Origin of the sequence: Celeribacter halophilus, from assembly GCF_018860305.1 — a bacterium.
Classification (GTDB): Bacteria; Pseudomonadota; Alphaproteobacteria; order Rhodobacterales; family Rhodobacteraceae; genus Celeribacter; species Celeribacter halophilus_A.
The window spans coordinates 450120-506260 of record NZ_JAHKPE010000031.1 but is presented as its reverse complement, the minus strand read 5'-3'; the positions used below and the strand labels follow the sequence as shown (position 1 = coordinate 506260).

The following is a 56141-nucleotide window of genomic DNA, read 5'->3' as shown; positions in this document are numbered from 1 at the left end:
GAAGCGATCGATCTCGCGTTTTCCAACGATCCTCTCTCCGACATCTCGCGGGTCGAGGCGCGGGAGGTGACGGTTTCTCTGGAGGACGCGCGTTCCGACCGGATATGGCAGGCGACGGATGCCGCGATCACCTTGCTCAATACCGACGAGAACATTGACATTACACTGAACTTCGAGCTGTTCAACGGCACCGAAGACCTCGCGGAAATCGAGTTGGGCTTTGCCTCGCAAAAGGGGTCTCTGGCCTCGACGATTGCCCTGAATATGGAGCGCGCTCCGGCGCAGGATTTCGCTCTGCAAAGCCCGACCCTGTCCTTTCTGTCCGTGGTCGATGCGCCGGTCTCTGCCGCGATGCGGGCGGAGTTCGGTACGGATGGCGAGTTGACCGAATATACCGGCTCGCTGGCCTTCGATCCCGGTCAGATCGTGGCTGGCGCAGGGGCGGAACCTCTCGCCTTTGAGGGTGGCAAAGGCTATTTCGACTATGATCCCGCGAAAAAGCGCATCAATTTTCCGGAGTTGCGGCTGGAGACAGATGTGCTTGAGGTCACGGGCAGCGGACAGGTTCTGCTGGGCGATTTCGACGGGTCGTGGCCGCAGAGTTTCACCGGCCAATGGAAGGTGACGGATTTGCGCATTGCGCCGGAGGGCGTGTTCGACGCGCCTTTGGTCTTCGATCAGGCGGCAGTCGATGCCAAGCTGCGGCTCAATCCCTTCACGCTGGAGGTCGGCCAGTTCGATCTGGCGCAAGGGGATTTGTGGTTGCGCGGAAAGGGCCGTGCGGAGGCCGGTCCCGAGGGCTGGACCGCCGCACTTGATCTTTCTGTCGATGAAATGACCATTTCGGAGATTCTGGCGCTCTGGCCTCCGGCTGTGATTGCGAAAACCCGCACATGGATGGCGGAGAATATCCATGAGGCGACCTATCACGATCTTAATGTGGCGCTGCGCTTTGCACCGGGACTGGCGCGACCAGTTCTGGCGATGGATTGGGCCTTTGACGGTCTCGATATGCGCTACATGAAGGCCCTGCCGGAACTTGAGGGCGGCCACGGCTATGGCGCGATTTTCGGCTCGGCCATGACCGTGACGGTCGAGGGCGGGCAGATCGAGGCTCCGTCCGGCGGTGTGATTGATGTGGCGGGCACGGTGCTGCGTATTCCCGACATCTATGTGAAACCCGCGCGTCTTGAGGTGGGGCTGAAAACCCGCTCCTCGGTGGAGGCGGGGCTGGCGATGGTGGCGGGTCCGCCGTTCAATGCGCTGCGCGAGTCCACCTTTGGCGCGGATGTGGCCGAGGGGCAGGCAGAGCTGCGCGGTCAGATCGGTTTCCCGCTGATCCCCAAGGTGATGTTCGAGGATGTGAATTTCCTGCTGAACGGCAGGTTAAGCAACGTCCGCTCCGATCAGCTTATGGCCGGACAGGTCTTGAGCGCGGATCAACTGACGCTGACGATGGATCCGTCTGGCCTGTCGATTGCAGGGGCTGCGCGGGTGGGCACGGCGCAGATGTCCGGCCAGTGGCGCAAGAATTTCGGCCCCGAACACAAGGGCAAATCCGACATCACCGGACAGGCGCGGATCAATCAGGCGCTGTTTGATGCGTTCAACATCACTCTGCCCAAAGGCATGGTGTCGGGGGAGACGGATGCCGCGCTGACTGTGGCGCTGCGTAAAGGGCAGGCCCCCGCCTTTGAAATGAGTTCCGATCTTTCGGGGCTACGCCTGTCGTTTGCGCCTGTGGGATATGGCAAACCGGCGGGGACGCGGGGCAGTCTGACGCTCAAAGGCACGGCGGGGCCACGACCGGAGATCACGGAATTTACGCTTTCGGGTGCGGGGCTAACGGCCACGGGCGGGCGTGTGACCATGACGCCCGCGGGGCAGTTCGACCGGTTGAGCTTCGGACGTGTCCGGTTGAACAACTGGTTCGACGGGCCTTTGGCGGTCATAGGGCAGGGTGTGGGCAATCCTGTGAAGGTGGAGATCGGCGGTGGAACGCTTGATCTGTCGCGCGCGCGTTTTGGCAGTGCGGGCTCCGGTCAGGGGGCAGGGTCTGTGCCGATCGAGGCACAACTGGACCGGCTGGTTATTTCCGAGGGGTTGAGCCTCGACGGGTTTTCCGCAAAGCTGGCCACGCGTTCCGAAGGCGTGACCGGTTCGTTTCGCGGGCGGCTCAACGGCACAGCCGAGATGACCGGCACGCTGCGTCCCGGCGTCTATGGGCCGACGATCACCGCCAGTTCGCAGGATGCGGGGGCGGTGGTGACTGCCACGGGGGTTTTGGAACGCGCCTCCGGCGGGGTGCTCAACCTTAGCCTGACCGCCTTGCCCGAGGAGGACAGTTTTGACGGGCGCGTGACCATCGAGGATATCCGCGTGCAATCCGCGCCTTCTCTGGCGGAGCTTCTGTCGGCAATTTCTGTGGTCGGGATGATCGAACAGATGACCGGCGGGGGTGGTCTTTTGTTCACCCATGCCCAGAGCGACTTTGTCCTCAAACCCGGACGTCTGACGGTCAAGGCCGGCTCTGCCGAAGGCCCGTCTCTTGGCATCACCATGGAAGGACTCTATGACAGCGCCGCAGGGACTTTGGATATGCAGGGCGTGGTCTCCCCGATCTATTTCGTCAATGCTCTGGGGCAGGTTGTGGCGCGCAAGGGCGAGGGGCTTTTCGGCTTCACCTATACGCTCAAAGGCGATGCCAAAGATCCGTCCGTGGGTGTAAACCCGCTCTCTCTTTTCACGCCGGGCGCGTTGCGGGATATCTTCCGCAAGAAACCCGCAGGCGATCAATAAAACGGTGCCCGCATATGGGCGACCCAATAAGCTGAGGCTCTCATGAAACTGTCCGACTTCGATTTCGACCTGCCCGAGGCGCTGATCGCCACACGTCCTGCCAAGCCGCGGTCTTCGGCAAGGCTTCTGGTGGCCACGCCCACGCGGATGGTCGACGGGCATGTGACCGATCTTCTGGAGTGGTTCCAACCGGGGGACCGTCTGGTGCTTAATGATACGAAAGTGTTGCCCGCGCGGCTTTCCGGCAAACGCGGGCGCGACACGGCGCAGGGCTATCAGGAGGCGAAGATCGAGGTCACGCTTCTGGAGCCGCAAGCCGAGGCGGGCCATGACAGGATGGTCTGGCGGGCGCTGATCAAGCCGCTGAAAAAGATCAAGGAAGGCGAGGTGGTGCGCTTTTCCGACGATCTCTCCGCCACCTTGATTGCCAAGGAAGACGGCGAGGCAGTGGTGGCCTTCAACCTTACGGGCGAGGATTTCGACAAGGCGCTGGCAGAGGCGGGGTCCATGCCCTTGCCGCCCTATATCGAAGCCAAGCGCAAGGCCGATGCGCAGGATAAGGAAGACTATCAAACCGTCTGGGCGCGCAATATGGGGGCGGTGGCGGCGCCGACCGCTTCGCTGCATTTTGACGAGCCTTTGTTGAAAGCCCTGCAAGAGAAAGGTGTCGAATTCACCTATGTGACGCTGCATGTGGGGGCAGGGACGTTTTTGCCGGTGAAGGTCGATGATGTCTCCCAGCATAAGATGCATTCGGAATGGGGCGAGGTCTCGGAAGAGGCGGCACGCGAGATCAACGCGACAAAGGCGTGTGGCGGGCGGGTGATCCCTGTGGGCACCACGGCGCTGCGCCTGATCGAAAGCGCGGCCCCCGCCAAGGGAGAAATCGCGCCGTTTCTGGGCGAGACCGATATATTCATCAAGCCGGGCTATGCGTTCCGGATGGCGGATGCACTGATGACTAATTTCCACCTGCCCAAAAGCACGCTTTTGATGCTGGTCTCGGCGCTCATGGGGCGCGAGCGGATGCGGGAGGTTTACGATCACGCGGTCGCGGAAGGTTATCGCTTTTTCTCCTATGGTGATGCGTCACTCCTGTTGCCGCACGAGGCGTAATGCGGCGGGGCCGGAGGTTTTTCGCGGCACGGGCAACATCCGGTTTCCAAGTGCGCCCGAATCCCCATAGGGTCACCGCCATGAATAAAGTGCTCACCTCTTCCGCGCCGCTGCTTCTCGGCATTCTTTTCCTGATGATCGGCAACGGTTTGCAGGGCACGCTTCTGGGTGTGCGCGGTGTGGCCGAAGGGTTTTCGACCCTCGAAATTTCCATCGTCATGTCCGGCTACTTTGCGGGGTTTCTGGGAGGGTCACAGGCCACGCCACGCCTGATCCGGCGGGTAGGCCATGTGCGGGTCTTTGCGGCCTTTGCCTCGTTTATCTCGGCCGCCCTCATCCTGTTCCCCGTCGTGGCCGATCCGTGGGTCTGGACGGGGCTGCGGGTCGTTTTGGGGTTCTGTTTTTCCGGCGTTTATGTGACGGCGGAAAGCTGGCTCAACAATTCGACCACCAACGACCAGCGCGGCAAGCTTCTGTCGGCATATATGTTGGTGCAGACGCTGGGCATCATCATTTCCCAGTGGATCCTGTCGCAAGGTGATCCGTCGGGCTTTGTCCTCTTCATCATTCCTTCGGTACTTGTGTCGATTTCCTTCGCGCCGATCCTTCTGTCGATCTCTCCCACACCCGCTTTCGAGACATCGAAGCCGCTGAGCCTCAAGGCCCTGTTCGAGATCTCGCCCTTGGGCTGCGTTGGCATGTTCCTTCTGGGTGGGGTCTTTGCCTCGCAAATGGCGATGGCGGCAGTCTATGGCGGGCTGGCAGGGTTCTCGCTGGGGCAGATTTCTGCCTTTGTCGCCGCGATCTATATTGGTGCTTTGGTCTGTCAGGTGCCGATTGGCTGGATGTCCGACCGCACCGACCGGCGCATTGTGATCTGCGGTGTGGCTGCTGTCGGCAGTGTGGCCTGTGTCGCCGGAGCCCTGTTCGCGCAAAGTTATACGCTGGTGCTGATGGTGGGCTTTGTCGCGGGCGGCATGGCGAGTCCGCTCTATTCCCTGCTCATTGCACACACCAACGACTATCTCGAACCCGAAGATATGGCCGCCTCTTCGGGCGGGCTGATCTTTATCAACGGGGTCGGGGCCGTGGGCGGGCCGCTGATCGCCGGTTATCTCATGGGGCTGATCGGGCCTTATGGCTATTGGGTCTTTCAGGTCTTTCTGATGGGCGGTGTGGCGGTCTACGCCCTGTGGCGGATGACGCGGCGTGCGCCTCTCCATGTGGATGATACCTCTGCCTATGTTGCGGTTCTGCCATCGACCACGCCGGTTGTGGCCGAGGTCGCGCAGGAAATGGCAATCGAGATGGCCGAAGAGGCAGAGGCTGAAGCCGAAGCCGAAGCTGAGGCGGAAGCAGAAGCCGTGCAGGACGCGCTGGACGAGGCGGCAGCCGAGGCGCAGCGCAAGGCTACGGACGAAGCGATTGATACGTCCGGTGATATCTCGGAAGATGCGGCAAACCGGCAACAATCAGAAAAGTGACCTTGCGTCCCAAATAATTTCCTTGCGTGGTCTTGTGGCTTTTGTAACGCTTCTGTAAAGACCGCCGCCAAAAGGAGCATGAGAGATGGCGCAAGAGCAGATGAATCAAGCTGTCGAGAAGACCCCCGAGGACATTCTGGCCTTCTGGCTTGACGAGCTGGAGCCCTCCCAATGGTATGTGGCGGACGAGGCGCTGGACCAGCGCATTCGCGACGCCTTTCTCCCGACATGGCAAAAGGCGCAGCGGGGGGCCTATTCGCTCTGGCTGACGTATCCGTCGGGCGCGCTGGCCTATATCATTCTCAACGACCAGATGTCGCGCAATATGTTCCGTGGCGAGGCCGAGGCCTTTACCTCCGATCATGCGGCTTTGGCGGCTGCGAAAGCGGCGGTGGACAAGGGCTGGGATCTGCGGATTGATGCGCCTGCACGTCAGTTCTTCTATCTGCCGATGATGCACAGCGAGAATCTCTCGGATCAGGAACGCTGTGTGCGTCTGATGTGCGAGCGGATGAAAGGCGCGGAAAACAGCCTGCTGCACGCGCAGGCGCATCGCGAAGTCATTCGCCTCTTCGGGCGCTTTCCTTATCGCAATGCGGCGCTTAACCGCGTTACCACGCAGAGTGAAACACGGTTCCTGAAGGATGGCGGCTATGCGACGCTTCTGCGCGAACTTCAACTCGTTGCGGCCTAAGTCTCTGGCCTCAAACCAGAAATAATGTGATATGCATTTCCCGCCCAAGCTATGCGTTGGGCGGGAGGCAGCCTTTCATTCACAATACGCAGAGCTTCATTGCTCCGATTTCCCGGATAGTTTAGTGTCAAACTAACGTCTTTTGCGATTGGCTTGGCAACAGGTTGATCGGGGAAGGCAGCGAGATGACTATGTTGCTCTGCGTTTCCCGAAAACCTGTGAGACAGGCTTTGCGCGAGACGCTCTAAATTTTGGTTTCGGGAGGACCCTCCATGTCTGACACATCTTTCGATCTCGTCGTGATCGGCGCTGGCCCGGGCGGGTATGTGGCCGCCATTCGTGCGGCGCAACTTGGGCTGAAAGTGGCCTGTGTGGAGCGCGAAAATCTTGGCGGGATTTGCCTGAACTGGGGCTGTATTCCGACAAAGGCTCTGCTGCGCTCGGCGGAGATCTATCACCAGATGCACCGCGCCAAGGAATTCGGCCTGTCGGTCGAGGGGGCGTCCTTTGATCTGGATGCCATCGTCAAACGTTCGCGCGGGGTCGCGGCGCAGATGAACGGCGGGATCAAAGGCCTGTTCAAAAAGAACAAGGTGACCGCGATCATGGGCGAGGCCAAGATCGCCGCCAAAGGCAAGGTCGTGGTCAAGACGGAGAAGGGCGAAGAGACGCTTACCGCCAAGAACATCATCGTTGCCACCGGCGCGCGTGCCCGCGAATTGCCGGGTCTGGAGGCCGATGGCGATCTGGTCTGGACCTACCGCCATGCGCTCGTGCCGACGCGGATGCCGAAGAAACTTCTGGTCATCGGCTCCGGCGCGATCGGCATTGAATTTGCCAGCTTCTACAACACTTTGGGCGCGGATACGACCGTGGTCGAAGTGATGGACCGTGTGCTGCCCGTCGAGGACAAGGACATTTCCGCCTTCGCCAAGAAGCAGTTCGAAAAGCAGGGCATGAAAATTCTGCAAAAGACCACGGTGAAGAAACTCGACCGCGCGAAAGGTAAGGTCACGGCGCATTTCGAAGCGGGCGGCAAGGTCACGACCGAAGAGTTTGACACGGTGATTTCCGCAGTCGGCATCGTCGGCAATGTCGAGGGCATCGGGCTTGAGGAAATGGGCGTGAAAATCGACCGCACCCATGTGGTGACGGATGAATATTGCCGCACCGGCGTCGAGGGCATCTTTGCCATTGGCGACATCGCGGGCGCACCTTGGCTGGCCCACAAGGCGTCGCACGAAGGTGTCATGGTTGCCGAGTTGATCGCAGGCCAGAAACCGCATCCGATCAAACCCAATTCCATCGCGGGCTGCACCTACTGCCATCCGCAGGTCGCTTCTGTCGGTCTGACCGAAGACAAGGCGAAAGAGGCGGGCTACGAGATCAAGGTCGGCAAGTTCCCCTTTATCGGCAATGGCAAGGCCGTCGCGATGGGCGAGGCCGAGGGTCTGGTGAAAACCATCTTTGACGCCAAGACCGGCGAACTTCTGGGCGCGCATATGGTGGGCGCGGAAGTGACGGAGATGATTCAGGGCTATGTGATCGGGCGCACGCTTGAGACCACGGAAGAAGAGCTGATGAACACGGTCTTCCCGCATCCGACCATGTCGGAAATGATGCACGAATCCGTGCTCGCCGCCTACGGGCGCGCGCTGCATATTTGAGCGATCAGATGGCTGGCCGGAGAGGAATTTCCGGCCGGTCATCACCATGCGTGATGGGTGATATAAAATTGCGCCCCTCTTGTGCATAAATGTAGGTCATGTATTCTGACGCGCATGACAGATTGGGATTCTCTTCGCTATATTCTCGCAGTTGCACGCGAAGGCGGGCTTTCGGGCGCGGCGCGTGTGCTTGGCGTGAATCACGCGACCGTATCGCGGCAGTTGGCTAAGGCCGAAGATGCCGCCGGTGTTCGTTTTTTCACCCGCCTTGCCTCGGGGCTTCAACCGACGGAAGCCGGTCAGGTGGCGATTGCCCATGCTGAAGAGGTCGAAGCCCGTATGGTGGCGCTCGACATGGCTTTGGCGGCACGCGACGAGACCGAGGAAGGCGAGCTGAAAGTGACCATTCCGCCCTTGATGGCGGAAGATCACTTTGCCGAAGACATCAAGGAATTCAAAGCCTTGCATCCGGGGATCGATGTGCATCTTCTGGGGGCCACAGAGATTTTGAACCTGCACAGGCGTGAGGCGGATGTGGCCCTTCGTGTCACCCAGTCGCCGGAGGAAAGCCTTTGGGGCCGGATGGTGACGCCACAGCGGGCGGGCTGGTTTGCCTCGCCGGAATTTGTCGAACGCTATCTTGATGTGATCGAAGGGCGCGACACGGAAAACGCGCTGCCCTATATCGCCTTTTCCACATGGTTTGCCGCGACTCCTGCGGGGCTGTTTTCGGACCTGCCGCCGGTGCGGGCCGCGATCAAGACCGATGATATGGTCTCGGCCATGTCTCTGGCGCGTCAAGGCATGGGCATGGTGCGGTCTTCGCATCTTTTGGGCTCTTGCGATCCGGGGCTTGTGCGTGTGCCGGGGCTGCCCCTGTCGGATCACGTTCCGATCTGGGTGCTGACCCATCCCGACCTGCGCCATGTGCCGCGTGTGACCGAATTCATGCGCTTTATCGCCGCGCGGATCACGGCGCGTCGTGCGCTCTACATGGGGCCGGACGAGGCCTCCGCCAATACGGCCACGCGCTCCGACGGGGCGAAGCTCGAAGGCACTGTGACCGAAGTGGCAGAATGACAGAAGCGGCCTTGCGGGGCCGTTTTTTCTTTGTGCGGTCGGAGTTAGACGTTGCGTAGCTCGCCGCCGCCGGAAATCCAGTCATGCAAGCCGCCGAGATTTTGCACATCCTTGTGTCCCAAGGATTTCAGCAACCGCACCCCGCCTGACGAGCGCGCGCCCGAGGCGCAATAGAGCACTTTCGTGGTGGTGATGTCTTTGAATTCCGGCAGACAGGCGGGAGAGTTCGGATCGCATTTCACCTTGAGCTCCTGCAACGGCACATGCAGCGCTCCTTTGGCAGTGCCGGACATATGTAGCTCCATCTGGTCGCGCAGGTCCACCAGCACCACAGTGCCCTTCGACATCCCGTCTTTCACCTCGTCTACGGAGATTTTCGGAGCGCCGCCACCAAACAATCCAAACATTTCAATCTACATTTTGCAGTCATTTATAGTTGGTCCACTTCTAGACCTGCGTCGTTCGGGCGTCTGTGATGAAATCACCCAGAGCGGGCAGGGCGCGCGGTGGCGTGCTTCATGGTGAAAAAAGCGACAGGCAAGCGGTGTGTTCCCTCTATGTTCTCACTTTCTTGTTGGAAGACCTCCGAAGCTCCACTAGATAGGAAGCAGACACGATGAGCAGGTGGGGCCATGGCCGAGTTGAAATCGATCGAAGTGCGCGGTGCGCGCGAGCATAATCTCAAAAACGTGGACGTGGATATTCCGCGTGACGAGCTTGTGGTGATCACGGGGCTGTCCGGTTCGGGCAAGTCCTCTCTGGCCTTTGATACGATCTATGCCGAGGGCCAGCGCCGCTATGTGGAAAGCCTGTCGGCCTATGCGCGCCAGTTCCTCGATATGATGGGCAAGCCCGATGTGGATCACATCTCCGGCCTTTCGCCCGCCATTTCCATCGAACAGAAGACTACCTCGAAAAACCCGCGCTCCACCGTGGGGACGGTCACCGAGATTTACGATTACCTGCGCCTGCTGTTCGCGCGTGCGGGGACGCCCTACAGCCCTGCAACCGGAGAGCCGATCGAGGCGCAGCAGGTGCAGGACATGGTGGACATCACCATGCGGATGGAGGAGGGCACACGCGCCTATCTTCTGGCCCCCATCGTGCGTGATCGTAAAGGCGAATATCGCAAGGAATTTCTCGACCTGCGCAAACAGGGGTTCCAGCGGGTGAAGGTTGACGGGGAGTTCTATGACCTCGACGAGCCGCCCACGCTGGACAAGAAATTCCGCCATAATATCGACGTGGTAGTGGACCGGATCGTGGTGCGTGAGGGCTTGGAAACACGGCTGGCGGACAGTTTGCGCACCGCGCTTGATCTGGCCGACGGGATTGCCATTCTGGAAACCGTGCCGCGCGATGATGCCGCGCCGGAGCGTTTCACATTCTCCGAGAATTTCGCCTGTCCCGTCTCCGGTTTCACCATTCCGGAGATCGAACCGCGGCTCTTTTCCTTCAACGCGCCTTTCGGGGCCTGTCCGCATTGTGACGGGCTGGGGGTCGAGCTGTTTTTCGACGAACGCCTCGTGGTGCCCGATGCCACGCTGAAAGTGGCGGACGGGGCCATCGCGCCGTGGCGCAAGGGCAAGATGCCCTATTTCCTGCAAACCATCGAGGCGCTGGCGAAACATTACGGGTTCAAGCCCTCGACCCCGTGGAAGAAACTGCCCGCCAAGGTGCAGCAGATGTTCCTCTATGGCTCGGGCGACGAGGAGATCAAGTTCCGCTATGACGACGGTGGACGGGTTTATGAAGTGACGCGCAGCTTCGAAGGGGTGATCCCCAATATGGAGCGCCGCTACCGCGAAACGGACAGCAACTGGGTGCGCGAAGAATTCGAGCGCTATCAGAACAACCGTCCCTGCGGACATTGCCACGGCTACCGCCTGCGCGAAGAGGCTCTGGCGGTGAAGATCGGCTCTGCCGAGGGCGGCTTGCTGCATATCGGGCAGGTGGTCCAGAAATCCATCAAGGAGTCTTTCCAGTGGGTTGACGGTGTAATGGACAGCCTTTCGCCTCAGAAACAGGAAATCGCCCGTGCCATCGTGAAGGAAATCCGCGAACGTCTTGGCTTCCTGAATAACGTGGGGCTGGAATATCTGACGATGAGCCGCAATGCGGGCACGCTTTCGGGCGGGGAGAGCCAGCGGATACGTCTGGCCTCGCAAATCGGCTCCGGCCTTCAGGGCGTGCTCTATGTGCTCGACGAACCCTCCATCGGTCTGCACCAGCGCGACAACGACCGGCTGATCGGCACGCTCAAGAACCTGCGCGATCAGGGCAACACAGTGATCGTGGTCGAGCATGACGAGGACATGATCCGCGAGGCGGACTATGTCTTTGACATGGGGCCGGGCGCGGGGGTGCATGGCGGGGCGGTGGTGGCCAGAGGCACGCCGGAAGAGATCGAACGCGACGCGGCTTCGCTCACCGGTCAATACCTGTCGGGCTCCCGCGAGATTCCGGTGCCGAGCGAGCGGCGCAAGGGCAACGGCAAAAAGCTCACCGTGGTGAAGGCCACGGGCAACAACCTCAAGGAGGTCACTGCCGACTTCCCGCTGGGCAAGTTCATCTGTGTCTCCGGCGTCTCCGGCGGGGGGAAATCCACACTCACCATTGAGACGCTTTACAAGACTGCGGCGAGCCGGTTGAACGGGGCGCGGGCGACCCCAGCGCCATGCGAAACCATCAAGGGGTTCGAGCATCTCGATAAGGTGATCGACATCGATCAACGCCCCATCGGGCGCACCCCGCGCTCCAACCCCGCGACCTACACTGGGGCTTTCACGCCGATCCGCGAATGGTTTGCCGGACTGCCGGAATCCAAAGCGCGTGGTTACAAGCCGGGGCGGTTTTCCTTCAACGTCAAAGGCGGGCGTTGCGAGGCCTGTCAGGGCGATGGTGTGATCAAGATCGAGATGCACTTCCTGCCCGATGTCTATGTCGAATGCGAGACCTGTAAGGGCAAGCGCTACAATCGTGAAACTCTGGAAATTCAGTTTAAAGGTAAAAGCATAGCCGACGTTCTTGATATGACGGTCGAAGATGCGCAGGAGTTTTTCAAGGCGGTGCCGAGCATCCGTGAAAAGATGGATGCGCTGATGCGTGTGGGGCTTGGCTATATCAAGGTCGGGCAACAGGCCACGACGCTTTCGGGTGGCGAGGCGCAGCGGGTGAAGCTCTCGAAAGAGCTGGCCAAACGCTCCACGGGGCGCACGCTTTACATTCTGGACGAGCCGACCACGGGGCTGCATTTCGAGGATGTGAAAAAGCTGCTCGAAGTGCTGCACGAACTGGTGGATCAGGGCAATTCGATGATCGTGATCGAACACAATCTCGACGTGATCAAAACCGCCGACCATATCATCGACATCGGTCCCGAGGGCGGTGACGGCGGCGGTCAGATCGTAGCGTGTGGCACGCCCGAAGAGGTGGCCGAAGTCCCCGCCTCACATACGGGGCGCTATCTCAAACCGATGCTGGAAAAAGCCGCACAAAGGAACGCGGCGGAATGAGCCGCAGGCCGAAGCTGGCCGTGCTTGCGGTGTGCGAGCGCGACGGGAAATTCCTCATGGTCCAACGCGGCAAGGCGCCCTCACGCGGCACTTGGGGGTTTCCGGGGGGACATGTGGAACTGGGTGAAACACTGGCCGAGGCCGCGGTGCGCGAACTGGCCGAGGAGACCGGAGTGCAGGCCACGGCAGGCGCGGTGATCGATCATGTCGAACTGATCCAGCGCGAGGGCAACGAGGTTACGCATCATTTCCTGCTGATGGCGGTCCTTTGTCACTATGTGTCCGGCGAGCCGGTCGCCGCCGATGACGCGGCGGATGTGGACTGGATGTCGCAGCAAGATCTTTTGACCACGACACGGGTTTTGTCCCAAGATGTCGTGCGAGTCGCCCGAAAGGCCCGCGACTGACGATTCACACCGGAGGAGATGCGCATGTCCAGACGTCCAAAAATCGGATTGGCTTTGGGGTCGGGCGGTGCGCGCGGGTATTGCCATATCGGCGTCTTGCGGACGCTGGAGGAGATGGGCATCCGCCCCGATGTGATCGCGGGCTGCTCTATGGGCGCTTTGGTCGGGGCCGCCTATGCGGGCGGGCGACTTGATCCGCTGGAAGAGTGGGTGCGGGCGCTGACCCGCCGGTCTTTCCTTGCGATGTTGGATCTTCGGTTCTCCCATGGCGGGCTGGTGCAGGGCCGCGAAATCATGACACTGCTCGACCGCCTTGAACTGCCGAAGGCCATCAGCGATCTTGACCGTCCCTTTGCCGCTGTGGCCACGGATATGGAAAGCGGGCGCGAGGTCTGGTTGCAAGACGGGCCGCTCAATATGGCCGTGCGTGCCTCTGTGGCTTTGCCGGGTATTATTTCACCGCTGTATCACGAGGGCACTTGGTTGCTCGATGGCGGGATGGTTAATCCCGTGCCCGTGTCCCTTGCCCGCGCGATGGGGGCGGATGTGGTGATTGCCGTGAACCCCAATGCCAAGCTGGACAGCACATTCTGGCGCGCCCCCGAGGTGGGGCATGACGATCAGAATGGCGACCAGAGCGGCGGTTTCCTGAGCCTTCAGGAGCGCTTGCCGGAGGCGCTCAAGGGGCTGTGGCCGAGAGGCAATGGCAACGGCGGCGGGGTTCCGCCCGCGCCGGGATATATCGATGTGCTGGCCGCATCGATCAACATCATGACCGAACATATCCGGCGGGCCCGCATGGCCGGAGAGCCTCCGCAGGTGCTCTTGTCTGCGGATCTCACCGATATGACCGTGCTGGATTTCTACGAGGCCGACAGGGCCATCGCGGACGGGGTGCGCATGGTGCGCGAGAACGAATCCGTGATCAGGCGGTTGTGCGGGGTCTGATAACGGCCTTGAGGGCGAGGGCGGTCAACACCACTGCGCCCAGTCCGGCCAGTGCCGCAACGCCCCATTCCGTGCCCCAGTTTTTCACCACAATGGCGACGAGCGCCCAAGCGGTGCCCAGAGGGAACAGCGGGGCGTCAGGGCGCAGATGGCACCCGTAAAGCGTTACGGCCAGTGCGCCCGCAATGCAGAGATAGGCCCAGCCCACAGCGCCGAAAACAATCCCGTAACCTGCACCGATATAGCCCAGCGAGGCAAAGGAGGCGGCGGTAAGCCAGCCTGCCAACAGGGCCACGGGCGCACGGGCCAGCCACGGGTCCAGAACGGGCGCGCGGGTCATGGCGACAATGGCGAGGGCCAGCATCATGAAGATCATCACTGTGGCGACAACAGGGTTCATCGTGGCGACGGTGAGCCACGGTGTGCCAATGGCCAGCGCGAGGATCAGGGGCGGGCGCATCGGGGCCCAATCTTCTGCGTCATGGCGTTTGAACAGCCCGATGGCGGCAGAGATGATGAGCCAGAGGTAGATCACGCCCCAGATGGAAAAGGCATAGCCCGCCGGACCTACAGGAGCATTGCCCTGCGGAATCGGAAAGGCATCGGGATCATACCCCCGAAAATCCGGCGCCAGAAGTGGCCCCGCGATGGCAAACGCCAAGGCGGCAAGGAGGTGAAGGCTGGCGGTCATGCGATTTCTGTCCATACCCCCAAGCTAGACCGAAAAACGGCGCCGTAAAGGGCGCCGTTCTTTTGAGTATTTATGGCAACAAAGGAGATCAGGCCAATGTGCCTTCGGCTGTGAGTGTCAGCTTGCCGCGCAAATAGGGCGAGAGTGCCTCGGGCAGGGTGACGGAGCCATCCGCGTTCTGGCCGTTTTCCAGCACTGCAATGAGGCAGCGCCCGACCGCAAGGCCCGACCCGTTGAGCGTATGCACGAATTCCGGCTTGCCGCCCTCTTTGGGTTTGAAGCGCGCGTTCATGCGGCGGGCCTGAAAATCGCCACAGGTGGAGACCGAGGAAATCTCGCGATATTTGTCCTGACCGGGCAGCCAGACCTCGATGTCATGGGTGCGTTTCGCGCCAAAGCCGATGTCGCCGGAGCAAAGGTTCACCGTGCGATAGGGCAGGTTCAGGGCTTCGAGAATGTTTTGTGCCTGCGTGGTCATGCGGGCGTGTTCGGCCTCGCTCTGGTCGGGGCGGGTGATGGAGACCATTTCGACTTTTTCAAACTGGTGCTGGCGCAACATGCCGGAGGTGTCACGGCCCGCGCTGCCCGCTTCGGAGCGGAAACACTGCGTGTCGGCCACATAGCGGCGGGGCAGGGTGTCTTCATCCACGGTGACATTGTTGACGATGTTGGTCAGCGTCACCTCCGCGGTCGGGATGAGCCACCAGCCGTCGGTTGTCTTGTAGCTGTCCTCCCCGAATTTCGGAAGCTGCCCTGTGCCGTAGAGCATTTCTTCGCGCACCAGAACGGGAGTCATGGTTTCGGTCAGCCCGTGATTGTCCACATGGGTGTCGATCATGAACTGTGCCAGCGCCCGATGGATGCGTGCCACAGCGCCCGAGAGGATCACGAACCGCGCACCGGAGATTTTCGCCGCCGTTTCGAAATCCATGCCGGCTTTGACGCCTTCGATCTCGTAATGCTCTTTCGGTGTGAAATCGAAACGCGCGGGCGTGCCCCAGCGGTGGATCTCGACATTGTCATCTTCGCTCGCGCCTTCGGGCACGTCGTCATACATGACATTGGGCAGCGACATCAGAAGCTCTGTGAGCCGCGCGTCTTCTTCCTTGGCCTCGTCGTTAAGGCGGGCAACCTCGGCCTTTTTGTCGGCAACCAGCGCACGCAGGCGTTCGAATTCCGCCTCGTCCCCTTTGGCCTTGGCCGCGCCCACGAGTTTGGAGGCTTTGTTCTGTTCGGCCTTGGCATCTTCGGCGGCACCGATCTTGGCGCGGCGGGCAGCATCGATGGCGAGGACTTCGGAGGAGACCCCGGACAAGCCGCGGCGGCTCATGGCAGCGTCGAACGCTTCGGGATTTTCGCGAATGGCCTTGATGTCATGCATCGGTCTGGTCCTCGGTTGGTTGGTTTGGGCGAGGTTATGCAACAGGGAAAGAGTGGAGGGAAGGGGGATTTCGGTTAATCTCCCGTGTGCTCTTGCCCTTGGCGCCTGTTGGTCACATGTAACAGGAAACGAAGACAACGAGGACTCCATGCCAGCCAAAGCCATTCATTCCTGTATCCGTGTGCTAGACGAGGCGCGCTCTGTCGCGTTTTACGAGACGGCCTTTGGTCTCACCGTGGCCGACAAGCTCGACTTCCCCGATTTCACACTGATCTATATGTCGAACCCGCTCTCGGCGTTCGAGCTAGAGCTGACCATCAACAAGGGCACGACCGAGCCCTATGATCTGGGCAACGGCTACGGGCACTTCGCGGTGTCGGTGGAGGATCTGGAGGCCGAACATGCGCGGATGGAGGCAGTAGGGCTTGCGCCCGGTAAAATCGTCGATTTCGCGCCTGCCGGCACCCGCGTGGCGAAGTTCTTTTTCATCACCGATCCCGACGGTTACAAGATCGAAGTGATCGAGCGCGGCGGGCGGTTTTTGTGAGAGGAAACAGACAGCGCTAACAGTGCCGTGAAAGCGCAGCCCGTTTGCTGGACAAGGGGCAAAGCCCGCTATAGGGTGCGCGGCGACTTCAAGGGGTGGCGAGGGGCCTCCCCGTTTGACAATAAAGGACCAACAGATGTTCGTGACCCCCGCCTATGCGCAGGCCGCCGGAGGTGCCGCTGGCAACCCGATCATGCAATTCCTGCCGCTGATCCTGATCTTTGCGATCATGTATTTCCTGATGATCCGTCCTCAGCAAAAGAAGATGAAAGAGCATCGTGCGATGATTGAAGCCGTGCGCCGTGGTGACGAGGTCGTGACCGCAGGCGGCATCATGGGCAAGGTTGCCAAGGTGCGTGAAGATGGTTTCGTCGATGTCGAGATTGCAGATGGCGTGAAAGTCAAAGTGCAAAAAGCGACGCTTGCCAGTGTCGTGTCGAAAACCGAACCAGCCGCGGACGCGTAAGCGCCCGCTCTGATACTTCCAAGGCCCGCTTTGATGCGGGCCTTTCCCTTTCAAGACGTCTCAGGACCTGCTCATGTTGCAAATGCCTCTTTGGAAACGGATCGTCATTTGGGGCCTTGTGGCCCTTGGCCTTCTGGCCGCGCTCCCCAACGCTTTTTACCCTCGTGTCGAGGGGCACAACGATGCGATCGCTGCCATCGAGAAGGCCGGTGAGACGCCGGAGCGCGCTGCGGCTCGTGACGCATGGCCGTCTTTCCTGCCGTCCTCTCTGGTGAATCTGGGGCTGGACCTGCGCGGCGGCGCGCATCTTCTGGGCGAGGTGGACGTGGCCGAGGTCTATGCCTCGCGCATGGATGCCTATTGGCCGGAGGTGCGCGATGCGCTGCGTGACGAGCGCGACACAGTGGGCACGATCCGCCGTCTTGATGCGCCTGACGGGCAGCTTCGGGTGCGGATTTCCAATCCCGAGGGCATGGAAACCGCGCTGGCTGCCGTGCGTGCGCTTGGCACATCTGTCGTGTCTCTGACCTCTGCGGGTGAAAAGGATATCGACGTTTCGGCCACCGGTGATGTGATCACCGTGCAACTCTCCGAGGCGGAGAAAGCCGCGACCGACGATCGCACGATGCAGCAGTCTTTGGAGATCATCCGCCGCCGTGTGGACGAAGTGGGCACACGCGAGCCGACGATCCAGCGTCAGGGCGAGAATCGCATTCTCATTCAGGTTCCGGGGATCGGTTCCGCCGCCGAGTTGAAGTCGCTGATCGGGACCACCGCGCAGCTGACCTTTAACCCTGTTGTGGGCCGCACGACGAATCCGGACGAAAACCCCGGCGCGCGCAATTTTATCGCGCCGTCGATCAACGAGCCGGGCGTCTATTACATTCTCGAACAAACCGCCGTGGTTTCCGGCGACGAGCTGACAGACAGCCAGCCCGCCTTTGACCAGAACGGTCGGCCCTCTGTGACCTTCCGCTTCAACCCCACGGGCGCGCGCAAGTTCGGCGAATATACTGCCGCCAATGTCGGTGCGCTGTTTGCGATTGTTCTTGATGACGAGGTCATCTCCGCGCCGCGCATTCAGGACGCGATCCGTGGCGGCTCCGGCCAGATCACCGGATCCTTCACCGTCGAGGAATCGACCGAACTGGCCGTGTTGCTGCGTGCGGGGGCCTTGCCTGCCAAGATCAACTTCCTCGAAGAACGGACCATCGGGCCGGAGCTCGGGGCGGACAGTATCGAAGCGGGCCGGATTGCCACCACAGTCGCCTTTGTTGCCGTGTTGGTCTTCATGGGTGCGGCCTACAGCCTGTTTGGCATGTTTGCCAATATTGCCCTCATCATCAACGTGGCGCTTCTGTTTGGTCTGTTATCCGCGATCGGGGCGACGCTGACCCTACCGGGGATTGCTGGGATCGTGTTGACCGTGGGGATGGCTGTGGACGCCAATGTGCTGATTTTCGAGCGTATCCGGGAGGAGTTGAAAAACTCCAAATCCGTCGGACGCGCCATCGAGCTTGGCTATGAAAAGGCGCTGTCGGCCATTATCGACGCCAACATCACCACGTTTATCACGGCGGCGATCCTCTTTGTTATGGGCTCCGGTCCGGTCAAGGGCTTTGCCGTGACGCTGGCCTTGGGGCTGATCACTTCGGTCTTCACCGCGATCTATGTGACCCGCGCCATGGTTGTGGCGTGGTATGGGCGCAAAAACCGCAAGGGCTGGACGCTCAATGGCGTGAATCTCGTGCCGTCCGACACCACATTTGATTTCTTCAAAAGCCGGAAATTCACCTTTGGCTTCTCTGGCGCACTGGTTGTGGCGGCGGTTGTGGCCTTCTTTGCGATGGGACTGAATTTCGGCATCGACTTCAAAGGCGGCACGACGATTCGGACACAATCCGAAAGCGCCGTGGACGTGGGCGACTATCGTGCGGCTCTGGAGAAACTGGATCTGGGCGATGTGTCGATCACAGAAGTGTTCGATCCGAATTTCGACGAAAACCAGCACGTCGCCATGGTCCGCATTCAGGCCCAGGAGGATGTGGAGGCGATCGCGCCGGAAACCGTGCAACTGGTCGAGAAGGCGCTGCAAGAGGTTGACCCCTCAATCACCTTCCCCTCGGTGGACTCCGTGGGGCCGAAAGTGTCGGGTGAGCTGATCTGGACCGCTGTGGAGGCCGTGGCCGCTGCCATTGCTGCTGTGCTGTTCTACATCTGGCTGCGTTTTGAGTGGCAGTTCGCGGTCGGGGCCGTGGTGGCACTGGTCCACGATGTTGCGATCACCATCGGGATATTCGCGCTCTTCGGTATCCAGTTCGACCTCACGATCATCGCCGCGCTTCTGACCATCGTGGGCTACTCGCTCAACGATACGGTTGTGGTGTTTGACCGCGTGCGCGAAAACCTGCGTCGATACAAGAAGCTCGACCTTGCGCAGGTGTTGAACATGTCGATCAACGAGACGCTGTCGCGCACGGTCATGACCTCCGGTACTACGCTGATCGCGCTGATCGCGCTGTTGGTGCTGGGCGGCGATGTGATCCGCGGGTTCGTCTTTGCCATGACCTTGGGCGTAGTGGTCGGGACGTGGTCTTCGGTTTTTGTGGCCTCGACCGTGCTCTTGTGGTTCGGTGTCAAACGGGACTGGGACAAGAAAGAGCCGGCCAAGGGTATCCAGACCGACGGCAGCGCGGTTTGACGCGCGGCTGCGCAAGAGTATTTTAAGCACAAAGGAAAGGCCTGCGACGCGGGCCTTTTCGCGATTCGGGACCGAGGAGGCGAGACCCCATGCAATTCAATGAAATGCCCTTCGAAGACGCAGTGCCCGTTGATGGCTACGGACCGAATATGTTCCGGATCGGCGGCAAAGCCTATGAAGGGGCGATGCTGGTCTGTGGCGAAAAGGTCCTGCCGTGGTGCGGCTATGCGGATGTGGACACGCTGGTCGAACTGCGCGAGTTGATCGACATTATCGTGATCGGCACGGGGCCGGAGATGACCCATCTGCCGAAAGCGTTCCGCGAGGCGCTGGAGGCCGCCGAGATCGGGCTTGAGCCGATGGCTACGCCGACAGCGGCGCGGACCTATAATGTTTTGGCCTCGGAAGGGCGACGTGTCGCGGTGGCAATGCTTCCGGTTTGATCCGTGTCAGATCAAAATTCTAGAATCGCTATAAACAGGGCCACATGAGTTTGATTTCTGTAAAAGACCTGACCGTCTCGCGTGGCGGGATGCCTGTGCTGGAGGGGCTGGATTTTTCCGTCTCCTCTGGTGAGGTGCTTGTCCTGCGCGGGCCGAACGGGTCCGGCAAGACCACGCTGCTGCGCACGCTTGCAGGGCTGCAACCGCCCTATGCTGGTGTGGTCTCGGTGGAGCCGGACACGGTGGCCTATGCGGCCCATGCGGACGGCTTGAAGGCGACCCTGAGCGTGGCGGAGAACCTCGCCTTTTGGGCAGGGGTCTACGGCGGGCAGGAGATTGCAGAGGCGCTTTTGCATTTCAACCTCGACGCGCTGCGTGACCGTCCGGCGGGCAACCTGTCGGCGGGGCAGAAGCGGCGGCTGGGCCTTGCGCGGCTGATGGTGACGGGGCGTCCGGTCTGGGTGCTTGACGAGCCGACCGTGTCGCTGGACGCGGCCTCTGTGGCGCTGTTTGCCTCGGCGGTCAAAGCCCATGTGGCAGCTGGCGGTGCGGCGGTGATTGCGACCCATATTGACCTCGGGTTCGAGGAACGTGTTTTTGATGTCGGCCCTTACAAGGCCCGCATGGATGTGGTGCGTGACGATTTTGACGAGGCGTTCCTATGATCCGGCTGCTGTGGCGTGACATCACTCTGGCGTTTCGCTCCGGCGGGGGCTTCGGCCTTGGCCTCGGGTTCTTTCTGATCCTTGTGACACTGGTGCCCTTTGGCGTTGGCCCCGAAGGCGACATGCTCAGCGCGATTGCGCCAGGCATCCTTTGGGTCGGGGCGTTGCTGGCCTGTCTGTTGTCACTGGACCGGATTTTCGCATTGGATTTTGAAGACGGCTCGCTGGACCTGCTGGCCACGGCACCGATCCCTTTGGAAGGCGTTGTCGCGGTCAAGGCGCTGGCGCATTGGATCACCACGGGGCTGCCTCTGGTGATCGCGGCTCCTGCGCTCGGTTTTCTGCTGCATCTGGAGAGCTCGGCCTACCGCTGGATGATCGTGACGCTGTTTATCGGCACGCCGGCGCTGTCCTTTATCGGGTCGTTTGGCGCGGCGCTGACCGTGGGGCTGAAACGCGGGGGGCTGCTGATGAGCCTGCTGGTCCTGCCGCTCTATATTCCGACCCTGATCTTCGGGGCCGAGGTGGTGCGGCGTGGCGCAGGGGGCTTTCTGGTCGGCACACCTCTGGCCATGCAGGCGGGCATTACACTGGGGGCTGTGGCCTTGCTGCCTTTTGCGAGCGCAGCGGCCATTCGGGTCGCTTTAAGGTGAGTTGAGAACATGCGTGTTTGCCCCTAGGCTTGCGCGCGTCGAGAGGAGAGACAGCATATGGCCATCAACTGGAACGCCTTTTGGGAATGGGCCAATCCACGCAAATTCATGTGGTGGACCGACCGTGCCTTGCCCGTGATTGCCATTCTGGCGGCGGTTATTTTCGTGATCGGTCTGGTCTGGGGCTTTTTCCTGACCCCTGATGATTATCGCCAAGGCGCGACGGTCAAGATTTTCTACATCCATGTGCCCTCCGCGATGATGGCGATCAACATCTGGGCGATGATGCTGGTGGCTTCGCTGATCTGGATCGTGCGGCGGCACCATGTGTCTGCGCTGGCCGCCAAATCCGCCGCCGCGATCGGTATGACCATGACGCTTATCGCGCTCATCACGGGCGCGGTCTGGGGCAAGCCGATGTGGGGCACCTATTGGGAATGGGACCCGCGGCTCACCTCTTTTCTGATCCTGCTGCTGTTCTACATCGGCTATATGGCGCTTTGGGAAGCCATCGAAAATCCCGACACGGCCGCCGACCTGACCTCGGTGCTCTGCCTTGTCGGTTCCGTCTTTGCCCTGCTGTCGCGCTATGCTGTTCTCTTTTGGAATCAAGGGCTTCACCAAGGGGCTTCGCTGTCTCTGGATGCCGAGGAAAACGTGGCGGATGTCTATTGGTATCCGGCCTTGGTGGCGATTGCGGGCTTTGTTCTGTTGTTTGTTGCGCTGGTGCTCTTGCGCACCCGCACAGAAATCCGCGCGCGGCGTTTGCACGCGCTGGAAATGCGCGAAAGGGTGAAAAATGCCTGATCTTGGAAAATATGCAGGGGATGTCTTGATGGCCTACGGGGCGACCTTCCTGCTTCTGGCGGGGCTGATCTGGCGCTCTCTGGCGCGGTCGGCCAAGGTGAAACGGCAATTGAAAGCGGCTGAGGAGCGGAAAACCCATGGCTAGGATCAACCCACTTATGGCGCTGCCGCTGGTTGTTGCGGCGGGGTTCATTGCTCTGGTCACATATGGCATGGCCCGCGAGGATGCGGAGCAATTGCCCAGTTCGCAAATCGGGCGGGAGGCACCGTCGATCGCCTCTGTTACTCCGTTTGAGGGCAAGGAGTCGCTCACCGACGGGATGCTGCGCGAAGGCGGTGTGAAGCTGGTCAACTATTGGGCCTCGTGGTGCGCGCCGTGCCGTGCCGAACATCCGCAGCTTGAAACCCTCGCCGAGGAGGGGGTGACGATCTACGGCATCAATTATAAAGACGAAGCCTCCAACGCGCTTAAATTTCTGGATGATCTGGGCAATCCCTACACGGCCATTGCCCAAGACGAACCGGGGCGCACGGCGCTGGAATGGGGCGTGTATGGTGTGCCGGAGACCTATATTCTCGATGCTGAAGGGCATATTGCCTATCGGTTTGCCGGTCCGATCACGGTCGAGATCATGGAAAAATATATCAAGCCTGAGATTGCGAAGGCGGCTGAATAAGCTGTGGGGCATGTGTCCAAGCGGCAGTTTGGCAAAGATCCCAATAGATATTTGGTTTCTTACTGACGCTTTTGGGATTTCTATCCTGTTAAGGTTAATCTGATTAATGTTAACGCGTGTAAAAGTGCTGACGCGCATGCGGGTGTTTGTGCGGGTGTGACCTCCGCTCGCATTTACGGTCCTGCGCCGTTGATGACCCTGTGCCATGTATCGCGTGGCTTATTTCAAAAGAAAAACCCGCCGGAGGTCCGGCGGGTTTTTCAGTTCTATTGTAGAGATGTTTAGCTCAAAGCCTGATCCAGATCGGCGATCAGATCGTTCACATCCTCGATCCCAACAGAGAGGCGCAGAATGTTCGGACCTGCACCGGCTTTGATCTGGTCTTCCGGCGAGAGTTGACGGTGGGTCGTCGAGGCCGGATGGATCACCAGAGAGCGCGTGTCGCCAAGGTTGGCCACATGGGAAAACAGCTTGAGCTTCGAGACGGTCTCCACACAGGCATCATACCCGCCTTTGAGTGCCACGGTGAACAGTGCGCCCGCGCCACGCGGACAGACTCGCGTCATGCGGTCATAGTAGCTGGAGGAGGGCAGGCCGGAATAGGTCACCGCCTCGATCCGGTCGTCACCTTCGAGCCAGCCGGCAATCTCGCGCGCGTTCTGGACGTGTTTTTGCATCCGAAGGCTGAGTGTCTCGATCCCCATGAGTGTATAATGCGCGGCCTGCGGGTTGAGCGTCATGCCCAGATCACGCAGCCCCACGGCGATGCCGTGGAAGGTAAAGGCCATCGGCCCGAACACTTCATGGAAATTCAGGCCGTGATAGGCCGGTTCCGGTTCGGAGAGTGACGGGAATTTTCCCGAAGCGGACCAGTCGAACGTGCCGCTGTCCACGATGCAGCCGCCGGTCACGGTGCCATTGCCCGTGAGGAATTTGGTCAGCGAATGCACCACCAGCGTTGCGCCGTGCTCAATGGGTTTGCACAGGTAAGGCGTGGCCGATGTGTTGTCCACGATCAGCGGAATGCCCGCCTGTTTGGCAATCTCGCCGATGGCATCAAGGTCCATGATGGCCCCTGACGGGTTGGCGAGGCTTTCGCAGAACACCGCCTGCGTGTCGTCGTCAATCGCGGCGCGAATGGCGTCGAAATCGTCGAAATCGACGAATTTGGCCGACCAGCCAAAGCGTTTGAAGGTCTGGGTGAACTGGGTGAGCGTGCCGCCGTAAAGACGGGTCGAGGCCACGATATTCTTGCCCGGTGCCATAAGCGGGAAGAGCGCCATGATCTGCGCGGCATGGCCGGAGGAGCAACAGACCGCCCCTGCGCCACCTTCGAGGGCAGCCATGCGGTTTTGCAAGGCGGCCACTGTCGGGTTGGTCAGCCGCGAGTAGATGTAGCCGACTTCTTCGAGATTAAAGAGCCGCGCCGCATGGTCGGCATCTTTGAACACATAGGCCGTGGTTTGGTAAATCGGCACCTGACGCGCACCGGTTGCGGGGTCCGGTTCGGTTCCCGCATGAACCTGTATCGTGTCAAAGCCTTGTTTTCTATCGGACATTCTATCCTCCCGTTCGCATATTCCCTGTGACATTACGCGCGGGCGGCGGGGCATTCAACAGGGAGACTGCGCATAGAGATTATGAGGGCCGCTCATGGTGCGGCGGGCATGGCGGGGAGACCTTATCCCGCACAGATCAGAAGTGCGAAAAACGACATGAGGAGCAGGAGTTCCGTGAGCGGAATCGGGATATGTGGCAGGATATGTTTCATGCCCACAGGGGTAGAGTGCATAGGTTAAGCAATACTCACCAATGCATCCGCAAACTCGGAAACAATTTGTTTCTATTTTGTTCTCGTTGCCTGTCCCGCGCCAACAGCGCAATTTGCAAGGGTCAGAGAGGTGCCAGAGATGACGAAGATTTACCACAATCCACGCTGCTCCAAATCACGCGAAACGCTCAAGCTGATCGAGGCGGAAGGGATCACCCCCGAGGTGGTACTCTATCTTGAAACGCCGGTGTCGCGGGAGAAACTCGCTGAATTTGTGCGCCGTTCCGGCCTGCCCGCCAGCGCGTTTTTGCGGGCGAAAGAGGCGGAGGCCAAGGCCTTGGGCATCACGGCCAAATCCGACCCTGAGGCGATCCTTGACGCGATTGCCGCGCACCCGCGTTTGGTGGAGCGTCCTGTGGTCGAAACCGACAAAGGCGTGGCGCTCGGGCGTCCGCCGGAAGCGGTCAGGGATGTGTTGTGAGGTGGCGCTCGTGAAGTGCCGCGCAACTTATTGATATAGCTTGGTCTTGCGCAATCAATCTGGCCTCAGGAGGTTGCGAAAGACGTTCACCCCGTCCGGAGACCTCAATGCAGTTCGACTTCACCACACTTCCCGCCCGCGACCGCTACCGGTTGCTCACGAATTTCGTCGGACCGCGTCCTATCGCCTTGGTGACCACGGTGAATCCGGACGGGACGCATAACGCGGCCCCGATGTCGTTTTTCAACGTCATGTCCTCGGAACCGCCGCTTTTGGTGCTGGGGATCGCGTCAAAGCCGGAGCAGGAAAAGGACACAGCCGCCAATATCCGGCGCACGGAAGAGTTTGCCATTCACATGGTGGATCGGGCGCTGTCGGAGGCCATGTTGGTGGCGGGGCTGGCTGTGCCGTCTGGCGTGGATGAACTGGCGCTGGCGGGGGTGGAGACGGAGCCTTGCACCTCCATAGCCGCGCCGCGCATCATGGGGGCATCTTGTGTGTTCGAATGTCGGACCGAGCGCCTGCTCGACTGGCCGAACCGTGTGCTGGTGATCGGTGAGGCGGTCCAGATGCATGTCCGCCGCGATTGTCTGGACGATGCGGGCCGGTATGTGAATCCAGAGGTCTATCAACCGATTGCGCGGCTGCATGGCGACAATTATGTGGGCTCCGAAGATCAATTCGTGCTGACCGCGCCGCCGCTGGAGGATGTGTTCAAGGGGGAGGGCGGTTAGGCTCAGGTGAGTTTGACGCCCTGAAACCCGCCTGCGGCCACCTCCGAGCAAAGCTCTGACCAGTTGCATCCGGTGCAGGCGCTGCGGATGTCTCCGGTCGCAAAACCAGCTCTGAGCGTTGCGCGCCTGTCTGCGGTGAGCGTGAGTCGCGTGCCGCTTGCAATGGTCATGCCCAGAACCCGTCCCACATCACGCGCGGCGCAGGCATCGCGGGAGATGACCGAAGCCCCGTGGCAATGTTCCGCGAGATCGCAGGCAATCGGTGCGCAAATGTCGTCCGGCCCCTCCGTCATGGCGATCTCTTCGCCTGCGCCCAGCCGTGCGATGATCCGGTCGTAATTTTCCACGAAAGCCGGTGAATAGCCTTTGCCCACATAGGTGAGCAGACACAGGAGATGATGGGGGCGCAGCGTGACGGTCATGGCGCGTAGCTACACACAGGCACGCGCAAAAGAAAAGGGCCCCCCGAAGGAGCCCTTTCCAATTCTGAAAACCGCTGCCGATTAGCAGGAGTAGTAGAGTTTGTACTCAACCGGGTGCGGAGTGTGTTCGTAGGCGTAAACCTCTTCCCACTTGAGATCCATGTAGCCCGCGATCTGGTCTTTGGTGAACACGTCGCCTGCGGTGAGGAAGTCCATGTCTTTTTCCAGCTCTTCGAGCGCTTCACGCAGCGAGGCGCAAACGGTCGGGATCTCGGCCAGTTCTTCCGGCGGCAGATCGTAGAGGTCTTTGTCGGACGCCGAACCCGGATCGATCTTGTTCTTGATGCCGTCGAGACCGGCCATCAGGAGTGCTGCGAAGCACAGGTAGGGGTTCGCACTCGGATCGGGGAAGCGGGCTTCCACACGTTTTGCCTTGGGCGATTCGGCCCACGGAATACGCACACAACCGGAGCGGTTACGCGCGGAGTAGGCGCGCAGAACCGGAGCTTCAAAGCCCGGGATCAGGCGTTTGTAGGAGTTCGTGGACGGGTTGGTGAAGGCATTGAGCGCTTTCGCGTGCTTCAGGATACCGCCGATGAACCACAGGGCTTCGTCGGAGAGATCGGCATATTTGTCGCCTGCAAAGAGCGGCTTGCCGTCTTTCCAGATGGACATGTTCACGTGCATGCCGGTGCCGTTGTCGCCTGCGATCGGTTTCGGCATGAAGGTTGCCGATTTGCCGTAGGCCTGTGCCACGTTGTGGATCACATATTTGTATTTCTGCAGGTGGTCGGCTTGTTCGGTCAGTGTGCCGAAGATCAGGCCAAGCTCGTGCTGACAGGAGGCAACCTCGTGGTGGTGCTTGTCCACTTTCATGCCCATGTTGGCCATGGTGGTGAGCATTTCACCGCGGATGTCCTGACCGTCGTCGATCGGGTTGACGGGGAAATAGCCGCCTTTGACGCCCGGACGGTGGCCGGTGTTGCCCATTTCATATTCGGTGTCGGTGTTCCAGGAGGCGTCCAGAGCGTCCACTTCGTAGGACACTTTGTTCATCTCGACGGAGTAGCGCACGTCATCGAACAGGAAGAATTCAGCTTCCGGACCACAGAAGAACTGGTCGCCGATGCCGGAGGACTTCAGGTAAGCCTCGGCGCGTTGCGCACAGCCGCGCGGGTCACGCTCGTAGGATTCGCCAGTGTCGGGCTCGACCACGGTGCAATGCACGCAGAGGGTTTTCTCGGCGTAGAACGGGTCGATATAGGCCGAAGACGGATCCGGGATCAGTTTCATGTCGGATTCGTCGATGGATTTCCAGCCAGCGATGGAGGAACCGTCAAACATGAAGCCGTCTTCGAAGAAATCTTCGTCCACTTCCGTGTGGCGCAGCGTGACGTGTTGCAGCTTGCCGCGCGGGTCGGTGAACCGCACGTCTACATATTGGACGTCTTCGTCCTTCATGGTCTTGAGAACGTCTTGGATGCTCATTTTTGACCTAGTCCTTTTCGTTAAGAAATTGTGTTGTGACGAATGGCGCGCTGCGATGGAGGCCGGTTAGGGGCCGTCGGCTGCGCGCCCTGCGCCTTGCTCAAAGCGCGTCTTGACCGGACTCGCCTGTTCTGATGCGGATCGCTTGTTCCACGGGAGAAACGAAAATCTTGCCGTCGCCGATCTTGTCGGTTTTCGCCGCGGTTACGATGGCCTCGATGGCCTCGTCCACCTGATCAGCGCTCAGCACGACCTCGATTTTCACTTTCGGCAGGAAGTCCACAACGTATTCCGCGCCGCGGTACAGTTCTGTGTGCCCCTTCTGGCGCCCGAACCCCTTCACTTCGACAACGGAAAGGCCTTGCACGCCGATTTCTTGCAGCGATTCTTTCACTTCGTCGAGCTTGAAGGGCTTGATGATCGCTTCGATCTTTTTCATGGACCTTCGACTCCCTTAATTCCATTCGTAAACTGTGAGACCATTTCTCTTATCCGGTCACAATCGACTCGGCAGATGCAGCGAGATGTGCCCACAGGATTTGCATGCTGTTGCACAATATTTAATCTAACAGGATTCAAAATGTGCACTTTGAAAACTTATGCGGCAAAAAGCATCATTTGGAAAACTCTTGACCAATGTTTGTGCAAGCTGAGAGCCGGACCACTTGATATTGCCCGCCCTGCGCACTCCGTTTATCCTGCAAGGTGAGGAAGGTGACTCATGGTAGAACTTCTGACCAGTGCGCAAATGCGCGCCGCCGAACAGGCCGCGATGGCCTCTGGCGCGGTGACAGGGCTGGAACTGATGGAGCGCGCGGGGCAGGGCGTTGTGAAGGCCGCTCTGGATGCGTGGCCGGAACTGGCGCATAGCGCGAATAAAGCGGTCGTCCTCTGTGGTCCCGGCAACAATGGTGGCGACGGTTTCGTCATTGCCCGACTGTTGAAGCAGCGCGGCTGGGAGGTGGAGGTGTTTCTCTACGGCACGCCCGAGAAACTTCCGCCGGATGCCAGAGCCAATTATGAGAAATGGCATGGTTTGGGCGATGTGGCCGGTTTTGCCGATCAGTGTGTCGGCCGGATCGAGAGCTGTGATCTTGTGATCGACGCGCTTTTCGGCACGGGGCTCACGCGTCCGATCCCCGCCGAGATGGCCGCTGTGGCGCAGAGCCTAGCGCATAGGAAGGGGACCGTGCGGCGTGTGGCGGTGGATTTGCCCACGGGGCTGTGTTCGGATTCGGGCCGCATCCTTGGGGACAACCCTAGCGCGGTCTTCCCAAGCGATCTGACGGTGAGTTTCCATACTCTGAAGCTGGGGCATGTTCTGGGGCAGGGACCGCAGATATGCGGTCAGGTCGCGGTTGCGGATATCGGTTTGAATGCGGTGGATGATACTTCGCAGGATGGTGCAATCGTCACGCTCTATGATGGGCCGCCCCGCTCCGCTCTCGCCAAGCAGAGCTTCGGCTACAAATACAGCCACGGCCACGCCCTGATCCTCACCGGTCCGTCCGGCAAAACCGGCGCCGGCCGTCTCGCCGCGCGTGCCGCTCTGCGCGTGGGGGCGGGGCTTGTCACGCTCGGCACGCCGCATGAGGCGGTCACAGAGGTCGCCGCCCAGATCACCGCGCTCATGCTGACCGAAATCGACACGCCGGACCTCCTCACTCGCGTGCTCTCCGATCCGCGCCTCAACGCGCTGTGTTTCGGGCCGGGGTTCGGTGTCGCGCGGGCAGGGGCGTTTCTACCCGCTGTTCTGGCGTCCGGACGCGCGACTGTGCTCGATGCCGATGCGCTGACCGCTTTGGCCCAGAGCGACTCCGGTTTCGCAAGCCTGCATGAAAACTGTGTACTGACCCCGCATGCGGGCGAGTTCAAGCGCCTCTTTCCCGACCTTGCCGCGCGTCTTGCCGATCCGTCTCTAACTGGTCCCGCCTATAGTAAGGTCGATGCCACGCGCTCTGCGGCCCAACGCGCAGGCTGCACCGTGCTGTTCAAAGGGCCGGACACGGTGATCGCCAGTCCTGATGGTCAATGCACCGTCAGCGCCGCGGTCTATGAGCGCGCCGCGCCGTGGCTTGCCACCGCTGGCGCGGGAGATGTGCTTGCGGGCTTGATCGCGGGCCTGATGGCGCGTGGTTTCCCCCCGCATCAGGCGGCCGAAACCGCAGCATGGCTCCACGTCGAATCCGCGCGCTGCTTTGGTCCGGGATTGATCGCGGAAGACCTTCCCGAAACCCTCCCCAAAGTGCTGCGCGGCCTTGGCCTCTAAAGTGCCTTACGAAAAGACCTGAGATGCGCAGTGCTTCTGTGGGCTTTTGTGCAAGGCTCCTGCCGTGTGAGCTGAGTGCGTTTTTTGTGCCCCAAATATTCAAATCAAAAGCGGCTCTTGAAAAGCCGCTTTTAAGGGGCGGATCGCCATCAAAATGCCGGGCAAGGAAAACCATGCGGCGAAATCAGGCGGCGAAAGGCTGCCCCGTTTCGCTCATCACCATCACACCATCGGCATAGATGACTTCCTCACGCGCAAAACTCAGCTTGAATCGCTTCGGCGCAGGCGTGTCGATGCCCAGAACCTGACGCATCCCCGCCCGCGTGATCACCCGATCACCCGGCTCAAGATATTCGACCGGCAGCAGCCCGTCGGCAGTCAATACTTTCGCCCCAAGGGGCAAGCCCTTGTCATAATTCGGAAAAATGTCTCGCACGCAGAGCTTTCGGGACGGGTCGCGCCCGTCGCCATGCTCATGATCGTGCCCGCTGCCTTTATAGGTCATGTCAGGGCCTCTGGATAAGTCTGCCTCAAATTGTGACCCAGAATATGTTATTTTTATGTTAGCGAACAGGATTTTCTTGGGCGCAGGCGGGCTGACGCGTGAATTTGGGCGGTGAAACTGTACGATTGCCCCTTTTCCTCATCCGCGCGTTTTGCTATCTGCACCGCCACGCGGGTGTGGCGAAATTGGTAGACGCACCAGATTTAGGTTCTGGCGCCGCAAGGCGTGGGGGTTCAAGTCCCTCCACCCGCACCATATTGATTTAATTTGATAAAACTTCATTTCTGTCTCCTGGTTTATGATGGATTGTGCCGAGTTTCGCACTAAGTTTCGCACTTTCACGTTCTGGTCTTGTTCTGTTCTCTGATGATTTGTGCCCGCTTCGAGGCAGCTTTTTGGTCCGCCCCTGAAGTGTACTTTAACGCCATCTCAAGTGTTTTGTGACCTGTAACGGCTTGAATGTCGGTCATATCCACCCCTGCATCTGCCATCTCTTTTGCTGCTGTATACCGCCAGCCATGAGGTACTAGCCGATAATCCGCTTCAAAGACCCCGATTGCGCGACGAATGTCTTCAATACTCTTTTGGATCTGTCTTTTGCCGATCGGTTCGGTGAGATTTTTGGCGAGAATGTATGCCCCGTTCTTAGGAAGTTTTTGCAGATAATTCCGTAAGCGAGCTGGGCAGAAAATATCCATTTTGATTTTGGTTTTTTCCTGCACGACGGACATGTATTCTCCATCAAAATCCGACCATCGCATTTTAATGCAATCCCCAAGGCGCTGCCCAGTACCTATCGCGAGCTCATAGATTGTTCGGGCAAGGGTGAGTTGATGGGCTTCACAATATGCCTCGTAGGCTTCGAGTTTATTGTCGGGCCATGCTGAATAGGAGCCGCCATCAAGTTTCTTTATGCCTGTGACTGGATTTGTGGTAATCCAATCGAGATCTATTGCATGCTTGCAGAGGACAGAAAGTACGGCGAGGCGTTCGTTGGCTTTCGACCATGTGTCTTGAAGGGCTTCTTGAACAGCGATGGCATCTTTTCGCTTGAAGTCTGCCACTGCCAACGTACCGTTTTTCATACGTATTTCTTCGCAGTGTCGTTTGTAGTTAAGTTGTGTTGATCTGGAGAGTTTTTTGAAGCGAGGACTTTGATAATACGCCATGATGAGTTTATTCCAGTTTCGTGTAGGCGTATGATCGAAATGCCCAAAACGCATTTTTGAATACGCCTCCATGAATTCAGGAGTGTCAGGATTATCTGGTAGTCGTTTTCGGATCTGGCCCCTTCTGAAGTAAATGTAAGTATGCCCTTTCACAGTTTTGAATTCGAGATAGGGTAAGTTTGGGCGTTTATTTTTTCTCATGGACGGAATTTCCTTGTCGGACGATAGTTGCCATCTATAGCTCTTTGTAGTGCGTCAACTGACCAAAGTGTGTGCCTCGGAAGGCCTGAAATAGGGGGAGGAAGGTGCCCGCATGAAACAAGCTCAAGGAAGTCACTATGTTTCAGTGAAAGCATTTTGGCTGCTTCGCTAGCAGTCACTGCTATTTTTTGAATGTTAGCCATCGCGTTTGGTATTTTCTAATAAGGTCTACTTTCTGAGGTTGGTCAGCATTGGTGGAAAAAACTGTTTCACTTCTTCATGCGGCTTGGCTGGATGGTGTTTTTCATAAGTAAAGTTTCCCACGCAGCCATGACCATTTCTCAGCATTCTGGTGTCAGGGCTCAGGCTAAAATATTTAATTTTATTCTGACAAGAGGAGGCCCAAAAGCTCAGCTCTTAAGCTGTGAGATAAAATATTCTCATCTTTGAGAGCGATTTTTCTCATGGGAGAAGATCCCATAACAAGTTCAGTCATTTAAAAAAATTGACATTTTTACGGTTTTTTCCAAAATAATTTTAAGTTGCTATCAAGAGAATATCTGATGTCCCGAAAAAACCTTCCGAAAACCGAATCAGACGAACTGAAAATTCTCGGAGAAGTGATGCGAATGCAGCGTGAGGACCGTGGTATGACGCAAGCAGATGTCGCGGCGCATTTGGGGCGGACAAGAGAAACATATGGGAAATATGAACGTGGCAGTAATGAAATTAGAATTCGGGATTTGCTGAAATTTAGAAAACTCATGCAAGAAGACCCTCTCGAACGTGCTTTTCCACTAATTGAAAATGTGTCGGGTAAAGGTCTTGCTAGCCCCAAAATGCGCTATGCAGAAAGTATGCCACGATACCTCTTGCATCAGAAAATCAGGATCGGTGCGGCACATTTTGAAAAACAGCGTTATTCTCCTCTCGAGAGGCGCCTGAATACTATCAGCAGATCTGCCTTTACTGGTGCGTCGGCGGTTGCCTGTCTGCGGCAGATTGAAATCGCATATGATTTGTCGCTTGGGCTGCCTGTGGGAGGGGTGGATTGGATGCTTCTGGCCTCGTACGCATTGGCAGCTATCCTTTTTCCATTTCAACTTGCATACATTGCAAGATTTATAATGTGGTGGAGAGTTTCCTAATTTGGGCCAATGGCAGAAAAGTCCCGCACTGCTGCCTTTCGCACCTGAAAAATGCCGCACGATGTGTTGAAGGGCCTGTTTGGTGAAACTTCACCGCGGCATTCTTTGGTTCCATCAATGTCTGGTTCGGGCCTGATGTGAAGACACATATGTCTCGTCATTCCATCATGAGAAGTTCCAGCCCATATTCTGATCTCCACCAATTGCGGGTTTCAGGAGTATCAATCAGCCGGCTTCCAGTTTTTTCTTCGCTATGGTTAGAGTTCACTGAGCTAATGGAATGAACTTCCATCCGACCAAACCGCTGTTATTGTTGCGGACATAGGTGGAGAAAGGAGCATCTGATGAACATCAAAGTTTTGGGATTTGATCTTGGCAAGACCGTTTGCAGTCTTGCGGGTCTGGACGAAGCAGGTGTCAACGCCGCGTAAAATTCTGCCGCTGTTGGCTGCGCGATCACCGCTTCTGTTCAGCCTATGTCGAACAGTTTTCCCCGATGAAGAAGCCCGAACGGGACTAACGCCGCACAGAGCCGCAAAGCTTGCCGCATTTATGAGCTGACTTAAGTTTCCACGACCGTAAGTCGGCTGAAAATCCAAACTGTCAATTGCTGCAGCATGCATGAATGTTCAGTTCTTCGGTCCCCCAAATGGCCGTGTTAGTCACGTCTACCCGCCAGCTTTCGATGCAGCGCTGACTTTCTTGCATGATGCAGGCTACATCGTTCCGGGTTTGGCTGATCTGGCAACGCCCCCCGGCAATTAAATTCCAGCCCATTTTCGGTGACGCCCGAGTGCATCCAAGCTTGGATAGCGTGTCTGATCATCGGGCAACAAGAGCTGCGTGCTTTCAAGATTAGCGTAGCTATCGTCTTCTAGGGCTACCTTCGATAGCTTTACACGGTAGCCTTCTGTGATGACCAATAACCCTAAATCGAAGAGCGTGTGGATGTCGGACCGTAGGAGAAGACCATTCTGTACATGGTGCGAGTGGTCACCACGGTAGGGGGCGATATGAGCGGCCTCCAGTGCGTCTTTAAGGGTGCAGCCTGTTACACAGCACTTGCCGCCATAAGCTTCTAAGAGGGCCGCCCTGAAGGCCGCTTGGCCTCTCCGTCTGGCAACCTGTGCCAAGGTCTTCTCTCGCAAATCCTGATCATTTTCAGCGTCGAATGCCTCGCTAATCGTACCATTGGTCGCACGTAACAGGGCAGCATCCGGTTGTTCGGTATCATGTACTTCGCCTGCGTCGGAAAAGCCTTCGATAGTGAAGAACCCATTCTCCCATTTGGTCACCAGACCGAGACCAAGGACTTCGTAAGCTACGCCCGGCTTAGGTTGGCGTTTCACGAGGGTTCCGACCGGGACCTGGTCCTCCATGCACCTCATCAGTCCACGGTTGGTAGCCTCGCGGTCACGTTGAGCCGGGTTCTGGTTTTCCTGGAAGTAGTGCAAAGCCCAGCTGCCATCTGGACGGTACTCGACATCCTTGTCCGGATAGGGTCCGTTCTGGATCGTGCGGAGGCTTAAGGCATAATCGGTGTATTGTGGTTTATAGATGCCTTTCGCTTGATTGACTAACCTGCTGTGGTCCGCGGAGAACTTCTGGATATCGCTCCACGTAATGATCTCCCCCTTGTTCTCATTGAACCAGTCCAAAGCAACTCTGTGCTTTCCCGTCATCTTTGCCAGCGCGCCTTCAAGCTCAGCCACCATTATTCACTCCTTCAGGGCATTAAGAGCATCAGAATTCAATCCTTGTTACTGATTACAATTGTTTTGAGCACCTTTGGCAATTGCGGGTTGCACCACCCAGGATTATCCCGCTGAAAGTCTGTTTCGGGGAAGCTGCAACTCAGCGCTTGGACACTTGGCCAAAAGTAGGTCTAGGCCGATCACTGCATACGACAGGTAGGGCGGTTTGTAGACATTATCTGCAGGCGCGCGATTCTTGGTTCGCATTGTGAAAAGCCGACATTCGCATCCCCTCCCGCGCATTTGCTCTTGCTGCGCTATGCACCAAGGGCAGCAATGTGCAGATAGTGACCTTTGCAAAATCTGGAACCGTGACCTTTTTCTCGACGTGGTCGGTCCTGACCTGCCTTTCACAGTGCGCCCCGTCGCTGCCGTGCAGCTTCCCCAAAGCAGCCACCCAATGCATCGTGCAGCATGGCCAGGCAAGCCGAGGTCAGCAACGCGGACAACACCTTTGTTTGCTTCCGCGCTACTGACGGCCATTGTCAGAGCAACAAGCATCCTCTTGATGCAGTGAATCATGCCCTAAACATCGATGCCGGGCTTCCCTCCTTTAAGCATCTCATTGATAGCGCGCTTTTCAATCGTTTCAGGACGCGCCACATCGTAAAACTTGAAGCTGGGCGCACTGCGGTCACGAGCATTTGGAGAAAGTGTATCGTCCAGATAATCTATTACGCTCCGCGCGTCGTTTACTATGGTTGGCACGAACTCTCTTATATCGTTGTAGCCGCCCGCGATTGTCGTGCTGACGTTGAAAGCTATCGATAGGTTCAGCCACACCTTCATCGATCCTGGAACTATGTGTATCCCTGAGAAATACACGCCAAGATACTCGAACATTGGCTGCTCATTGCTTCCAGGCAAGGCTGCGGGTGCAAGGAGGAATACTTGTTCACCGATATCTTTGGGAGTGTAACCTCTGATGGCTTCCAATACTTTGTTGGCGTTTTCAAACAGAGCGCCAGAAGATATTCCCATTTGGAATCCATCTGGACTCATCTCCCATTCAGTCTTTCCAACTTCAACAAGGATTACGTTGTCTTTTTCTTCAAAAATTGGCCAAATAGCCATACTTAATCCTGCATATTACTTCCCCGATAATCGTTGCGCACGAAAGGAGAGGGTTTCGGTAAATGTTGATAGCCCTATATCCAATCGCTTGGATACATGGCTCGCGCTAAACATTGCGAATTTCGCTTCGCAGCGCAAGTTGCTTTGAACCCACTGCCTCTGTTTCGTACCGCTTGCCACGGTTCGTTGGAGTATGTGTTTCGGATACCGGTCATCAGTGCAGGCTGCAGCGAACTTCCGCTGCCCACCCTCACTTCGGAAAGCTTCAGTTGCTGCGGCTGCACAAGTTATCTCCGCTTTGGGCTGGGACCGGTCATCCGGTTGGTCGTGCCGAATCCTGCAAGGTCAAGATTCTCGTGTCGCACCGCTGCAAGTCCGGTTTGAGCCCATACTCACCGATGCTGCAAGCTGCGCGAAAGTCCGATTTAGGTTGCGCGCATGAACGGCAACCACCCGAAATTGGTTGCCGTTCAGAAATTTCAGATCACCTGCTCGGAATATCTATGACCAAGTGCGGCGTGCCGTCTGACGTTTTGCGGGGTGATCGGCCGTTGGGCCCTACCATGCCTCTGATATGTCGGCGCATGTTTGAGAAGCTTTCGAACTGCACCGTATCAACAGGTTCGTTCAGCTGAAGCGAAACCTGCGTGTTTGCGCCCACTTTTGAAAGAGCTACGATCCGCCCAGTGAAGGCCTGCCCCAGATAGTGCCCGCTAACTTGGTCATTGAGATGAAAAAGCTGCGGCTCTGCCCGTGACAGCTTGGCTTGAAGCGTATTCCAATCTCGGGCACCATTCTGATGGGCGACGAGTTCCAGTGCCCGCGCATGGGTGATGGTTGTGCCTTGCGCGGCGAGTGATGCGCGCAAGGCCTTAGCTTGGGATTTAGCCTCTATCACAGATTGTAGGTTCATCGTGCTACCTCCTGACCCGACAATCCAAAACCAATGTTGCCTTTGCCCGTCCTTTGGGACGCGATCACAATCCAAATGGCGATACTAACCACGATCCCGTCAGCAATTGGGAAGGCAAGCCAGATCGCTTGTGCGCCATAAAAAATGCCCAAAATGGCGATCAGCAGAGGGCTGAACACAAAGGGCTTAATCAACGTTAGAGCGGCGGTATGTACGGGTTTTCCAATAGCTTGAAAATAGAGGGCGAGCACAAGAACCGGACCAGAAAACAGATAAAGGGACGACATTGGGTGCAAAATGACCCCAACCTGTGAGATCACGTTCAGATCGCTGACAAAGCCTCGACCAATCCAACCACTTCCGGCAAGCAAGATCACCTCAATGACAGCACAATAAAGAACGGCAACAGTGAGTGCGATCCGCAGGACAGCATTTGAGCGGTGGTAAAGCTTTGCGCCCACGTTGTTTCCGACAATACTTTGGGTTGCCAATGCAATGGCCATAAGCGGCATGAATGTGAAACTAAAAATTCGGGTCACTATGCCGTAAGCGGCAACCGCCTCGACATAGCCGGTGTCGGACGTCAGTCGCAGCGTCGAGATCACCGTTCCTGAAACCAGCGCTATCCCGATGAAGCTAAGACTGACAGGGGCTCCAAGGGCCAATATCGCTTTCCATTTCCCAACCCAACGTGCGTTTCTAAGGGCCGGAAGGGACAAGATTTCTTGCTTGGGCAAACGCAAGCCTAAAAGAAGTGCAAGACCTACCCCCTGTGCAATTGCCGTTCCCCAAGCTGACCCCGCAACGCCCATGTCGAGGCGCACGATCAACACGTAATTCAATGCGATATTGGCGAGTGTGACGCCGACTGACATCAACGCCATCAGGCCCGCACGCCCTTCGTTGCGCCCCGCGTCTGCATGGACGCTCAAGAGCAGTTGCACAGGCGTCGCAAAGATCATGATAGCCAGATAGGTATAAGCCATGTGTCCAATGTCAGGCTGGCCGTCCGCAAGCGCGTCTATGACGACCCCGCCGAAGACACCAAAGGCCGATATGAGCAAAAGTGACAGAAACAGCGCCAGACCATGCGCTTGCGCGAATACAGCAACCGCATCACTGTGGTTTCCTGCCCCCAAATGGCGTGCGAGAAGGCTGGACATTCCCCCGCCGACAAGGGTCGAGAGTGCTATTGTGATCATGATAACAGGGAATACGACGCTGACGGCCGCAAGGGCATCAGCCCCGACGAAGTGGCCCAGAAACACAGCATCTACGACGGTCAAAAGACCGCTCATCACCATGATAAGCATCATAGGCAGAGCATTGGCGACAAAAAGCCGCTTCGGCGTAGTCGTTAAAAATCGATTCTCGGATGCGTTTTGAGACGACATCATTCACTCCTCATATGAGGCATTTCTGATGGGATGGGAGCCTGCGTTGCCACCTGCGAAATGCTTCGAGGGCGTATGTCTTTGTCAATTTGAGCTTCACCGAGACTTGCGTCCGCAGGCGGCAGGTGCCCAATACCTGCCCTCGTCTTACGGTTTTGGTATTGAAAGTGTCAAGCAGGACCTGACACGCGACCATCGACCAACATCTTGCTTTCCCGGCACCCACACAGGCCGCTTCAAATGCTACCGTTTGATGAACAGTTCACCGAACCGGTCATTGGCGCAACCGCAGCGAAAGCTCACTTTGTCCCGCATTGCCGACATCGAACTGGTCAAAATGCTGCGTAACTGTTCCAATGACCGCTTCAGGGAAGCTGCGGTGCGGCGACGCATGGTTGGATCAATGTCCGGTGTGGGCCGTTACCTATCATCTTTGCTCCACACAGGGCGACGGGTCCCACTTGTTTCTGGCGTTTTAGGTTGGCCATCACCGACGCGCGCCCAGAATCCTGATTTACGAGCATGGGCTTTCTTGAGCTCGGCAAGATAGGTTGCGTGGTCGGTCATTGTGCCGGGGCGCATGGCGTCCGCCTCTGGGGCCAATAGGGTCAGTTTCCCCAGATATTTTGCGCCGTGCCCATAGGCCTTGGATCGTGCGCGGTCGAGGATGTTGTCCAGAAGGGCCCGGTAGAAGATTGTCGCCGCCAAGGGATGATCGTGTTCCAGCAGGTCCGCGATTTTTGGCAGGTTGTGCCAATCCCCCCCGTCCCAGCGGTGCGGGTGCGTCGTGATCAGCTTTGCTGCCAAATCAAGTCGTGGCCAATCAAGGAAGAATTGCAGCGCCGCCTCGGGTTTTGCCTTTTCCAACGCAAATGCATGAGCACGGTCTTCGGCCTCAATATCCTCAAAATCCGGTAGAAGTTTTAAATACTCCCGTAGGATGTCGGCGGGCAGACGTGCCTCAAAACAGTGCCAACGCAGGGCCTGCGCCGCAGATCTGTCGCCGGTGGCGTCCAAGATGCGCGCTTCCAGGCTGACGCGTTCTGGTGCCAGGCCATCATCGGTTTCGCCAAAAGTCCGCCGCCCGGGCTTGCGCACCCATTCCAGCGCTTCGGCGGTGCGCCCAGCCTCCAGTAGCTGCGCCGCGATCCCCAGTGTATCTTGCATATGTGGCTTTTTCTTGAGCTCCAGCGCGATGAGCAGATCGAGATCCCCCCGCGCCGAGGCGAGGATCTGGCGCATCCCGGCCCATTGCGAGGCCATGGAGTAAAACCAGCCATCCGATTTGCGCGCGGCTTCTTCGGACTGCCGTTCGGCGATGGCGTCTTTCAGATTGCCGTCCCAACGCGCCAGAGTGTCTTGCGGCAGATGCGGCGCTACGGCCTCGGTCACGTCAGCGAGATAGCCATGCGTGCTTTCGCCAAGTGCGGTCATGATCTTCTCCGGCAGCGCGTCGGCCTCAGGCACCGGCAGGCTGGCGACCAAATCGCCGGTTGCATGGATCGCCTGATAATAGACGTCCTGAACGCGGCCGGACGAGTCGTCGACTCGTTCGAACACCTGTTCATGGGTGGCGATGAAGCGCAGCAACCGGTCTATGGCCAGCGCCGGGGCGGCAGGTCCAAGCTCGGATGTGATCGTATCGGTCAGACTGCGCAGATCGTCGGCAAAAGCGCGGGCCCTGTCCCATTCGATAAAGCTCTTTGCCCGCGCCAGCCCGGACAGCCGTCGGTCGATCAGTTTGGCAATGACTTCGGGGCCGGACTTCCCGGCCAGCGCCGCTTTGACCTGCCGCCGGAACCCAGCATTGCGTTCGGCCTCTTCCAGAACCAGCTGCGCGAGTTTGTCTGCGCCGAGATCTTTCAGCTTGTCAGTAGAGAGGGCAGGTTTGCGGGCCATGGGCAGGTCTCGGTTGGAAACAGTTGCCCCAATAAATGCCTCGGTCAGGTTCGGGTGGCAAGCATTGGGTCTATGATTGATCAAGCGCTGCGATTATTACGCAAGTTCCTACGTGATTGACCCTCCGGACTCACTGGTGCCGCGAATGGCCGATCTGGTGAAATGGCATTGCAGCATTGACGCCACCTGCGAGCGGCAGGAATGGGCCGTTCGCAACACCATACGCGATGACGGAGTGCGATACTGGATGCACGCCTCTACGAACGTGGATAATGGGCATAGTAAATAGTATCTCGGCCCAGACCTCAGCTAGACCTTGACCTGCTCACTCTATCGCACCCGCGAAACGGTCGATCTGGATACCCCTAAATCTCGGGCAATTTCTGCGTTGTCCCGACCTTCATTCCTCCATTTGGTGACCAAGGCCTTCTGATGGGAGGATAACTTGGGCGGCCGCCCAAGTCGCCGGCCTTCGCGTTTTGCCCGCTCGCGCCCTTCCTGTGTGCGTTGAACAATGAGTTCGCGCTCGAATTCAGCGAGCCCACCAAGGACGGTCAGAATAAGCCGACCGTGCGATGTCGTTGTATCCGCCCAGGTCTCGGCAAGGGATTTCAGTTGTGCCCCGCTGGTTTCGATCTGCTTAATGATCGACAGAAGGTCATAGGTCGAACGTGCCAGGCGGTCTAGGCGGGTCACTATCAACACATCTCCTGCCTGTAATTCTCTTAAAGCGGCTTGCAACTCGATACGGTTGGATTTGGCACCGCTGACCTTTTCTTCGAATATAATTTCACAACCTTCCGCCGTGAGCGTTTCAAGTTGTCCAGCCAGTGATTGTCCCGCAGTCGAGACCCGCGCATATCCGATATTTCTCATGTTACTTTCGCACGCATATTCTGCACGCGCCAATCTGTTGAAATCATTGAGTAGGGTGGGGCGTGCAAAAGTTGTATTTTCTGCACGCTATTTAGATGATCTTGCAATTCTGTACACATTTCTTGATTTTCCTTACAGGGTTTCAATCTTTGCATTGACCCAAGACTGGGTTGTCGATTGACAACCGAAGAGAAAAGGCCTACCTAATGTCGCGCACGAAACATCCATCGAAAGAGATCGAGCGTGTGCTGGTCGAACTGGAGCTGCTTGGGTGGCAGGTCGAAAAAGCAAAAGGCAAGAGTGCCCACGCTTGGGGATTTGTTCTTTGTCCGGCTAACGCGCAGAATCTCTGTCGATCTGGTATTTTCTGCCGCATGTCTGTTTGGAGTACGCCGAGCAATCCGCAAAAGCACGCCAGAGAATTGCTGAAGAAGGCCCAAGGCTGCGTTGTTAAGAAAGGAAGCGATCATGAACACTGAATTCGAATTTGATCTGGTCTTCGCAACGCCGATCGAAATTGAAGAAGATAGCTTGTTAGACGCGCTCTTCGAGGCGGGCTGTGACGATGCCGTTGTTGGTCTCGGCACATCAAAACTCGTGGGAGTTTCTCTGACCCGCGTAGGGGGCGAGGCGGAAGCTGTAATTTCTGAAGCAGTGAAGCAAGTCATGTCTGCGCTCCCTGAAGGTTCGGCTCTGCGAGAGGTAAAACCGGATCTTGTGAGTTTGGCCGATGTCGCGGCACGCCTTGATGTATCCCGCCAGGCTCTGCAGAAGCGGCAAATGCCACCACCGTCTCTTGGGGGGTTGTATCGTGCTTCGGAAGTGCTGCCATTTTTGGAAAGGCAGCCCGGAAAAGTCCGAGATGCCCTTGGTTCTGCACACGCATGGTTTGCCGCGGCGCCCGCAGCGCAAAAAATCAACGCGCGGCTAAGCTTGGGCGCATAGCCTTAGCATGGAGGTCTTCTCTGCTCAGTCAGGGCATGCAAGCTTGACCCTGTCGAAGTACGCGATCGCAACAAACATTCCCTCGGCAAAAAACGGTTGGCCTTGCCGAGTCCATGACTTGCCACTTTCTGTTACAAAATCGGACGATTGAGACACGTCAATCCGAAGGTTGATATAGGCGTCGTAGTCGCTCTTCAGGCCATCAGTCTGCACATCTTCGTACAAGAGATTGATCCAGTCCGAATATAATCCCGCGAGATTTGTATCATTGGTATCGGTGCCGGTGCCGTATCGCGAGAAGATTTGGGAGCTTGCCTCCGTTATGCGGCAGTCTTCTGCTCCAGGAACGTGGTCACCGACAAATATGCCTCGAAAATTATTAGATTGAGCCAAAGCCGCTTCACCACTCAGCATCAGCGGGAAAAGCGTGCAGAGCCCAATTGAAGTGATGTGCTTAAACATGTGAAATCCTTTCTGATTTGATACATAGTATAGAGGGGGGCTGCGCAGGCTCCCGTTTCAGGACAGCCACTTCGGGCGTGGTGCGCCTGCTCGCCATTGCGCTTGGTGGAAGGGTGCACGTTCCGTGGCATCGACCACACCGACACCAAAAAAACAGACATTCATGACTTTCAGCGCGCCTTCAGGATCATTGGCTAAGACCTGCTCACGCATGAGTTGGCTATAATCGCGACAGCGGCCCTTTGTGCGTACGAGACCAACGGCGAAATCAAGCCATCCTGCACCATCGAACATGCATTGCAACCCGACGCGGATACCTGCCAGTTGGCCCATACCCTCCCAGTGAACCGCAATATGAGGTCGAATACCTTCGACTTGATCAGCGACAACGGCCTTTCGTCCGCGCTCTGCGATATGGCTTTCACATGCCTTGAAAGCGGGCAGTACGTAGTCTGTTCGGGCGGCAATCCAACGGGGATCTCCGTGCAAATTTCTAAAAGCAGTTTCTCCGGCCATGCGGGGTGTTCGACTGCGATTATCAAGCATGTCTGTCCTCCATGAAATTGGCGCAGAAAGGCATTCGCGCGCCGTAATTTCTTGTAGGATGTCGAAACGAAAAAATAGAGTCAAGTGATTGAAAATAAATACTTATTAATGAACTTAACGCCGAACATTGGCAGTATTTAACTTGACGGGCAACACCGTCAGACATGAAGTTAACTGGCAACGCCGGTAGGACTGAACTTAACTGGCACCCCCTGCTTTCCCTCAAGAAGTGGGACGTTTTTTTCCAAACAAGATGTTACCTCGCAGATGTTCGATGATAACTTGCTGCTCAAGCGGAAGCTTGCATCAGAACATATCAGATAAGGCCAGCCCATCAGTCCAACGCTCCGCGCACAGATCGTTTAATCAACCTGACAGCCACAATCACCGCCTCTTGGCGTTGCCATGGGCTGGGCATCGCAAGGCCACTACGCATTGCCGCGGCCAACATATCGCCTTTTTCAACATGTGCGGACACATAAGCCAAAGCGTCTTCCAGCCTGTCGCCACGCATGTCTTCATCCGCACATCTGGCCGCCACGGTATCCAGGAAATCGAGAACGCTATTCAGCTGATCACTGGTGAGGATGTCCTCACTCCAGATCCCCCCGAAAGAGACGTTGCCGAGTTTTCTTTTCATATCCATAAGAGAACAAATAGCGAACATTTGGCGATTCTGAAATGGCGAACATCTCGAAGTTCCGGACTCTCTACATCGACATGGACAGCTTTTATGCTTCCGTGGAGCAACAGCTGCGTCCTGAGTTGCGTGGGAGGCCTGTAGGCATCACGGCTGTCGACAATGATGCAGGGGCCATCGTTGCGGCCTCTTATGATGCGAAAGCTCTCGGGATTGGCGTCGGCACACGGATCTATGAGGCCAAGAAACTTTGCCCAAGGATTGCCTTGGTCGGCGCTCGTCATAAAGTCTACGTGCGCATGAACCAGAAGATCGCCACGGCGATAGACAAGATTGCGGAAGTTGAGCGGATCCGGTCTGTGGACGAGTTTCAGGTCCGCCTATCGGCCGTCGATCATGAATTGGACCGGGCGATTGCGAAAGCGCAGGAGATCAAGTCTCTCATCAAAGCCGAAGCGGGGCCATCTATAGGGGCGTCTGTAGGACTGGGCCCCAACCACCTGCTTGCGAAAATCGCGGGCAAGCTGGAAAAACCGGACGGACTATCCTGGCTATCCCCGAATAACATGCCAGATCGCTTGGCAGACATGCCCTTGGACAAGCTGCCGGGCATCGCCAAAGGTGTTCATCGGAAGCTAAACGCGGCTGGCATTTACACGATCCCGGATCTTTATCGGACTGATCCCCGTCATGCGCGGATGATCTGGCGTTCCGTTGAGGGAGAAAGGTTCGTGCGCGCGCTCCAAGGGGAGGATATTCCCCTCGTTCCGACGCGGCGAAATGGTTACGGAAACAGCAAGGTTCTCGCTCCGGAAAATCGGAGCCTGCCCAATGCCTATTTCGTCTCACGATGGCTTGTCGAGAAAGCAACCGCGCGTCTGCGTCGCGACGGGTATCTGGCGCGGCATTTTTCCATACAGGTGTCTTGTCGTCCAAAAGGATGGTGGACAGACGGGATCAGCACGTTCGCCAGCCAGGACACTATGCACTTTCTGGAATTGAACAGAGTGTTATGGCGACGTTTCTACGACCGGACAGGGTGCCGGGATTACATGTCGGTCGGCGTGCAGCTGGGACGCATCCAACGGCTTGAGGATCGCGTGCCGGACCTGTTTCTGCCATTGCCTCAAGCATCCAAGACCGAACGGGAAAAGCTCGGAAAAGTCGTAGATAACATCAACCGGAGGTTCGGCCCGGATACTGTGTCCTTTGGTCATTCGAAGCCACACTATGGGTTCTTCGAAAGGGGGTAGAGCGAGAGGATGCCGCGGCGTAGACGGCATTCTGTGCCAGATGGAATTGGCATCATTGCCATGTCGCAGCTCCGAGTACGGCGCGCCGTGCCGCTTTCATCCCCGTATGGTCATCCGGGACGACAAAGGTTGTACCGTGGATGCCGTGGGCCAGCAGGCTCTCCAGGAACGCCCGCCAATGCGCTTCGGTTTCCGAGAGCGTCACCGAGAGGCCGAGGACGTGTCTGCGTTCACCCAGCCCCACTCCGATGACCGAAAAGACCGCGACATCACGCACAACACGATCATAGCGGACCTTTTCGTAGCGGGCATCCCAAATAAGGCACTTCGTCTGGCCAAGGGGGGGGGCGGTTGCACCAGGCGGCGAGTTCTTCATCCAGAAGTTTGGTGGCGCAGCTCACTTGGGTTGAGGACTGGCTCTCTATGCCGAATTACTACACCACGTCTTCCGCCTGCCGCATGGAAGCGCCTTTGATTTACATCTCGGCCACAGCGAGCACCACTAGGCAGCACACTCATTAATTCTTGTTTAATAGCATAGTCTTGTGATTCACTTCCGGACGGACATAGTACGGGAGAAGACGAATGGCACGATCAGACATGAGCGATCTTGAATGGGAATTCATCAAGGCGGTCCTGCCCAACAAGACAAGGGGCAAAAAACGCGTTGATGACCGTCGCGTGATTAATGGCATTTTCTATGTTCTGCGCACCGGCATTCCTTGGGCTGATCTACCCGAACAATACGGCCCACCGACTACGGTCTACAACCGCTTCAACCGGTGGAGCTATGCGGGCCACTGGGACCGGATCATGGAGGCCATTGCCGACGCTCACAACGTCGATATGGTGATGGTCGATGGGACCAGCGTGCGCGCACATCATTCTGCCACCACGCTCAAAAAAAGACCCGCGCCGCTGTTTAGGTCGTTCACGGGGCGGGTTAGGGACGAAAATACATGCACTTACCAATCAGGACGGGTTGCCGATCCGATATGAATTGACGCCCGGCCAGGCCCATGATGCACCGCCGTGCAAAACACTGCTCGACAAACTGCAGCCCGGTCAACTTGTGTTGGCGGACAAGGCATATGACGCCGACTGGATCAGGAACATGATCTGGGAGCAGGGCGCTATCGACGTAATACCTCCCAAGAGTAACCGCAAACTGCCTGTGGAATTTAATGCGGAAATCTACCGAGAACGCAATAAAATCGAGCGGTTCTTTGGACGACTGAAAGCCTCGTTTCGCCGCATTGCAACCCGATACGAGAAGACATCACGAAATTTCATGTCGATGATCAAATTGGCATCCGTCAGGCTGTGGATCGAATTTTATGAGTCCGCTGCCTAGTTTGTTCCAGTGGCGCACCACGTAATTGTGCTCGTCCATCGTGGCGTTCCATATCATAATATTTCGCCCGCACGGATATGCCCCGCCTTAATCGCAATGCGACCTTCGACATCCGTCCAATCCGGACGAATGGGCGACGCAACATGCCAGGCTTCTATTCATCGGTTTGACTTGTGCGTGTCCGTCGAGATTTGCGGAACCGATCAATCGCTGCAGAGAGATGCGATGTGACTGCTGATCTAGCCCAGCTGGCATTACGTGACCTCAGCGCATTCACAATCTCGGTGTGCTGACGGACACTTTGATGCGCATCTTCGTCTGAATAGATGTAGAACCCACCACTGATCAGCGGGTACTCTAACAAATTGGTGCCGAAGTGACGCAAGCGTGCGCTTCCGCAAGCGTCATATAACGCCGTGTGAAATGCCAGGTTCGATGACTGAACCTCGGAAAGATAGCCTTTTGGCTTATCCCTCAACGCGCTTGCGATTTTTGAGTTGATAGCATCCATATTGGCAAGCTGCTCATCAGTGATCCGGCTGCAGGCCCAAGCCGCAGCCTGCCCTTCAGCAAAAACACGCAACTCAAATATTTCTTCGGCGTCGCTTTCCTTCCACTCACTTACAATCGCGCCGCGTTTGGGAGCGGCCTCAAGAAGGCCCTGCTCAATGAGCCGCTGGATGGCAGATCGGACAGGGGTGCGGCTGACACCAAATTCACGCGCAACCTGCTCTTCTTTCAGCTTATCTCCGGGATTGAAGCTCCCAGCGATCAATCGACGCCTCAGTTCGGTATAAACGTCCTCATTGAGACTCATCGCTCCTACCTCATTTCTTTATTCTTCGAACGAAGCTGCCTTGGGTTTTCTCCGCAACAACTTTAGCCTTGGCAGCCAAGGAGAAACAAGCGCAACTACAACCAAAAGCACGAGGGTGATTGAAATCGGGCCCTTAAAAAGATACCAGTAGTTGTCCCCTGAAATTAACAGGGCCCGCCGAAAGTTTTCTTCAGCAATCGGACCTAAGATAACCGCAAGCACGGCTGGGGCAGTTGGGATAGACATTTTCTCCATAGCAAAGCCAATCAGACCAAATACTAACATGAGTATGACCTCAAAGATACTATTGTGGATGGCATAAATGCCCACAACTGTCAGGACGATGATGATAGGTCCAAGCAACTGACGCGGGACACGCAAGACATTCACGTAAGCCCGTGCGCCCAGTTTTCCGATCACAAACATCAACCCCGACGTGACCAACATGGTCAGCATAAAGCCATAGGTTATATCTGCATCAGCGCGGAACAGATCCGGGCCGGGCCTCAAGCCATGCACAAGCAACGCGCCCAGAATAACGGCAGCGACGGCGTTTCCCGGTATGCCAAGTGTCAGCGCCGGGATCAGCGTAGCCGCGGTATCAGCATTGTTTGCGCATTCCGGCGCTGCAAGGCCCGCAGGTTCGCCTTTGCCCCAATTTTCCTTGTTTTTCGAATGCCGACGCTCTTCCTGCCACGCAAGAAGGGCTGCGATGTTGCCACCCAATGCGGGGATCAGGCCGACGACAAGGCCGATACCAGACGCCCGTATCCAGGTGGGAATGAGGCTGGGCCAAGGGAAACCGCTCGATCTCTCTCCCAGATCAACCCCCCCCGTATCAATTGCGTTCTTGCCCAAGAACAGGTCAATAGCGGGCGGGATCGCATAAAGACCGGTCAACAGAACGACAATGTGGATGCCCGAAAGCAACTCGACGGTGCCAAAGGTAAAGCGTTCGTTGCCGCTGATCGTATCAATGCCAACGATACCGATGCATAGGCCAAAGCAAACGGACAGGATACCTTTTTCTGGATTGCCCGCCATCATGATGGCAATCGTCGTCATGCCGAAGATGGCAAGCCAAAAATAGTTGGCTGGGCTGAACTTTAACGCAATCACTGCAAGTGGAGGGGCGATCAAAAGCAAAGCCACGGCGCTGACGGCGCTGCCGATGGATGATGAGACTAGCGAAATGTCCAAAGCGAGACGCGCCTTGCCTTTCTTCGCCATTTCGTGGCCATCAAAGACGGTGGCAATACCCGCGGGTGTGCCAGGGATACGCAACAAGATTGCTGGGATAGATCCCCCATACATCGCACCGTTGTAAATCCCCGCAATCATTCCAAGCGCGACAAGAGGCTCCATGGTGAATGTCAAAGGGATAAGAACTGCGATGCCCATAGTGGCCGACAGCCCCGGCAATGCGCCCACAGCAATACCAACAGCGGTACCAACGATCATGGCTAAAATGACATGGAAATCGAGAAGGCCGGGTGCAGCGTGAGCAATACTCAGGAAAACTTCCATATTATCTGACTCCCAAAAGTTTCAGCAAAGCTTCGGGCGGGAGCGGCACTGAAAGCAGTACACGAAATACCCCGTACAGGACCAAAGCAAAACCAGCGGCGGTCAAAGCAATGACGGTCCAGTTCCGGTATCCAAGCGCAGCAGCGGCACAAGGCAACATGATTAGCGTCGACGTGAAAACGCCGAGCCAGGCAAACCCCGCCACATATGCCAGACCAACCACCAGAACGAGAATGAACAACTTGGTTTCGCGGGGCTCCAAGTCGAGGTCTTTGACTTCCCCCGCAGCAAGGGTGCGCACTGATTTAATCGACCATAACAGGCACATCAAAAGCCCAAGGCCCGAAGCAACAGTCGGCACATAGGAGGACAATCCCCTGTAACCTGTTGCAAAATATAGTAATACAGAAAATAGCGCCGCGAACAGGCCGGCAGCGATGAGTTCCACGCCACTTTTGTTCATCGTGTCCTCCCAAAAGTCAAAATTTCAAAACGGCCGGTGACCATAACGTCACCAGCCTTAGTTTTAACTTAGTTGATCCAAGGATTCTTGTCCCAGAGCTGCTGTAGCTGGGCACCCAGCACATCCAGATGCGCTTGAAACTCATCAGCATTCTGATAGTTCAGCGCCAAGTTTTGCTTGGTCGCGGCTTCAAGGAATTCAGGGTCTTTCACAGCCTTGGAAATCGCTTCTTGCAAAGCGTTCAGCGCCTCCTCAGGAATGCCCGCAGGCGCTCCGATGCCACGGTCTGACCCCATAATCACGTCGTAGCCTTGCTCTTTAAATGTTGGAACGTCAGGAGCGCCGGGCCAGCGTTCATTGCTCATCTGACCAAAGGTGATCAGTTGCCCCTCATCAACAAGCGCAATAACTTCGCTGATATTCGTGGATGCCATGCTGATGTGTCCACCAAGTACTGCGGCACGCACATCACCCGACCCCGAAAAGGGAACGTGAGTCATCTCAATACCTGCTTGACGCGAGAATTCCAGAGCCGCCAGATGGTCGTCACCACCAATACCCGTTGTGCCATATGTCACGGCACGGGGGTGTTCTTTTGCATAGGCGACAAGTTCGTCCAGATTTTTGAACGGAGAGGTAGGCAACACATTGAATGCACCAGGATCATACACGACGTTTGCCACCGCCTGAATTTCATCCATCGAATAACGTGTTTCACGCGAGATCGGGATAGTCAGAATATTTGGGGTGTTGATGAAGCCGATAGTGTAGCCATCAGGCTTCGCCTTCGCCAGCTCGGTAAAGCCGATTTCACCGCCGGCACCGGGCTTGTTAACAATGGTGATTGTCGCACCGTCACCTAAGTATTTCTCGACAAACGACGCTAAAGTTCGAGCCACGGTGTCAGTGCCGCCACCGGGTGAATAAGCCACAATCATCTCGATAGGGCGCTCGGGATACTCAGCAAATGCTGCGGCTCCAGCAATGGCAGACACGCAAAGTGCTGCTGCAAAGGCTAAAGAATTCTTCATAACTCCTCCCAAAGTTTATTTTTCGAACTGTCGCGTCTCCTTAACGACAGCCAATTTTTGGATACACAAATTCCTATAACCCGTCTACAAAATTCTTTAACAAGCTAGAGAATTTACAAAAGCAAATTAATTATATTAAATATTTCAATTAGATAGAACCTATAAATCAAAAACTCAAGAAATATCAAATTTATTTCCTATTGATTTATGTTTTTATTTTGTATTTTTTGAACACTAACAGGGAGGAGATATATGACTATGGAAACACTTAAGGGCTCTGTGTTACTCATTGGCTATGGTGAGGTAGGCCGTGCTTTTGGCGCACAGGTTGAACAATCCGGCAGCCGCCCGATCTATGTCGACCCGATGGCGCGAAATATTCCTGATACAGCAACAGTTCTGAACACGCTTCCCGCCGAAATCCCCGACACTACACTTGTTCTTGGCGCGTTCCCCTCAGCTGCGGCCCGTAGCGTTGCTCAGGATCTTGCCACCCGTTCCGGTGCTTTTCTTTACGTGGATATGTCTTCCTCACCGCAAGGATTGATGCAAGATTGTGCCGCCGAATTCGGAAATCAAAGCGCACGCTTTGTGGATGCCGCGATCGTGGGGTCGGTTGACCTTTCCGGCGCCAAGGCGCCGATCCTGCTGTCAGGGCCGAACGCAGATCAGGCCGAGGCCGCCCTCCGGGCGCTTGGCTTTGACGCAAAGGCTTTGCCCGATTCCAAAGCGGGCGACGCATGCGGAGTCAAACTGCTGCGCACGCTGATGACCAAGGGGATTGAGGCACTTGCCATCGAATGCTTTTCAGCCGCCGCAAAAATGGGGCTGTCCAAAGAGATATGTGAGAACCTGTCCGACATTGGTGTACGGCCCTTTCCCGAACTTCTGGACGCGATGGTGCGGTCGCATGTCATACACGCACCGCGTCGAAAGCTTGAGATGGAGGCCGCGATTGATCAAGCACAGTCTCTTGGTCTTCAGGTGCCGGTCAACCAGTCCGTTCTTGAAGTCTACAAGGCGACCTCGGCGCGGATCGAAGCGGAACATCCCAATGTACCGATGAGCATCGGCCAGGCGCTAAACTGGTTGTCGAAACCCTAAAACAGTCGAAACGCGCGAGCTCTGACATTGCGCGCCGCAAGCTCCCTTTTCGGGACCTAACTTCGCCTCATTAAACAACCCGACCACAGGAGAATTATCGTGACCAACGGTTTTACGATCCGTAACCGCACCAAAAAGGTTGATGCCACTCTCGCCGAGCGTTTCGCGCGCCTGCCTGTTGCAAACATCTCGGACTCGATGAGCCGGATGACCGCTGCGGGACCGCGGTTGCGCCCTTACCATGACCAAGGAAAGGTCATGGCCGGTGTCGCACTGACGGTCAAGACACGCCCAGGTGACAATCTTCTTGTCCACAAAGCCATTGATATGGCCGAACCCGGCGACGTGATCGTTGTCGATGCAGGCGGCGATCTGACCAACTCGATCATGGGCGAAATCATGGTCTATCTGGCGCAGGAAAAGGGTGTCGCCGGCTTTGTGATCGACGGTGCGATCCGCGACTCCGACGAAATTAAAGCTTCTGGAATTGGCATGTTTGCCGCTGGCGTGACGCATCGTGGCCCCTACAAGGACGGCCCCGGCGAGATCAACGTCCCCATCGCAATCGACGGAATGGTGATCCACCCCGGTGACTTGATCGTGGGCGACTGTGATGGCCTGGTTTGCGTCCCATGTGATGAAGCCGAAACCATTGTTGAAGCCGCAGAGGCCAAACAACGTGCGGAAATCAAAGAAATCTCTGCTATTCGTGACGGCAGCGTCGACCGCGAGTGGGTTGAAAAACTGCTTGAGGCGCGCGGCGTCGCTTACATCGACTGAAACTATCATTTAGGGAGGAAACCAAATGAAACTATCATCAATCAAATCAACAGTAATGGGCCTGGCGGTCGCCATCGCCCTTCCGGCAATGGCCAGTGCGCAGGTGACCGAAGACCAACTTCGCGAACTTGCCGCCGGTCTGCCGGATACGACACAAATTAACGTGCTGGGCATCGCCTCGAGCACCTCCGAGTGGAGCATATTTGTTCAGCCGTTCTGGACAGAAGTCGTGCCGCGCTTGAGCGACGGCAAGATCAAGGTCAAACTGAGCTCGATCACAGAGCTGGGCGTGCCCGGCTCGCAAATGATCAGACTTGTCCGGTCAGGCGTTTATGATATCGCTGACACCGTGGCATCCTACGCGGGCGAGGACATCAAGGTGCTGGATGCCCTGGACATCTCCGGCGTGTCGCCGACGATTGAAGACATCCGCGAAACGACTGCCGCCTTTATGCCGGTGGTTCAAAAAACGTTGAAAGAAAAGACGAGAACGCAAGTTCTGGCAAGTTGGCCCACAACGGGCCTTGTTTTCTGGTGCCAGTCCGAAGTCACCAAGCTTGAGGACATCAAAGGCAAGACTGTTCGGGTTTTCAACGGTGTTCTTGCCGACTACGTCACGGCTCTTGGCGGATCACCTGTATCCATGCCATTCGCTGAAATGGCGCCTGCCCTGCAACGTGGCGTCATCGACTGCGGCGTCACCGGGACGGCCAGCGGCAACATTGCCAAGCTTCCCGAAATCACAAGCTATGTCTACGCTCTGAACTCCGGCTGGGCGCCGCAACTGCGCATCGTAAATTCAAAATGGTTCGCGCAACAGCCCGCCGAAGTTCAGGAATGGCTGACGCTTGCCAGCAAATACTTTGAGCAGGATATGGCGTGGCCGACACAGATCCGCAGCCACAAGATGGGTCTTGCCTGCACGGCCGGCGAGGACAGCTGCGATACCGCTGGCGGCTTTACCAAATACAACTCGACGGTGACATTTCCCACCGAAGCCGAGTTGAAAACCGTTCAGGAACGGGTGCAAAGCGACGTGCTGCCGAACATCGCGGCCAACTGTGGTGACGCCTGCGTTGCTGACTGGAACGAGACAGTTGGCAAGCTTGTCGGGATCACCATGTCCAAATAAGGCCTACGCCTTCACTCCAGCCACATTGGCCGGAGTGGTTTCCCTCAGAAGAAGGTTGAGACCATGGAAACCCCTTCGCTTGTGAAAAACTTGCAAAAAATCATCATCTACCCTTCGCGTCTTGGTGGGTATGGGCTGCTTGCCGTTGCGTCAATGATTTGCGTTGATACGATCATACGGAAAACGCTCAAGATTTCGATTGTCGGATCAACCGAGATTTCCGGCTTTGCCTTTGCTTTCGCAACCAGTGTCGCAATGGCATTTGCCGTTCTGTCTGCTGCACATATCCGCGTAGACATTGTACAAAGATTGCTGCCACAAAAACTCGGTGCGGCCCTGAATGTCGTGGCCGCCGCTGCGCTCTTTGCGATTGGTGCGGTGCTGATCTGGAATGAATGGTTACAGTTGGAAGAGGTGATCGATTTCGAAGCGACCTCGACCTTGCTGGATCTACCACTGTGGATACCGCATGTGTTGTTCCTGTTCGGGCTGACACTTTTTACAATGGCGGCGCTCGCCATGTTTATCGCACAGCTTCGCAGCTATCCGGGCAACATCCCCGCGTTCGAGGCTGACCCAAACAACCCCTTTGACATTCCCGACGATGTCCTCTGACATCCACTAGGAGAAAAACTCATGCAGTTGCTTGGCTTTACGCTCAGCCTTCTGACGCTCATCGTCACAAGCATGCCGATCGGGGTGATCTTGATCCTGATGGGCATCATAATGAGCCTGTTCTGGCTGCCCGTTGACATCTTTGCGGTCATTGGCATCACCACTTGGGAAACCGCCACAAATGATCTTTTGATCGCGGTTCCGCTATTCATCATGATGGGTGAAATCATGTTGCACAGCGGCAGCGCGTCCTCGATGTACCGGGCATTGTTGCCTTGGCTGAACAGGCTACCCGGCAGCCTGATGCACACCAACATCGCGGCATGTACCATGTTCGCGGCGACATCAGGGTCCAGTGTGGCCACCGCAGCGACAGTCGGCACCATCGCAATCCCGGAGATCAAGAAGCGCGGATTTAACGAGCGGCTGTTTTTGGGCACTTTGGCCGCAGGCGGAACGCTTGGCACATTGATCCCGCCCTCGATCAACATGATCATTTATGGCGCGATCACCAAGACCTCTATTCCAAAGCTCTATCTTGCTGGCTTTGTGCCCGGGCTCTTGCTGGCGCTGGTTTTTATGGCTACGATCGCCATCTTGTGCACCATTAAGCCCGCTTGGGGCGGTGAGAAAGTCGTTGCAACATGGGAGGACCGCGTCAAGGGATTGCCCGACCTTCTGCCGGTGTTCTTCATTTTCCTCGTAGTTGTGGGGTCGATCTACACAGGCATTGCTACTCCCACCGAAGCGTCGGCGTTGGGGATCATCGCATCCTTACTGCTAAGCGCTTGGAATCGCACCCTCAAGCTCAGCATGTTGAACCGTGCAATCGACGGCACGATGCGCTCGGCGGGTATGATCATGTTTGTTCTGATCGGGGCATATTACCTGAACTTTGCCCTCGGCATTTCCGGCTTTGTCGATCAGATCAATTCGTTCATCACGACGCTGCCACTGCCGCCTATCGCGATCCTGACTGTCATCATCGTGATCTATCTGCTTCTGGGCTGCGTGCTGGATGGCATTTCCATGATCGTACTGACGGTTCCGGTAACGGCCCCCGCTGTGATGGGACTGGGTTACGATCCGGTCTGGTTCGGCATCATCATCATGCTTGTCATCGAAGCCGGCATGATTACACCGCCTATCGGCATCAACTGCTACGTCGTGCAAGGCATTCGTACGGGCGGATCGCTGAACGATGTCTTTATCGGGATATTGCCATTCCTGGTGTCTATTCTTGTGGTCATCGCGCTGATGGTCGCCTTTCCCGAAATCGCACTTTGGCTCCCAGGAGTGTTTGAGTAATGTCGTTTGAAAAACTTGGCCTAACCGTAAATGACCCCGTATGGGACTGTCACTTTCATATCCTCGACAGCGCCGCACCGGTCGCGGCGACGGCATCCCTGCCCAATGAAACGGCCACAACCGATCAGTACAAGCAGGTCGCCAAACGGTACGGCCTGACCCATGGCGTTGTCGTCCAGCCTTCGATGTACGGCATCAACAACGATGTTACCCTACGCGCCTTAAAAGATCTGGGTGGAAATTACAGAGCCGTCGGCGTGATCGCACCCGACAGCGACGTCACGGTCTTACAGCAGTTTGACCAGCTGGGTATGCGTGGTGTGCGATTCAACCAGGTGCAGGTTGGGGCTACGCAGACACAGGACATGCCGCGCATCGCAGAACTGATCCAGGATCTTGGCTGGCACATTCAGCTGCATATTTCAGCTGACGCGCTGGAGGCGCTTTTGCCAATGCTTCAGGATCTGCCAACACGGCTTGTTCTGGACCATATCGGACGCTGTCCCTTTGATGCACCCGACAGCCTGCGGACATTGCTCGGGCTGTACGAGTCCGAACATGTCTGGATCAAACTGTCCGGCCCCTACCACCAACGCGATGACACGCTATCCTTTCAACACAATCTGGCCCTTGCAAAAAAGCTTATTGCGATAGACCCCTCCAGATTGGTCTGGGGCAGTGATTGGCCGCATGTGACAGAACAGCCCAAACCACCATTCGAAGAACTTACCCGCTTTATGGAAGAGGCCGCGGACGACGAAACGACGTTGCGCAAAATCGTAAGCCTCAACGCCACGCAACTTTACGCGTGAGCAGAACCAGAGGGAAAAAACCATGACAGACCGCCCCAAACTTGCGCCCATGATCACCCAAAGGCCCGAGCCCACAGCACCCGCGCTCCTGCGAGGCTACTTGGCGCTGGACGACTTTCGGACATGTGCCGCCAAACGACTGCCCCTGCCGATCTTCGGCTACGTCGACGGCGGCGTGGAAACCGGTGCCAGCGTGCGGAACACACGCACCGCCTACGAACGCCACGCCTTTGTGCCAAACGTGCTACGTGATGTCTCGGAACGCAGCACGCGGACCAGCATCTTTTCCCAAGAGGTTTCGGTCCCCTTTGGCATCGCGCCCATGGGATTCAGCGCCCTTGCCGCCTATGACGGCGATGTGGTTCTGGCAAAAGCCGCGCATGAATTTGGCAGCCTTGCCATTTGCAGCGCCGCCTCCCTGACGCCACTCGAAAGGGTCGCCTCGGAAGGACATTCGTCTTGGTTTCAATGCTATGTTCCGGGCGACGACGCCAGGATCGAAGCTTTGATCGC

55 protein-coding genes, 1 tRNA gene and 2 pseudogenes (2 of these 58 cut by a window edge) are annotated in these 56141 nt (G+C 57.1%); 34 read left to right on the top strand and 24 right to left on the bottom strand.

Translation table 11 applies throughout. From position 1 onward, the window contains the following. The 6 genes from KO492_RS14330 to KO492_RS14305 form a co-directional block, all read left to right on the top strand. On the top strand, positions 1-2799 hold the 3' portion of the coding sequence (locus tag KO492_RS14330; RefSeq protein WP_216045576.1) for a DUF3971 domain-containing protein. Its footprint begins 528 nt before the window's first position; only the last 2799 of its 3327 coding nucleotides appear in the window; its start codon lies beyond the left edge, outside the window; it ends in the stop codon at positions 2797-2799. Positions 2800-2841: 42 nt separating this feature from the next. After that, positions 2842-3915 carry a tRNA preQ1(34) S-adenosylmethionine ribosyltransferase-isomerase QueA gene (queA, locus tag KO492_RS14325; protein WP_216045575.1) on the top strand — a complete coding sequence of 358 codons (1074 nt, stop codon included), beginning with the start codon at positions 2842-2844 and terminating at the stop codon, positions 3913-3915. An 80-nt stretch (positions 3916-3995) separates the two neighbouring features. Next, positions 3996-5399 (top strand): MFS transporter, encoded by a 1404-nt coding sequence (locus KO492_RS14320; protein WP_216045574.1) that lies wholly within the window; start codon positions 3996-3998, stop codon positions 5397-5399. Positions 5400-5484: 85 nt separating this feature from the next. Continuing rightward, positions 5485-6093: a DUF924 family protein gene (locus KO492_RS14315; RefSeq protein WP_216045573.1), complete on the top strand. Its 609-nt coding sequence runs from the start codon at positions 5485-5487 to the stop codon at positions 6091-6093. A 272-nt stretch (positions 6094-6365) separates the two neighbouring features. Beyond that, positions 6366-7760, top strand: coding sequence for a dihydrolipoyl dehydrogenase (gene lpdA / locus KO492_RS14310; protein WP_111481324.1), 1395 nt, complete (start codon positions 6366-6368; stop codon positions 7758-7760). 114 nt (positions 7761-7874) lie between these two features. Next, positions 7875-8840 carry a LysR family transcriptional regulator gene (locus KO492_RS14305; RefSeq protein WP_216045572.1) on the top strand — a complete coding sequence of 322 codons (966 nt, stop codon included), beginning with the start codon at positions 7875-7877 and terminating at the stop codon, positions 8838-8840. 44 nt (positions 8841-8884) lie between these two features. On the opposite strand, the gene KO492_RS14300 is transcribed toward KO492_RS14305, so the two are convergent. After that, entirely contained in the window at positions 8885-9247 is a 363-nt protein-coding gene (locus tag KO492_RS14300) for a rhodanese-like domain-containing protein (RefSeq protein ID WP_216045571.1), read from the bottom strand. A gap of 225 nt (positions 9248-9472) precedes the next feature. On the opposite strand from KO492_RS14300, the gene uvrA reads away from it, so the two are divergent. Genes uvrA through KO492_RS14285 form a run of 3 tightly spaced genes read left to right on the top strand, consistent with a single transcriptional unit; the run spans position 9473 to position 13710 of the window. Next, on the top strand, positions 9473-12355 hold the full coding sequence (uvrA, locus tag KO492_RS14295; protein ID WP_216045570.1) for an excinuclease ABC subunit UvrA: 2883 nt from the start codon (positions 9473-9475) through the stop codon (positions 12353-12355). Further along, positions 12352-12762, top strand: coding sequence for an NUDIX hydrolase (locus tag KO492_RS14290; RefSeq protein ID WP_216045569.1), 411 nt, complete (start codon positions 12352-12354; stop codon positions 12760-12762). Before uvrA ends, KO492_RS14290 begins: the two co-directional genes overlap by 4 nt. 24 nt (positions 12763-12786) lie before the next feature. Beyond that, positions 12787-13710 (top strand): patatin-like phospholipase family protein, encoded by a 924-nt coding sequence (locus tag KO492_RS14285; RefSeq protein ID WP_216045568.1) that lies wholly within the window; start codon positions 12787-12789, stop codon positions 13708-13710. Here the strand turns inward: KO492_RS14285 and KO492_RS14280 are convergent. Then, on the bottom strand, positions 13688-14401 hold the full coding sequence (locus KO492_RS14280; RefSeq protein WP_216045567.1) for a hypothetical protein: 714 nt from the start codon (positions 14399-14401) through the stop codon (positions 13688-13690). The genes KO492_RS14285 and KO492_RS14280 overlap by 23 nt on opposite strands. Before the next feature lie 88 nt (positions 14402-14489). Continuing rightward, a complete protein-coding gene (gene serS, locus KO492_RS14275; protein WP_216045566.1) occupies positions 14490-15782 on the bottom strand; it encodes a serine--tRNA ligase in 1293 nt (430 codons plus the stop codon). 148 nt (positions 15783-15930) lie between these two features. Between serS and KO492_RS14270 the strand changes: the two genes are divergently transcribed. From KO492_RS14270 to KO492_RS14230, 9 genes are all read left to right on the top strand, one after another. Beyond that, positions 15931-16329, top strand: coding sequence for a VOC family protein (locus KO492_RS14270; RefSeq protein ID WP_216045565.1), 399 nt, complete (start codon positions 15931-15933; stop codon positions 16327-16329). Between the two features lie 136 nt (positions 16330-16465). After that, on the top strand, positions 16466-16795 hold the full coding sequence (gene yajC / locus KO492_RS14265) for a preprotein translocase subunit YajC (protein WP_066607513.1): 330 nt from the start codon (positions 16466-16468) through the stop codon (positions 16793-16795). A 73-nt stretch (positions 16796-16868) separates the two neighbouring features. Continuing rightward, the gene (gene secD, locus KO492_RS14260; RefSeq protein ID WP_216045564.1) at positions 16869-19496 is read left to right on the top strand and encodes a protein translocase subunit SecD; all 2628 of its coding nucleotides are present in this window, start codon (positions 16869-16871) and stop codon (positions 19494-19496) included. A gap of 89 nt (positions 19497-19585) precedes the next feature. Then, on the top strand, positions 19586-19939 hold the full coding sequence (locus KO492_RS14255; RefSeq protein ID WP_216045563.1) for an Mth938-like domain-containing protein: 354 nt from the start codon (positions 19586-19588) through the stop codon (positions 19937-19939). A 44-nt stretch (positions 19940-19983) separates the two neighbouring features. After that, the gene (gene ccmA, locus KO492_RS14250) at positions 19984-20604 is read left to right on the top strand and encodes a heme ABC exporter ATP-binding protein CcmA (protein ID WP_216045562.1); all 621 of its coding nucleotides are present in this window, start codon (positions 19984-19986) and stop codon (positions 20602-20604) included. Next, a complete protein-coding gene (gene ccmB, locus KO492_RS14245; RefSeq protein WP_216045561.1) occupies positions 20601-21257 on the top strand; it encodes a heme exporter protein CcmB in 657 nt (218 codons plus the stop codon). Before ccmA ends, ccmB begins: the two co-directional genes overlap by 4 nt. A gap of 57 nt (positions 21258-21314) precedes the next feature. Then, positions 21315-22064, top strand: a complete 750-nt coding sequence (locus KO492_RS14240) for a heme ABC transporter permease (RefSeq protein WP_216045560.1) — start codon at positions 21315-21317, stop codon at positions 22062-22064. Continuing rightward, positions 22057-22209 (top strand): heme exporter protein CcmD, encoded by a 153-nt coding sequence (ccmD, locus tag KO492_RS14235; RefSeq protein WP_216045559.1) that lies wholly within the window; start codon positions 22057-22059, stop codon positions 22207-22209. Before KO492_RS14240 ends, ccmD begins: the two co-directional genes overlap by 8 nt. Continuing rightward, a complete protein-coding gene (locus KO492_RS14230; protein ID WP_216045558.1) occupies positions 22202-22741 on the top strand; it encodes a DsbE family thiol:disulfide interchange protein in 540 nt (179 codons plus the stop codon). Before ccmD ends, KO492_RS14230 begins: the two co-directional genes overlap by 8 nt. A gap of 281 nt (positions 22742-23022) precedes the next feature. Here the strand turns inward: KO492_RS14230 and KO492_RS14225 are convergent, their stop codons facing one another. Continuing rightward, a complete protein-coding gene (locus tag KO492_RS14225) occupies positions 23023-24300 on the bottom strand; it encodes an O-acetylhomoserine aminocarboxypropyltransferase/cysteine synthase family protein (protein ID WP_216045557.1) in 1278 nt (425 codons plus the stop codon). Between the two features lie 351 nt (positions 24301-24651). Between KO492_RS14225 and arsC the strand changes: the two genes are divergently transcribed. Together arsC and KO492_RS14215 are read left to right on the top strand one after the other, a co-directional pair. Continuing rightward, positions 24652-24993: an arsenate reductase (glutaredoxin) gene (arsC, locus tag KO492_RS14220; protein ID WP_216045556.1), complete on the top strand. Its 342-nt coding sequence runs from the start codon at positions 24652-24654 to the stop codon at positions 24991-24993. Positions 24994-25100: 107 nt separating this feature from the next. Continuing rightward, positions 25101-25727: a flavin reductase family protein gene (locus KO492_RS14215; RefSeq protein WP_216045555.1), complete on the top strand. Its 627-nt coding sequence runs from the start codon at positions 25101-25103 to the stop codon at positions 25725-25727. Between the two features lie 2 nt (positions 25728-25729). On the opposite strand, the gene KO492_RS14210 is transcribed toward KO492_RS14215, so the two are convergent. The 3 genes from KO492_RS14210 to KO492_RS14200 form a co-directional block, all read right to left on the bottom strand. Next, on the bottom strand, positions 25730-26149 hold the full coding sequence (locus KO492_RS14210; RefSeq protein ID WP_216045554.1) for a DUF1284 domain-containing protein: 420 nt from the start codon (positions 26147-26149) through the stop codon (positions 25730-25732). An 81-nt stretch (positions 26150-26230) separates the two neighbouring features. Beyond that, complete coding sequence (gene glnA, locus KO492_RS14205) at positions 26231-27637, bottom strand: type I glutamate--ammonia ligase (protein WP_216045553.1); 1407 nt, start codon at positions 27635-27637, stop codon at positions 26231-26233. Positions 27638-27737: 100 nt separating this feature from the next. Beyond that, the gene (locus KO492_RS14200; protein ID WP_216045552.1) at positions 27738-28076 is read right to left on the bottom strand and encodes a P-II family nitrogen regulator; all 339 of its coding nucleotides are present in this window, start codon (positions 28074-28076) and stop codon (positions 27738-27740) included. 282 nt (positions 28077-28358) lie between these two features. On the opposite strand from KO492_RS14200, the gene KO492_RS14195 reads away from it, so the two are divergent. Next, positions 28359-29906: an NAD(P)H-hydrate dehydratase gene (locus KO492_RS14195; RefSeq protein ID WP_216045551.1), complete on the top strand. Its 1548-nt coding sequence runs from the start codon at positions 28359-28361 to the stop codon at positions 29904-29906. Between the two features lie 184 nt (positions 29907-30090). On the opposite strand, the gene KO492_RS14190 is transcribed toward KO492_RS14195, so the two are convergent. Continuing rightward, a complete protein-coding gene (locus tag KO492_RS14190; protein ID WP_216045550.1) occupies positions 30091-30411 on the bottom strand; it encodes a Hint domain-containing protein in 321 nt (106 codons plus the stop codon). Between the two features lie 170 nt (positions 30412-30581). Between KO492_RS14190 and KO492_RS14185 the strand changes: the two genes are divergently transcribed. After that, positions 30582-30666, top strand: a tRNA-Leu gene (locus tag KO492_RS14185). Between the two features lie 83 nt (positions 30667-30749). Here the strand turns inward: KO492_RS14185 and KO492_RS14180 are convergent. Then, positions 30750-31781 carry a site-specific integrase gene (locus KO492_RS14180; RefSeq protein WP_216045549.1) on the bottom strand — a complete coding sequence of 344 codons (1032 nt, stop codon included), beginning with the start codon at positions 31779-31781 and terminating at the stop codon, positions 30750-30752. A gap of 563 nt (positions 31782-32344) precedes the next feature. On the opposite strand from KO492_RS14180, the gene KO492_RS14175 reads away from it, so the two are divergent. After that, complete coding sequence (locus KO492_RS14175) at positions 32345-32929, top strand: helix-turn-helix domain-containing protein (RefSeq protein WP_216045548.1); 585 nt, start codon at positions 32345-32347, stop codon at positions 32927-32929. A gap of 440 nt (positions 32930-33369) precedes the next feature. On the opposite strand, the pseudogene KO492_RS14170 reads toward KO492_RS14175, so the two are convergent. The 7 genes and pseudogenes from KO492_RS14170 to KO492_RS14140 form a co-directional block, all read right to left on the bottom strand. After that, positions 33370-33552: pseudogene (locus KO492_RS14170) on the bottom strand (transposase); the annotation flags it as partial. 138 nt (positions 33553-33690) lie between these two features. Next, complete coding sequence (locus KO492_RS14165; protein WP_216045547.1) at positions 33691-34644, bottom strand: HNH endonuclease; 954 nt, start codon at positions 34642-34644, stop codon at positions 33691-33693. Positions 34645-35208: 564 nt separating this feature from the next. Then, on the bottom strand, positions 35209-35757 hold the full coding sequence (locus tag KO492_RS14160; protein ID WP_216045546.1) for a hypothetical protein: 549 nt from the start codon (positions 35755-35757) through the stop codon (positions 35209-35211). A gap of 484 nt (positions 35758-36241) precedes the next feature. Continuing rightward, on the bottom strand, positions 36242-36670 hold the full coding sequence (locus KO492_RS14155) for a glyoxalase superfamily protein (protein ID WP_119838132.1): 429 nt from the start codon (positions 36668-36670) through the stop codon (positions 36242-36244). Next, entirely contained in the window at positions 36667-38067 is a 1401-nt protein-coding gene (locus tag KO492_RS14150; RefSeq protein WP_252735531.1) for an MATE family efflux transporter, read from the bottom strand. Before KO492_RS14150 ends, KO492_RS14155 begins: the two co-directional genes overlap by 4 nt. Positions 38068-38484: 417 nt before the next feature. Next, positions 38485-39963: a DUF6880 family protein gene (locus KO492_RS14145; RefSeq protein WP_216045545.1), complete on the bottom strand. Its 1479-nt coding sequence runs from the start codon at positions 39961-39963 to the stop codon at positions 38485-38487. 330 nt (positions 39964-40293) lie between these two features. Further along, positions 40294-40839, bottom strand: coding sequence for a recombinase family protein (locus KO492_RS14140; protein WP_216045544.1), 546 nt, complete (start codon positions 40837-40839; stop codon positions 40294-40296). Positions 40840-41045: 206 nt separating this feature from the next. Here KO492_RS14140 and KO492_RS14135 point away from each other — a divergent pair, with 206 nt between their 5' ends. Both KO492_RS14135 and KO492_RS14130 read left to right on the top strand, forming a co-directional pair. After that, a complete protein-coding gene (locus KO492_RS14135; protein ID WP_216045543.1) occupies positions 41046-41318 on the top strand; it encodes a hypothetical protein in 273 nt (90 codons plus the stop codon). After that, the gene (locus KO492_RS14130; RefSeq protein WP_216045542.1) at positions 41308-41784 is read left to right on the top strand and encodes a hypothetical protein; all 477 of its coding nucleotides are present in this window, start codon (positions 41308-41310) and stop codon (positions 41782-41784) included. Before KO492_RS14135 ends, KO492_RS14130 begins: the two co-directional genes overlap by 11 nt. Before the next feature lie 24 nt (positions 41785-41808). Here the strand turns inward: KO492_RS14130 and KO492_RS14125 are convergent, their stop codons facing one another. The 3 genes from KO492_RS14125 to KO492_RS14115 form a co-directional block, all read right to left on the bottom strand. Next, positions 41809-42246, bottom strand: a complete 438-nt coding sequence (locus tag KO492_RS14125) for a hypothetical protein (RefSeq protein WP_216045541.1) — start codon at positions 42244-42246, stop codon at positions 41809-41811. A gap of 57 nt (positions 42247-42303) precedes the next feature. Beyond that, complete coding sequence (locus KO492_RS14120; protein WP_216045540.1) at positions 42304-42792, bottom strand: hypothetical protein; 489 nt, start codon at positions 42790-42792, stop codon at positions 42304-42306. 334 nt (positions 42793-43126) lie between these two features. Continuing rightward, positions 43127-43432: a hypothetical protein gene (locus tag KO492_RS14115; protein WP_216045539.1), complete on the bottom strand. Its 306-nt coding sequence runs from the start codon at positions 43430-43432 to the stop codon at positions 43127-43129. Positions 43433-43473: 41 nt separating this feature from the next. Here KO492_RS14115 and KO492_RS14110 point away from each other — a divergent pair, with 41 nt between their 5' ends. After that, a complete protein-coding gene (locus tag KO492_RS14110; RefSeq protein WP_252735530.1) occupies positions 43474-44685 on the top strand; it encodes a DinB/UmuC family translesion DNA polymerase in 1212 nt (403 codons plus the stop codon). Positions 44686-44737: 52 nt separating this feature from the next. On the opposite strand, the gene KO492_RS14105 is transcribed toward KO492_RS14110, so the two are convergent. After that, positions 44738-45061 carry a transposase gene (locus KO492_RS14105; protein WP_216045538.1) on the bottom strand — a complete coding sequence of 108 codons (324 nt, stop codon included), beginning with the start codon at positions 45059-45061 and terminating at the stop codon, positions 44738-44740. A 209-nt stretch (positions 45062-45270) separates the two neighbouring features. On the opposite strand from KO492_RS14105, the pseudogene KO492_RS14100 reads away from it, so the two are divergent. After that, positions 45271-46039, top strand: a pseudogene (locus KO492_RS14100) (IS5 family transposase). A 154-nt stretch (positions 46040-46193) separates the two neighbouring features. On the opposite strand, the gene KO492_RS14095 reads toward KO492_RS14100, so the two are convergent. The 4 genes from KO492_RS14095 to KO492_RS14080 form a co-directional block, all read right to left on the bottom strand. Continuing rightward, positions 46194-46856 (bottom strand): GntR family transcriptional regulator, encoded by a 663-nt coding sequence (locus tag KO492_RS14095; RefSeq protein WP_216045536.1) that lies wholly within the window; start codon positions 46854-46856, stop codon positions 46194-46196. Positions 46857-46874: 18 nt separating this feature from the next. Next, a complete protein-coding gene (locus tag KO492_RS14090; protein WP_216045535.1) occupies positions 46875-48383 on the bottom strand; it encodes a tripartite tricarboxylate transporter permease in 1509 nt (502 codons plus the stop codon). 1 nt (position 48384) lies between these two features. Continuing rightward, the gene (locus KO492_RS14085; RefSeq protein ID WP_216045534.1) at positions 48385-48846 is read right to left on the bottom strand and encodes a tripartite tricarboxylate transporter TctB family protein; all 462 of its coding nucleotides are present in this window, start codon (positions 48844-48846) and stop codon (positions 48385-48387) included. Positions 48847-48914: 68 nt separating this feature from the next. Further along, positions 48915-49877 (bottom strand): tripartite tricarboxylate transporter substrate binding protein, encoded by a 963-nt coding sequence (locus tag KO492_RS14080; RefSeq protein ID WP_216045533.1) that lies wholly within the window; start codon positions 49875-49877, stop codon positions 48915-48917. Positions 49878-50129: 252 nt separating this feature from the next. On the opposite strand from KO492_RS14080, the gene KO492_RS14075 reads away from it, so the two are divergent. The 7 genes from KO492_RS14075 to KO492_RS14045 all read left to right on the top strand — a co-directional run. Then, the gene (locus KO492_RS14075) at positions 50130-50981 is read left to right on the top strand and encodes a DUF1932 domain-containing protein (protein WP_216045532.1); all 852 of its coding nucleotides are present in this window, start codon (positions 50130-50132) and stop codon (positions 50979-50981) included. Between the two features lie 99 nt (positions 50982-51080). Further along, entirely contained in the window at positions 51081-51761 is a 681-nt protein-coding gene (locus KO492_RS14070; protein ID WP_354668244.1) for an RraA family protein, read from the top strand. Positions 51762-51786: 25 nt separating this feature from the next. After that, a complete protein-coding gene (gene dctP, locus KO492_RS14065; protein ID WP_216045531.1) occupies positions 51787-52893 on the top strand; it encodes a TRAP transporter substrate-binding protein DctP in 1107 nt (368 codons plus the stop codon). Positions 52894-52956: 63 nt separating this feature from the next. Then, positions 52957-53508, top strand: coding sequence for a TRAP transporter small permease (locus KO492_RS14060; protein WP_216045530.1), 552 nt, complete (start codon positions 52957-52959; stop codon positions 53506-53508). Between the two features lie 21 nt (positions 53509-53529). Next, on the top strand, positions 53530-54816 hold the full coding sequence (locus KO492_RS14055; RefSeq protein WP_216045529.1) for a TRAP transporter large permease: 1287 nt from the start codon (positions 53530-53532) through the stop codon (positions 54814-54816). After that, positions 54816-55628: an amidohydrolase family protein gene (locus tag KO492_RS14050; RefSeq protein ID WP_216045528.1), complete on the top strand. Its 813-nt coding sequence runs from the start codon at positions 54816-54818 to the stop codon at positions 55626-55628. The genes KO492_RS14055 and KO492_RS14050 overlap by 1 nt, the downstream gene beginning before the upstream one ends. A gap of 22 nt (positions 55629-55650) precedes the next feature. After that, positions 55651-56141, top strand: the start of a protein-coding gene (locus KO492_RS14045) for an alpha-hydroxy acid oxidase (protein WP_252735529.1). The gene runs 721 nt beyond the window's last position; 491 of the gene's 1212 nt are visible here — the first part of the coding sequence; the start codon lies at positions 55651-55653; the stop codon falls past the right edge of the window.

Bases quoted from the DNA above. Each gene is read 5' to 3' on its own strand.
- queA (WP_216045575.1), top strand. From the start codon at position 2,842: ATGAAACTGTCCGACTTCGATTTCGACCTGCCCGAGGCGCTGATCGCC.
- KO492_RS14320 (WP_216045574.1), top strand. From the start codon at position 3,996: ATGAATAAAGTGCTCACCTCTTCCGCGCCGCTGCTTCTCGGCATTCTT.
- KO492_RS14315 (WP_216045573.1), top strand. From the start codon at position 5,485: ATGGCGCAAGAGCAGATGAATCAAGCTGTCGAGAAGACCCCCGAGGAC.
- lpdA (WP_111481324.1), top strand. From the start codon at position 6,366: ATGTCTGACACATCTTTCGATCTCGTCGTGATCGGCGCTGGCCCGGGC.
- KO492_RS14305 (WP_216045572.1), top strand. From the start codon at position 7,875: ATGACAGATTGGGATTCTCTTCGCTATATTCTCGCAGTTGCACGCGAA.
- KO492_RS14300 (WP_216045571.1), bottom strand. From the start codon at position 9,247: ATGTTTGGATTGTTTGGTGGCGGCGCTCCGAAAATCTCCGTAGACGAG.
- uvrA (WP_216045570.1), top strand. From the start codon at position 9,473: ATGGCCGAGTTGAAATCGATCGAAGTGCGCGGTGCGCGCGAGCATAAT.
- KO492_RS14290 (WP_216045569.1), top strand. From the start codon at position 12,352: ATGAGCCGCAGGCCGAAGCTGGCCGTGCTTGCGGTGTGCGAGCGCGAC.
- KO492_RS14285 (WP_216045568.1), top strand. From the start codon at position 12,787: ATGTCCAGACGTCCAAAAATCGGATTGGCTTTGGGGTCGGGCGGTGCG.
- KO492_RS14280 (WP_216045567.1), bottom strand. From the start codon at position 14,401: ATGACCGCCAGCCTTCACCTCCTTGCCGCCTTGGCGTTTGCCATCGCG.
- serS (WP_216045566.1), bottom strand. From the start codon at position 15,782: ATGCATGACATCAAGGCCATTCGCGAAAATCCCGAAGCGTTCGACGCT.
- KO492_RS14270 (WP_216045565.1), top strand. From the start codon at position 15,931: ATGCCAGCCAAAGCCATTCATTCCTGTATCCGTGTGCTAGACGAGGCG.
- yajC (WP_066607513.1), top strand. From the start codon at position 16,466: ATGTTCGTGACCCCCGCCTATGCGCAGGCCGCCGGAGGTGCCGCTGGC.
- secD (WP_216045564.1), top strand. From the start codon at position 16,869: ATGTTGCAAATGCCTCTTTGGAAACGGATCGTCATTTGGGGCCTTGTG.
- KO492_RS14255 (WP_216045563.1), top strand. From the start codon at position 19,586: ATGCAATTCAATGAAATGCCCTTCGAAGACGCAGTGCCCGTTGATGGC.
- ccmA (WP_216045562.1), top strand. From the start codon at position 19,984: ATGAGTTTGATTTCTGTAAAAGACCTGACCGTCTCGCGTGGCGGGATG.
- ccmB (WP_216045561.1), top strand. From the start codon at position 20,601: ATGATCCGGCTGCTGTGGCGTGACATCACTCTGGCGTTTCGCTCCGGC.
- KO492_RS14240 (WP_216045560.1), top strand. From the start codon at position 21,315: ATGGCCATCAACTGGAACGCCTTTTGGGAATGGGCCAATCCACGCAAA.
- ccmD (WP_216045559.1), top strand. From the start codon at position 22,057: ATGCCTGATCTTGGAAAATATGCAGGGGATGTCTTGATGGCCTACGGG.
- KO492_RS14230 (WP_216045558.1), top strand. From the start codon at position 22,202: ATGGCTAGGATCAACCCACTTATGGCGCTGCCGCTGGTTGTTGCGGCG.
- KO492_RS14225 (WP_216045557.1), bottom strand. From the start codon at position 24,300: ATGTCCGATAGAAAACAAGGCTTTGACACGATACAGGTTCATGCGGGA.
- arsC (WP_216045556.1), top strand. From the start codon at position 24,652: ATGACGAAGATTTACCACAATCCACGCTGCTCCAAATCACGCGAAACG.
- KO492_RS14215 (WP_216045555.1), top strand. From the start codon at position 25,101: ATGCAGTTCGACTTCACCACACTTCCCGCCCGCGACCGCTACCGGTTG.
- KO492_RS14210 (WP_216045554.1), bottom strand. From the start codon at position 26,149: ATGACCGTCACGCTGCGCCCCCATCATCTCCTGTGTCTGCTCACCTAT.
- glnA (WP_216045553.1), bottom strand. From the start codon at position 27,637: ATGAGCATCCAAGACGTTCTCAAGACCATGAAGGACGAAGACGTCCAA.
- KO492_RS14200 (WP_216045552.1), bottom strand. From the start codon at position 28,076: ATGAAAAAGATCGAAGCGATCATCAAGCCCTTCAAGCTCGACGAAGTG.
- KO492_RS14195 (WP_216045551.1), top strand. From the start codon at position 28,359: ATGGTAGAACTTCTGACCAGTGCGCAAATGCGCGCCGCCGAACAGGCC.
- KO492_RS14190 (WP_216045550.1), bottom strand. From the start codon at position 30,411: ATGACCTATAAAGGCAGCGGGCACGATCATGAGCATGGCGACGGGCGC.
- KO492_RS14180 (WP_216045549.1), bottom strand. From the start codon at position 31,781: ATGAGAAAAAATAAACGCCCAAACTTACCCTATCTCGAATTCAAAACT.
- KO492_RS14175 (WP_216045548.1), top strand. From the start codon at position 32,345: ATGTCCCGAAAAAACCTTCCGAAAACCGAATCAGACGAACTGAAAATT.
- KO492_RS14165 (WP_216045547.1), bottom strand. From the start codon at position 34,644: ATGGTGGCTGAGCTTGAAGGCGCGCTGGCAAAGATGACGGGAAAGCAC.
- KO492_RS14160 (WP_216045546.1), bottom strand. From the start codon at position 35,757: ATGGCTATTTGGCCAATTTTTGAAGAAAAAGACAACGTAATCCTTGTT.
- KO492_RS14155 (WP_119838132.1), bottom strand. From the start codon at position 36,670: ATGAACCTACAATCTGTGATAGAGGCTAAATCCCAAGCTAAGGCCTTG.
- KO492_RS14150 (WP_252735531.1), bottom strand. From the start codon at position 38,067: ATGATGTCGTCTCAAAACGCATCCGAGAATCGATTTTTAACGACTACG.
- KO492_RS14145 (WP_216045545.1), bottom strand. From the start codon at position 39,963: ATGGCCCGCAAACCTGCCCTCTCTACTGACAAGCTGAAAGATCTCGGC.
- KO492_RS14140 (WP_216045544.1), bottom strand. From the start codon at position 40,839: ATGAGAAATATCGGATATGCGCGGGTCTCGACTGCGGGACAATCACTG.
- KO492_RS14135 (WP_216045543.1), top strand. From the start codon at position 41,046: ATGTCGCGCACGAAACATCCATCGAAAGAGATCGAGCGTGTGCTGGTC.
- KO492_RS14130 (WP_216045542.1), top strand. From the start codon at position 41,308: ATGAACACTGAATTCGAATTTGATCTGGTCTTCGCAACGCCGATCGAA.
- KO492_RS14125 (WP_216045541.1), bottom strand. From the start codon at position 42,246: ATGTTTAAGCACATCACTTCAATTGGGCTCTGCACGCTTTTCCCGCTG.
- KO492_RS14120 (WP_216045540.1), bottom strand. From the start codon at position 42,792: ATGCTTGATAATCGCAGTCGAACACCCCGCATGGCCGGAGAAACTGCT.
- KO492_RS14115 (WP_216045539.1), bottom strand. From the start codon at position 43,432: ATGAAAAGAAAACTCGGCAACGTCTCTTTCGGGGGGATCTGGAGTGAG.
- KO492_RS14110 (WP_252735530.1), top strand. From the start codon at position 43,474: ATGGCGAACATCTCGAAGTTCCGGACTCTCTACATCGACATGGACAGC.
- KO492_RS14105 (WP_216045538.1), bottom strand. From the start codon at position 45,061: ATGAAGAACTCGCCGCCTGGTGCAACCGCCCCCCCCCTTGGCCAGACG.
- KO492_RS14095 (WP_216045536.1), bottom strand. From the start codon at position 46,856: ATGAGTCTCAATGAGGACGTTTATACCGAACTGAGGCGTCGATTGATC.
- KO492_RS14090 (WP_216045535.1), bottom strand. From the start codon at position 48,383: ATGGAAGTTTTCCTGAGTATTGCTCACGCTGCACCCGGCCTTCTCGAT.
- KO492_RS14085 (WP_216045534.1), bottom strand. From the start codon at position 48,846: ATGAACAAAAGTGGCGTGGAACTCATCGCTGCCGGCCTGTTCGCGGCG.
- KO492_RS14080 (WP_216045533.1), bottom strand. From the start codon at position 49,877: ATGAAGAATTCTTTAGCCTTTGCAGCAGCACTTTGCGTGTCTGCCATT.
- KO492_RS14075 (WP_216045532.1), top strand. From the start codon at position 50,130: ATGACTATGGAAACACTTAAGGGCTCTGTGTTACTCATTGGCTATGGT.
- dctP (WP_216045531.1), top strand. From the start codon at position 51,787: ATGAAACTATCATCAATCAAATCAACAGTAATGGGCCTGGCGGTCGCC.
- KO492_RS14060 (WP_216045530.1), top strand. From the start codon at position 52,957: ATGGAAACCCCTTCGCTTGTGAAAAACTTGCAAAAAATCATCATCTAC.
- KO492_RS14055 (WP_216045529.1), top strand. From the start codon at position 53,530: ATGCAGTTGCTTGGCTTTACGCTCAGCCTTCTGACGCTCATCGTCACA.
- KO492_RS14050 (WP_216045528.1), top strand. From the start codon at position 54,816: ATGTCGTTTGAAAAACTTGGCCTAACCGTAAATGACCCCGTATGGGAC.